Annotated in this window: 64 protein-coding genes, 1 tRNA gene and 9 pseudogenes (1 of these 74 running past the window's edge); 39 read left to right on the forward strand and 35 right to left on the reverse strand. The window is 41.9% G+C overall.

Going from position 1 to position 57215, the window contains the following annotated elements; translation table 11 throughout:
- Positions 1 to 1204 precede the first annotated feature (1204 nt).
- From K737_RS06230 to K737_RS06965, 6 genes are all read left to right on the forward strand, one after another.
- Positions 1205 to 1297, forward strand: a tRNA-Ser gene (locus K737_RS06230).
- A gap of 433 nt (positions 1298 to 1730) precedes the next feature.
- Complete coding sequence (locus tag K737_RS06235; RefSeq protein WP_006302616.1) at positions 1731 to 2552, forward strand: DUF2608 domain-containing protein; 822 nt, start codon at positions 1731 to 1733, stop codon at positions 2550 to 2552.
- Entirely contained in the window at positions 2549 to 2986 is a 438-nt protein-coding gene (locus K737_RS06240; RefSeq protein WP_006302614.1) for an NUDIX domain-containing protein, read from the forward strand. The genes K737_RS06235 and K737_RS06240 overlap by 4 nt, the downstream gene beginning before the upstream one ends.
- 123 nt (positions 2987 to 3109) lie before the next feature.
- A complete protein-coding gene (locus tag K737_RS12155) occupies positions 3110 to 3652 on the forward strand; it encodes a GNAT family N-acetyltransferase (protein WP_235075737.1) in 543 nt (180 codons plus the stop codon).
- A complete protein-coding gene (locus tag K737_RS06250) occupies positions 3649 to 3921 on the forward strand; it encodes a GNAT family N-acetyltransferase (RefSeq protein WP_006302611.1) in 273 nt (90 codons plus the stop codon). The genes K737_RS12155 and K737_RS06250 overlap by 4 nt, the downstream gene beginning before the upstream one ends.
- 130 nt (positions 3922 to 4051) lie before the next feature.
- Entirely contained in the window at positions 4052 to 4258 is a 207-nt protein-coding gene (locus tag K737_RS06965) for a hypothetical protein (RefSeq protein ID WP_200863634.1), read from the forward strand.
- Here K737_RS06965 and K737_RS06970 read toward each other — a convergent pair.
- The 9 genes from K737_RS06970 to K737_RS06285 form a co-directional block, all read right to left on the reverse strand.
- Positions 4255 to 4512 (reverse strand): hypothetical protein, encoded by a 258-nt coding sequence (locus tag K737_RS06970; protein WP_023491303.1) that lies wholly within the window; start codon positions 4510 to 4512, stop codon positions 4255 to 4257. The two genes, K737_RS06965 and K737_RS06970, sit on opposite strands and share 4 nt — an antisense overlap.
- A 217-nt stretch (positions 4513 to 4729) precedes the next feature.
- Positions 4730 to 5440, reverse strand: a complete 711-nt coding sequence (locus K737_RS06975; protein ID WP_024161522.1) for a hypothetical protein — start codon at positions 5438 to 5440, stop codon at positions 4730 to 4732.
- 2 nt (positions 5441 to 5442) lie between these two features.
- Positions 5443 to 6288 (reverse strand): alpha/beta fold hydrolase, encoded by an 846-nt coding sequence (locus K737_RS06260; RefSeq protein WP_006302609.1) that lies wholly within the window; start codon positions 6286 to 6288, stop codon positions 5443 to 5445.
- A 145-nt stretch (positions 6289 to 6433) separates the two neighbouring features.
- Positions 6434 to 7624, reverse strand: a complete 1191-nt coding sequence (locus K737_RS06265) for a multidrug effflux MFS transporter (protein WP_006302608.1) — start codon at positions 7622 to 7624, stop codon at positions 6434 to 6436.
- A 182-nt stretch (positions 7625 to 7806) separates the two neighbouring features.
- Positions 7807 to 8061, reverse strand: a complete 255-nt coding sequence (locus K737_RS09055; protein WP_152531123.1) for a hypothetical protein — start codon at positions 8059 to 8061, stop codon at positions 7807 to 7809.
- 151 nt (positions 8062 to 8212) lie between these two features.
- Positions 8213 to 8947, reverse strand: a complete 735-nt coding sequence (locus K737_RS10670; RefSeq protein ID WP_023491305.1) for a recombinase zinc beta ribbon domain-containing protein — start codon at positions 8945 to 8947, stop codon at positions 8213 to 8215.
- Positions 8944 to 9528 carry a recombinase family protein gene (locus K737_RS10675; RefSeq protein WP_023491306.1) on the reverse strand — a complete coding sequence of 195 codons (585 nt, stop codon included), beginning with the start codon at positions 9526 to 9528 and terminating at the stop codon, positions 8944 to 8946. The genes K737_RS10670 and K737_RS10675 overlap by 4 nt, the downstream gene beginning before the upstream one ends.
- Complete coding sequence (locus K737_RS06280; protein WP_006302606.1) at positions 9528 to 9968, reverse strand: DUF2924 domain-containing protein; 441 nt, start codon at positions 9966 to 9968, stop codon at positions 9528 to 9530. Before K737_RS06280 ends, K737_RS10675 begins: the two co-directional genes overlap by 1 nt.
- A complete protein-coding gene (locus K737_RS06285) occupies positions 9949 to 10164 on the reverse strand; it encodes a hypothetical protein (RefSeq protein WP_006302605.1) in 216 nt (71 codons plus the stop codon). Before K737_RS06285 ends, K737_RS06280 begins: the two co-directional genes overlap by 20 nt.
- A 140-nt stretch (positions 10165 to 10304) precedes the next feature.
- On the opposite strand from K737_RS06285, the gene lexA reads away from it, so the two are divergent.
- The 3 genes from lexA to K737_RS06300 are packed head-to-tail and all read left to right on the forward strand — an operon-like array spanning position 10305 to position 13339.
- Complete coding sequence (gene lexA / locus K737_RS06290) at positions 10305 to 11015, forward strand: transcriptional repressor LexA (protein WP_006302603.1); 711 nt, start codon at positions 10305 to 10307, stop codon at positions 11013 to 11015.
- Positions 10990 to 12246, forward strand: coding sequence for a hypothetical protein (locus K737_RS06295; protein WP_023491308.1), 1257 nt, complete (start codon positions 10990 to 10992; stop codon positions 12244 to 12246). The genes lexA and K737_RS06295 overlap by 26 nt, the downstream gene beginning before the upstream one ends.
- Positions 12206 to 13339: a hypothetical protein gene (locus K737_RS06300; RefSeq protein ID WP_006302601.1), complete on the forward strand. Its 1134-nt coding sequence runs from the start codon at positions 12206 to 12208 to the stop codon at positions 13337 to 13339. Before K737_RS06295 ends, K737_RS06300 begins: the two co-directional genes overlap by 41 nt.
- On the opposite strand, the gene K737_RS06305 is transcribed toward K737_RS06300, so the two are convergent.
- The 10 genes from K737_RS06305 to K737_RS06350 form a co-directional block, all read right to left on the reverse strand.
- Positions 13340 to 15529, reverse strand: coding sequence for an AAA family ATPase (locus K737_RS06305; RefSeq protein ID WP_006302600.1), 2190 nt, complete (start codon positions 15527 to 15529; stop codon positions 13340 to 13342).
- A complete protein-coding gene (locus tag K737_RS06310; RefSeq protein WP_035575282.1) occupies positions 15526 to 16242 on the reverse strand; it encodes a hypothetical protein in 717 nt (238 codons plus the stop codon). Before K737_RS06310 ends, K737_RS06305 begins: the two co-directional genes overlap by 4 nt.
- Complete coding sequence (locus K737_RS06315) at positions 16220 to 16597, reverse strand: hypothetical protein (protein WP_006302598.1); 378 nt, start codon at positions 16595 to 16597, stop codon at positions 16220 to 16222. The genes K737_RS06310 and K737_RS06315 overlap by 23 nt, the downstream gene beginning before the upstream one ends.
- 61 nt (positions 16598 to 16658) lie before the next feature.
- Positions 16659 to 16967, reverse strand: a complete 309-nt coding sequence (locus tag K737_RS06320) for a hypothetical protein (RefSeq protein WP_006302597.1) — start codon at positions 16965 to 16967, stop codon at positions 16659 to 16661.
- Positions 16968 to 17037: 70 nt separating this feature from the next.
- The gene (locus K737_RS06325) at positions 17038 to 17610 is read right to left on the reverse strand and encodes an LAGLIDADG family homing endonuclease (protein WP_024161526.1); all 573 of its coding nucleotides are present in this window, start codon (positions 17608 to 17610) and stop codon (positions 17038 to 17040) included.
- Complete coding sequence (locus K737_RS06330; protein ID WP_006302595.1) at positions 17561 to 18010, reverse strand: Hint domain-containing homing endonuclease; 450 nt, start codon at positions 18008 to 18010, stop codon at positions 17561 to 17563. Before K737_RS06330 ends, K737_RS06325 begins: the two co-directional genes overlap by 50 nt.
- 88 nt (positions 18011 to 18098) lie before the next feature.
- A complete protein-coding gene (locus tag K737_RS06335; protein ID WP_006302594.1) occupies positions 18099 to 18611 on the reverse strand; it encodes a hypothetical protein in 513 nt (170 codons plus the stop codon).
- Positions 18612 to 18626: 15 nt separating this feature from the next.
- A complete protein-coding gene (locus K737_RS06340; RefSeq protein WP_006302592.1) occupies positions 18627 to 19478 on the reverse strand; it encodes an ATP-binding protein in 852 nt (283 codons plus the stop codon).
- The gene (locus K737_RS06345; RefSeq protein ID WP_006302590.1) at positions 19475 to 19948 is read right to left on the reverse strand and encodes a hypothetical protein; all 474 of its coding nucleotides are present in this window, start codon (positions 19946 to 19948) and stop codon (positions 19475 to 19477) included. The genes K737_RS06340 and K737_RS06345 overlap by 4 nt, the downstream gene beginning before the upstream one ends.
- A 22-nt stretch (positions 19949 to 19970) precedes the next feature.
- Positions 19971 to 20591, reverse strand: a complete 621-nt coding sequence (locus K737_RS06350) for a sigma-70 RNA polymerase sigma factor region 4 domain-containing protein (RefSeq protein ID WP_024161527.1) — start codon at positions 20589 to 20591, stop codon at positions 19971 to 19973.
- 208 nt (positions 20592 to 20799) lie between these two features.
- On the opposite strand from K737_RS06350, the gene K737_RS11550 reads away from it, so the two are divergent.
- The 16 genes and pseudogenes from K737_RS11550 to K737_RS06430 all read left to right on the forward strand — a co-directional run bounded on the left by K737_RS11550 (position 20800) and on the right by K737_RS06430 (position 32339).
- On the forward strand, positions 20800 to 20934 hold the full coding sequence (locus K737_RS11550) for a hypothetical protein (RefSeq protein ID WP_268743871.1): 135 nt from the start codon (positions 20800 to 20802) through the stop codon (positions 20932 to 20934).
- Between the two features lie 382 nt (positions 20935 to 21316).
- Positions 21317 to 21778 (forward strand): crossover junction endodeoxyribonuclease RuvC, encoded by a 462-nt coding sequence (locus K737_RS06355; RefSeq protein WP_024161528.1) that lies wholly within the window; start codon positions 21317 to 21319, stop codon positions 21776 to 21778.
- Positions 21779 to 21888: 110 nt separating this feature from the next.
- Complete coding sequence (locus K737_RS10155) at positions 21889 to 22029, forward strand: DUF6378 domain-containing protein (RefSeq protein ID WP_161630448.1); 141 nt, start codon at positions 21889 to 21891, stop codon at positions 22027 to 22029.
- Positions 22030 to 22483: 454 nt separating this feature from the next.
- Positions 22484 to 23730, forward strand: a pseudogene (locus K737_RS12160) (DNA modification methylase).
- 6 nt (positions 23731 to 23736) lie between these two features.
- A complete protein-coding gene (locus tag K737_RS06370; protein WP_006302584.1) occupies positions 23737 to 24207 on the forward strand; it encodes a hypothetical protein in 471 nt (156 codons plus the stop codon).
- Positions 24208 to 24217: 10 nt separating this feature from the next.
- Positions 24218 to 25387 (forward strand): annotated as a pseudogene (locus K737_RS06375) (phage terminase large subunit family protein); the annotation flags it as partial.
- Between the two features lie 4 nt (positions 25388 to 25391).
- Positions 25392 to 26393, forward strand: a pseudogene (locus K737_RS11280) (terminase gpA endonuclease subunit); the annotation flags it as partial.
- A 4-nt stretch (positions 26394 to 26397) separates the two neighbouring features.
- Positions 26398 to 26619, forward strand: coding sequence for a gpW family head-tail joining protein (gpW, locus tag K737_RS06390; protein WP_006298520.1), 222 nt, complete (start codon positions 26398 to 26400; stop codon positions 26617 to 26619).
- Positions 26619 to 28006 (forward strand): annotated as a pseudogene (locus K737_RS06395) (phage portal protein). Before gpW ends, K737_RS06395 begins: the two are co-directional and overlap by 1 nt.
- Positions 28006 to 29124: a S49 family peptidase gene (locus K737_RS06400; protein ID WP_006298521.1), complete on the forward strand. Its 1119-nt coding sequence runs from the start codon at positions 28006 to 28008 to the stop codon at positions 29122 to 29124. Before K737_RS06395 ends, K737_RS06400 begins: the two are co-directional and overlap by 1 nt.
- A gap of 15 nt (positions 29125 to 29139) precedes the next feature.
- Positions 29140 to 29512: pseudogene (locus tag K737_RS12165) on the forward strand (head decoration protein).
- Positions 29513 to 29515: 3 nt separating this feature from the next.
- Positions 29516 to 30517 carry a major capsid protein gene (locus tag K737_RS06410; protein WP_006302473.1) on the forward strand — a complete coding sequence of 334 codons (1002 nt, stop codon included), beginning with the start codon at positions 29516 to 29518 and terminating at the stop codon, positions 30515 to 30517.
- An 18-nt stretch (positions 30518 to 30535) separates the two neighbouring features.
- A complete protein-coding gene (locus tag K737_RS06415) occupies positions 30536 to 30829 on the forward strand; it encodes a head-tail joining protein (RefSeq protein WP_006302476.1) in 294 nt (97 codons plus the stop codon).
- A gap of 1 nt (position 30830) precedes the next feature.
- Positions 30831 to 31367: a phage tail protein gene (locus K737_RS06420; RefSeq protein WP_006302478.1), complete on the forward strand. Its 537-nt coding sequence runs from the start codon at positions 30831 to 30833 to the stop codon at positions 31365 to 31367.
- A gap of 54 nt (positions 31368 to 31421) precedes the next feature.
- Positions 31422 to 31886, forward strand: a complete 465-nt coding sequence (locus tag K737_RS06425; protein ID WP_006302480.1) for a hypothetical protein — start codon at positions 31422 to 31424, stop codon at positions 31884 to 31886.
- Positions 31873 to 32339, forward strand: a pseudogene (locus K737_RS06430) (phage baseplate assembly protein V). Before K737_RS06425 ends, K737_RS06430 begins: the two are co-directional and overlap by 14 nt.
- Here K737_RS06430 and K737_RS11285 read toward each other — a convergent pair.
- Positions 32314 to 32478 (reverse strand): hypothetical protein, encoded by a 165-nt coding sequence (locus K737_RS11285; protein WP_235075734.1) that lies wholly within the window; start codon positions 32476 to 32478, stop codon positions 32314 to 32316. The pseudogene K737_RS06430 and the gene K737_RS11285 overlap by 26 nt on opposite strands.
- On the opposite strand from K737_RS11285, the gene K737_RS12170 reads away from it, so the two are divergent.
- The 14 genes and pseudogenes from K737_RS12170 to K737_RS06500 all read left to right on the forward strand — a co-directional run bounded on the left by K737_RS12170 (position 32407) and on the right by K737_RS06500 (position 43270).
- A complete protein-coding gene (locus K737_RS12170; protein WP_407636459.1) occupies positions 32407 to 32628 on the forward strand; it encodes a PAAR domain-containing protein in 222 nt (73 codons plus the stop codon). The genes K737_RS11285 and K737_RS12170 overlap by 72 nt on opposite strands.
- Positions 32629 to 32631: 3 nt before the next feature.
- Complete coding sequence (locus K737_RS06440; RefSeq protein WP_006302484.1) at positions 32632 to 32970, forward strand: GPW/gp25 family protein; 339 nt, start codon at positions 32632 to 32634, stop codon at positions 32968 to 32970.
- Positions 32970 to 33801: pseudogene (locus K737_RS06445) on the forward strand (baseplate assembly protein). The gene K737_RS06440 and the pseudogene K737_RS06445 overlap by 1 nt, the downstream one beginning before the upstream one ends.
- Positions 33801 to 35048: a phage tail protein gene (locus K737_RS06450; protein WP_006302485.1), complete on the forward strand. Its 1248-nt coding sequence runs from the start codon at positions 33801 to 33803 to the stop codon at positions 35046 to 35048. Before K737_RS06445 ends, K737_RS06450 begins: the two are co-directional and overlap by 1 nt.
- Before the next feature lie 23 nt (positions 35049 to 35071).
- Complete coding sequence (locus tag K737_RS06455; RefSeq protein WP_006302487.1) at positions 35072 to 35701, forward strand: hypothetical protein; 630 nt, start codon at positions 35072 to 35074, stop codon at positions 35699 to 35701.
- 9 nt (positions 35702 to 35710) lie between these two features.
- Positions 35711 to 37741 (forward strand): DUF4815 domain-containing protein, encoded by a 2031-nt coding sequence (locus tag K737_RS06460; RefSeq protein WP_023491318.1) that lies wholly within the window; start codon positions 35711 to 35713, stop codon positions 37739 to 37741.
- Positions 37742 to 37749: 8 nt separating this feature from the next.
- Positions 37750 to 38976 carry a hypothetical protein gene (locus K737_RS06465; RefSeq protein WP_006302500.1) on the forward strand — a complete coding sequence of 409 codons (1227 nt, stop codon included), beginning with the start codon at positions 37750 to 37752 and terminating at the stop codon, positions 38974 to 38976.
- A 1-nt stretch (position 38977) separates the two neighbouring features.
- Positions 38978 to 39187 carry a hypothetical protein gene (locus K737_RS06470; RefSeq protein WP_023491320.1) on the forward strand — a complete coding sequence of 70 codons (210 nt, stop codon included), beginning with the start codon at positions 38978 to 38980 and terminating at the stop codon, positions 39185 to 39187.
- Positions 39174 to 40127 (forward strand): hypothetical protein, encoded by a 954-nt coding sequence (locus K737_RS06475; RefSeq protein WP_006302504.1) that lies wholly within the window; start codon positions 39174 to 39176, stop codon positions 40125 to 40127. Before K737_RS06470 ends, K737_RS06475 begins: the two co-directional genes overlap by 14 nt.
- A 266-nt stretch (positions 40128 to 40393) precedes the next feature.
- A complete protein-coding gene (locus K737_RS06480) occupies positions 40394 to 40972 on the forward strand; it encodes a hypothetical protein (protein ID WP_006302506.1) in 579 nt (192 codons plus the stop codon).
- Between the two features lie 9 nt (positions 40973 to 40981).
- Positions 40982 to 42152: pseudogene (locus K737_RS06485) on the forward strand (phage tail sheath C-terminal domain-containing protein).
- Positions 42152 to 42601 (forward strand): annotated as a pseudogene (locus tag K737_RS06490) (phage major tail tube protein); the annotation flags it as partial. The pseudogenes K737_RS06485 and K737_RS06490, both read left to right, overlap by 1 nt.
- Before the next feature lie 243 nt (positions 42602 to 42844).
- Complete coding sequence (locus tag K737_RS06495) at positions 42845 to 43036, forward strand: hypothetical protein (protein WP_006302509.1); 192 nt, start codon at positions 42845 to 42847, stop codon at positions 43034 to 43036.
- Positions 43037 to 43039: 3 nt separating this feature from the next.
- The gene (locus K737_RS06500; RefSeq protein WP_152531124.1) at positions 43040 to 43270 is read left to right on the forward strand and encodes a hypothetical protein; all 231 of its coding nucleotides are present in this window, start codon (positions 43040 to 43042) and stop codon (positions 43268 to 43270) included.
- A gap of 144 nt (positions 43271 to 43414) precedes the next feature.
- Here the strand turns inward: K737_RS06500 and K737_RS08590 are convergent, their stop codons facing one another.
- From K737_RS08590 to K737_RS06570, 15 genes are all read right to left on the reverse strand, one after another.
- Entirely contained in the window at positions 43415 to 44104 is a 690-nt protein-coding gene (locus tag K737_RS08590) for a glycosyltransferase (RefSeq protein WP_006302513.1), read from the reverse strand.
- Positions 44101 to 44253: a hypothetical protein gene (locus K737_RS10160; RefSeq protein WP_006302515.1), complete on the reverse strand. Its 153-nt coding sequence runs from the start codon at positions 44251 to 44253 to the stop codon at positions 44101 to 44103. Before K737_RS10160 ends, K737_RS08590 begins: the two co-directional genes overlap by 4 nt.
- Positions 44254 to 44514: 261 nt before the next feature.
- Positions 44515 to 45714, reverse strand: a complete 1200-nt coding sequence (locus K737_RS06510; RefSeq protein WP_006302521.1) for a glycosyltransferase — start codon at positions 45712 to 45714, stop codon at positions 44515 to 44517.
- Positions 45702 to 47552, reverse strand: coding sequence for an asparagine synthase (glutamine-hydrolyzing) (asnB, locus tag K737_RS06515; protein ID WP_006302524.1), 1851 nt, complete (start codon positions 47550 to 47552; stop codon positions 45702 to 45704). The genes K737_RS06510 and asnB overlap by 13 nt, the downstream gene beginning before the upstream one ends.
- Positions 47553 to 47555: 3 nt before the next feature.
- Entirely contained in the window at positions 47556 to 48419 is an 864-nt protein-coding gene (locus tag K737_RS06520; protein WP_006302526.1) for a class I SAM-dependent methyltransferase, read from the reverse strand.
- Positions 48416 to 48805 (reverse strand): glycine/betaine ABC transporter permease, encoded by a 390-nt coding sequence (locus K737_RS06525; protein ID WP_235075736.1) that lies wholly within the window; start codon positions 48803 to 48805, stop codon positions 48416 to 48418. The genes K737_RS06520 and K737_RS06525 overlap by 4 nt, the downstream gene beginning before the upstream one ends.
- Before the next feature lie 31 nt (positions 48806 to 48836).
- Positions 48837 to 49622, reverse strand: coding sequence for a polysaccharide deacetylase family protein (locus K737_RS06530; protein ID WP_235075724.1), 786 nt, complete (start codon positions 49620 to 49622; stop codon positions 48837 to 48839).
- Positions 49623 to 49711: 89 nt separating this feature from the next.
- Positions 49712 to 50575: a hypothetical protein gene (locus K737_RS06535; RefSeq protein ID WP_152531117.1), complete on the reverse strand. Its 864-nt coding sequence runs from the start codon at positions 50573 to 50575 to the stop codon at positions 49712 to 49714.
- Positions 50576 to 50627: 52 nt separating this feature from the next.
- Complete coding sequence (locus K737_RS06540) at positions 50628 to 51980, reverse strand: MBOAT family O-acyltransferase (protein WP_161630447.1); 1353 nt, start codon at positions 51978 to 51980, stop codon at positions 50628 to 50630.
- A gap of 76 nt (positions 51981 to 52056) precedes the next feature.
- A complete protein-coding gene (gene wecB / locus K737_RS06545; RefSeq protein WP_006294522.1) occupies positions 52057 to 53112 on the reverse strand; it encodes a non-hydrolyzing UDP-N-acetylglucosamine 2-epimerase in 1056 nt (351 codons plus the stop codon).
- The gene (locus tag K737_RS06550) at positions 53109 to 54269 is read right to left on the reverse strand and encodes a glycosyltransferase (RefSeq protein ID WP_006294521.1); all 1161 of its coding nucleotides are present in this window, start codon (positions 54267 to 54269) and stop codon (positions 53109 to 53111) included. The genes wecB and K737_RS06550 overlap by 4 nt, the downstream gene beginning before the upstream one ends.
- Entirely contained in the window at positions 54266 to 55087 is an 822-nt protein-coding gene (locus K737_RS06555; RefSeq protein ID WP_006294520.1) for a class I SAM-dependent methyltransferase, read from the reverse strand. The genes K737_RS06550 and K737_RS06555 overlap by 4 nt, the downstream gene beginning before the upstream one ends.
- 3 nt (positions 55088 to 55090) lie before the next feature.
- Positions 55091 to 55942: a class I SAM-dependent methyltransferase gene (locus tag K737_RS06560; RefSeq protein WP_023490979.1), complete on the reverse strand. Its 852-nt coding sequence runs from the start codon at positions 55940 to 55942 to the stop codon at positions 55091 to 55093.
- Positions 55927 to 56703, reverse strand: a complete 777-nt coding sequence (locus K737_RS06995; protein WP_006294518.1) for a class I SAM-dependent methyltransferase — start codon at positions 56701 to 56703, stop codon at positions 55927 to 55929. The genes K737_RS06560 and K737_RS06995 overlap by 16 nt, the downstream gene beginning before the upstream one ends.
- Positions 56700 to 57215 carry the 3' portion of a lipid II:glycine glycyltransferase FemX gene (locus K737_RS06570; protein WP_006294516.1) on the reverse strand. Its footprint extends 450 nt past the window's final position, so 516 of the gene's 966 nt are visible here — the last part of the coding sequence; the start codon falls outside the window, past its right edge; its stop codon occupies positions 56700 to 56702. Before K737_RS06570 ends, K737_RS06995 begins: the two co-directional genes overlap by 4 nt.

Consider the following 57215-nt stretch of genomic DNA (forward strand, 5'->3'; position numbering starts at 1 on the left):
AACACTGCCGCTTTCCTTTGGAAGGTTTGGTAGCACCCAAGATGTAATCCCCTGTAAGCCAGATATGAACCCAATTGCAATTATAGCCTTGCTAATTAAAGCGCCCTATGGGATTTGTTCTCCCCCAGTCATAAGAGCCATAACACCGCTTGCCTTTATCAGAGCGCCCATACGTTCTTGGTATATCATGAGCAAAACCATTTTCATCACTACCTATCTGCTTATCTTCCTTTTTCCATTCTTCAATTTTTTGGCAAAACGTAGATCTTTTTTCTGGATCGGATGATTGAGAGTTTTTTATATATTTCCCCTAAACGTTGTTTTGCATATAGCTAAAACATGATAAAAAGAACATGACAATGGAGCTGGATAGAGTTATAATTGCGTAATAAATTATATAATAAAAGTTATGAAACATTCATTAGATTTTATAAAAAAAGTATTAAAAATAAAAACAAAGTGCTGGTTATAATTTGAAAAAGTAGCCGATAGATTTTGCATATCTAAATTAGCAGTAGTGAGATAGAGTAAAAATCTTGAAGGGGTCAACAAAAGGAATAAACCAAGGACAAAATTAGACAAAGAGAAATTGAGAATAGATGATATACAAGAATTTCCAGACATGTGCTACGAAGGGCGAAGAGGTTAGAAGTCAGCGCTTCTAGTATAAGATATGCAAAACAACGTTTAGGGGAAATATATAAAAAACTCTAAATCCCCCAAAAGCGAATCCAGAAAAAAGATCTTTTGCCAAACAATTGAGCAGCTAGAAAAAGCAGGGAAAGCAATTCCTTACATAGATGAAAGTGGTTTTGCTCATGATATGCCCAGAATCCACAGTTATTCTGAATAGATAATTTAGGTTGAATCAATACTATAATTTTTTCATTCACTTTTATTATTTGACTGTTCAGACTTGTGATGAAGTTTTTGTACATATAGTGCCGGAAATGGAGTTGTATTTCCAAATAGATTTTTGTTTTGAATTCTGTAAAATCGTAGTATTTTCCCTTTTAAAATAACGTTCACGTATAGTCTTTTTCCTTTTTACTAAATGAATTTTTATAAGATCAGAACTTATATTAATTCAATTTTTATTTATAACAATAATTTATCATTCCAATTACAAATCAAACATTCATGATTGTAATTTATGCAACGAATTGACAATTTTTTTTAATCGTGCTAGGATCCTAAATACCTTGGAGAGATGGCCGAGCGGCTGAAGGCAGCGGTTTGCTAAACCGCCATACGTTTTAAAAACGTATCGAGGGTTCGAATCCCTCTCTCTCCGCCAGATTTTTTGAAGAGAACTTTTCTCACGTCATTGCGAACGCAGTGAAGCAATCCAGAAAACCCAGTAACAGTGGGCTTTCCAGAGTTTTGGTTTGCTGTTAGACCCGTACCTTACTTTCTCCAATTTTGCCATTTTACCCCTAAAATCTCCATTTTTACCCTCTCTATCTCCGATACATGCGAACACTCGGGGTGAAGGCACGCATGTCATAAAAGCCTGGATTTACCTAGGTTTCAGAGGATTGGTGTTTTTCGAGGCTGCATTTTTTAGAGAACGAAAACCTTCGTTGCGATAGAGATTCGAAACGGAGAAAACAAGGCAAATCAAGGGATGGAAAGCAGTTTCAACTGTCCTTCTAAAAAGAAATATGGTATGTTTACATATGTTATGCGCCTTGCACATGTGAAAAAAATTAAAGTGATGATTAGATTGTATGATGAAAAGATTCTTCGTTCTTATTTGTTTATGCTTAATTGTATTACAGAATAGCTATGCTGATTCCGGGCTGACCATTTCCTATATCAAAGAGATATCTGAAGCGGTCAAAAATGCTGACCAAGATACACTCGTTGTGTTTGACGTCGACAACGTTATTTCTGCCCCTAGCGATTTAATAGGAAGACCGAAAGCGAGACCTGTCAGAAGAGCAGTTTTTAAAGAGTACGAACAAAAATATGGGAAAGAACGCGCGGTTCATATCCATTCACTCTATTACCTAAGAGCTAGCGAAGAATTTGTTGAAAAAGAAATTAAGGAAATTATTCTCGGACTTTATGCACGAAAAATCCCAAGCATAGCGCTTACGGCAATGGGTACAGGAAAATTTGGGAATATTGACGATCCTATGCATCTCAGGGTGTTTCGATTAAAAGAAAAAGGTATTCTTTTTGGCTTTGAAAATTTAAACAAGAGAATCCTATGGGATGATGAGGCGGGTTATGAATCAGGTGTTATCTTTTCTGGCAAACAATCAAAAGGAGAAGCGCTGCAATATTTCTTAGAGAACATTGCGCATTGGAAGCCAAAGCATATCATATTTGTTGACGATAACCTTGAATATCTAAATAGTATGAGCTCCATGTGTAATCGGCTTAAAATCAAATTTACCGGATTTCATTATAAAGCAGCCGTTTTTGATCAAGACGAAGAATTGAGTTCCGAAATAGCAAGGCTTCAGTTAAAAACATTGGATGAAAAAGAGATTTGGATTCCGGATTCTGAAGCTAAGGAAATAATTGAAGAAGGAAAAAAATGAAACTTTATTTAAATATAGTTGAAGTCGCCATAGAACATAATGACAAGTTTTTAATTATCAAAAGGCCTGAAGGCAAGCATGCCGGAGGTTTGCTCGCTTTTCCCGGTGGAAAAGTTGAAGAAATAGATGAACACAATGAGTGGGATATTTTGAGGCTTGCAGCAAAGCGTGAAATTTATGAAGAAGTTGGCCTAGACCTAAAAGATGATCTGAAATATATCACAAACAACTATTTTGTTGGCAGTAGTAATGTTGCAGCGCATGTGATAGATACCATATTCCATTGTAAAATTGAAAAGACAGATTTGACGGTTAACGCGTCCGCTCGTGAAGTTCCAGAGTATTATTGGCTAACAGAAGAAGAAATAAATCATGTGCACAATGCACCTGAATGGCTAAAAAAGTATGTGCAATATATTAGGCGGACTCCATGAGCGCAATCCAAAAAGGAAAATACCGTCATTACAAAGGTCATTTATATGAGGTAACAGTACGGCACGTCACTGCGAAACCCTTGAAGATATGGTGTTTATAAAGCACTTTACGGTGACTTCGGGATATGGGCGCGGCCTCTAAAAATGTTTCTGGAAGACATTGAAGTTAACGGCAAAATTCAAAAAAGGTTTGAGTTTCTAGAAGATAAATCATCAAAGAAAATCCATACTGATGCCTTAAAATCCGACTACAAACTTTTCGAAGCAACTTCAGATGAAGTAGAAATCCTAGAAGACAAACTTGATAAATTCAATCTAGAACAATTGTCTTTTATAGGCGATATGGAGATTAAAAAGAATTATCTGATCAAGAACAAAACCGGAGATATTGTTGCAGGAATCAGGGGCTGTTTTTATCTAGAGGAATGTCTCTTTATAAGCATGCTTTTTATAGATGAAGACAAGAAAAAACAAGGTTTGGGAAGTATTTTGCTGCAAACTATCGAGGAACAAGCAATATCAATGAAGATCAGGCTAATTCACCTCGATACCTTTGATTTCCAGGCTAAAGATTTTTACATCAAACATGGCTATGAGGTATTTGGTGTTTTAGATGGCTGCCCTAAAGGTCATAAGCGCTATTACATGAAGAAGGTTTTGGGATGATAAGGCACGCCACAATTGATGATACTCCGAGACTTTTGCCTCTTTTATCAGAGCTAGGCTACCCAGCTACTTTGAAGAATTTGAATAGAAGGTTTCTAAAATTCGTAAAGAATCCTGGTTACGGTGTTGCGGTTTGTGAAATGAATGAAGAAATTACAGGCTTTATTGCTTGGACAACAACAGATCATTTGATTTCAGATGCAACCCGCTTTTCGATTGTTGGGATCGTTGTATCAACAAATCACAGAAACATGGGTATAGGACCTTGATAGCTTTAGTAGCTTCTTTGGGTATGCGCCTAAAAGCGACACTCTTGTGGTCATTTTAAGTAATAATAAGCTAGACAGCAACAATCTGATGGAAAGCTTGATTTCTTGGATATCAGAGCCTGAAGAATTGGTGTCACTTAACATGCATCAAGAAAAGCTAACCTGGTCTTGGACTAAAAAACTTATAGAAGAAAATGAGTCACTGAAGTTTGCGGCCAGCTATAACGAAGCGCACCCTGAGGCTGAAGCAGCGGGATATGGTCCATTTGCCTTAACGCCTTACGATCCAGATCATCAAGGTTTAGTTGGGCACAACACATCCAGCGTGGACTGTTAGCTTTGAAACGCTGAATATAAATCAAGTGGTCTGGCGTCATCCCATTTTTCATAAGCCTTAGTTAGCATTTGCTCGGCTGACTGACGTAAATGCGGAAGCATATTATGTTCTTTTGACACCTTTATAAATGCTTGCAATCTTGAGATAAACCGTGGTCTAGCCAAGTTTTCTTCTTGCTTCCATAATGAATCAGCAGGTACAGGGCCGGATGGCCAGCACTCATCTTTATCCATGATATGGATAGCAAACGGCATACTGGAAAGTAGCCAAAACCCACAGGCTGCAACATAGTTTTCATTGTATTTGCCCTAATTTTGCTTACAATTGTTTCGCGGTAAAGAGATTCTAGTTTGTTAACAATTGATTCAGGCAAAGCTTTGGCACACCAACAGGTGGGGAAATTCATCCTAAAATAGTTGCATCTAGCAAGCTATTTCCAGGCCTGACCCACTCAAAATCAATCAGCTGAAGTTAGTCTTTATCTTCATGGTCGAATACGTTATCAGGACAAATATCGCCGGTGAGCACATAGAAATCTCCTGGACTTAAGCTGATTTTAATAACATCTATGGCTTCTTGTTTTATTTCATTTGTAAACGGAATATCAAATGCCTTACAAACAAACTCTAATTTAGGGATCAAATCTTTTTCGTTCCACTTAATGCGGTCTTCTGGCGTTTCCCTCTTCGGATGAGCGGATACCAATAGTTTATCATATTCCCCAAGACGCTCGTAACTTGCCATATGAAAATGCGCGAGAGATTTGGTAAAGCGTTTAAGCGCTGCTATGGCTTTATCTGGATCAGCTTTAGTCAAACTATCAACAAGGCTGATATGGGTGTCACCTAGATCTTCAAGAAGGATAAATCTAAAACTTTGGCTTGCGCCTAAAAACTTCGGAATGCTGTGATTAATGTCAGACCCGTTCAAGAATTTGAGCCCAGCAAAATCTCTGGCGAACCTTGCCATAATATCTTCATCGGTAGTGTCCTGACTTTTATCAGAGAGTGACTGTTTGAAGATCACGGATCGCGTTTCATTATTGCCTGAGGATAAAAACAGACGTGCAATCCGATTCCGTCTATCAGCTTCGCTTAACAATTGGATATCGTTGATTTTTACTTCAAGACCAAAACAATCTTCCAAAGCTTTATTAACAGCCTCGAGTAAATCCGGTTCCATGATTACCTCCGCCATAACCACCGCATCAACTCTTCATCAAAATTATCAGGTTCTTCGAGTTGTGGAGTATGGCCACTTTTTTCAAAAATACGGACTGTTAGATCGGATACATGTTCGCGATATTTTTCCCATAAATGCGGTGGGTTGAAGTAATCATACCTTCCAAGCGCCAAGAAAATCGGGCAGCTAATAGCTTTTAGAGCGTTAGCAACATTATAATCAGCAAACATAGAGCCCCATATGATTCCAGCTCCGACATAATTAACCTCTACGCCTTCCCAAAGTTTAGATGCATCGAAATTTGCGTCATACCAAATTCGTGGGCTAAACGATAGTAGACGCGCTATAAATGATTGATCGCCACTTTCCATGAATCTTTGCATGGTGATTTGCAGCGCAGATTTCCTCTCAGGACAAACCGATTCTTCAAAATATCGATCTGCTTCCTTGTAAATCTCCTGCCCTGTAATCGGACTGGAGGCAATTAAAACAAGATGACTCACTCTATCTGGAAATGCACGTGCATACTCCATTGCCATAAAAGCATGAATCGAGTGCCCAATAAGGATTATTTTATCCGCGCCCAAAGATACCCGCATTGCTTCAATATCCTGGACGAGTTTATCGACTGTAAAGTCATCTTCCGTGTGATTCGGAGATGCAGGGACAAAACCTCGTGTATCAGCGCAAATAATTTTCAGCTTTGATTTTAGGTTTTCAGAAAAAGTGCGCGGATAATATTTATGGCTACCAATAACAATAGCAACTGGCCCACTTCCATCAACAGAAGCTTTTAAGCAAAAATTATCCCTGTTTAATTCGATTATCTTTTCAGTAGACACTTTCATTACCTATATTTCAATCCCAGCTTTGGTTATAAAACACTTAACTGCTATAGTATACGCACAAAGTGTTTTGGAGTCAAAATAAATCAACCCCCTTGATCTTAATTCAAGAAGCCCCAAGGGATAAACTCCTCAGGGCTTTTCCATATTAGCTCTTCAAGCAAATACGATTTACAATCATCATAAAGCAGCTTAGAGAAAGAAAATAAAGAGGCATTGGCAACAATGTTCCATCATGTAGCAATCCCATAAATAATGTAAAGAGCGAGATCAGGCAGTAGTAGAAAAATCCAAACAAGCTGGATGCTGTACCAATTGCATGTTTATAATCCGCAAGTGCTAATGCAAGAGCATTGCTGGTTGCCATACATATTCCAAAAGCACATCCCATTTGAGAAATAATAGTAATCGCTATCATTACATGAGAAGGCAAAGCAAATAAATTATGATTTATCGTCGCCACACAACTGAAGATTGTTGTGGCAAAAGCAATGATCAAAAGTCCATAGCCCATTATTTCTTTAGAAGAATGTTTATTCTGTAATCTTTTAGAAACGATTCCACCAAGCATTGTAGCGACTGCAATAACTGTAAAGCTCAGACCATAAGACTTAGGCGAAAGGCCTAGACCCTTGATGAGATAAAATGACCCTTCCGCAAAATAACTAAAGAGAATGCCATTACATCCAGCGACAATAACGCCGAAGCCTAGTACTTTTTTGTCTAGCACAAGTTGCTTCGCAATATTCCATAAAGAAAACTTTTTTCGAGAAGCATGTGGATGTGTTTCTGGCAACTTTACGCTCACAAGGATCGTTACAATAAGCGCAAACATGCTCAGGAATATGAAGATGTTTCTCCACCCAAATATTTCCGCGATCAGCCCTCCGAATAAAGGTCCAAGCGCTGGAAATAAGGCAAGCGCGCTACCGGTCGCAGAATATACTCTTCCAAGGGCGGGGCCATGGAATGCATCTCTGCAAATTGCTTGGCCAAGAACGCTCCCTATACTGCCGCCAAACGCTTGTACTCCGCGACTGATCATCAACATTTCAATTGAAGTTGAGAAATAGCAACCAATACAACCGATAATAAAGACTAGTAAGCCCGCGATAACACAGGGCTTACGACCTAATTTATCAGAAACTTTGCCCCAAAATAAAGTTCCAAGAGCAAATCCAAAAAGGTAGATCGTCAGCGTATACTCTACCATCGCTTCGCTTGTTCTAAGTGCATGCGCTATATCAGGCAAAGATGGCGTATAAACAGTTTCAGAAAGTTGTGGAAGACCCACAATAAGAACAATAAGCCAGATTGCTGGCAATAAAATATGTGTCATAAAAAAACCTCGACATTTAAAATTCAAAAATTAAGCAATAAAATAGCGTCCTCTATTTTCAAGAGACGCTCAAATCAACCTAATTTCTTTACTTAAACGACGACGATTTTTTTCATTGGAACATCCCAGATTAATGACTACAATAACATTATACGCACAAAGTATTTTGGAGTCAAAACAAATCATACCACCTCGCAGCCAAATAATTCGCCTTGTTCATGCCAGAGACTAGGGATGTTTTGCATGAGGTCGGCGAGTTTCATATGACGGGGTTGGCGTCCTAAAAGAATAGCCTCTTTAAGTTTTGGAGCAAGGAAATTGAATCTCAGGATCAGCTGCACATATTTTGCTGTGACTTTATTCGCATCGCATAAATCTTGCATGGTTTGATACTTGCCGGATTTTAGCTGGCGTTGCCATAGGTGGGCACGGACCAAGGCTTTGACTAATGTGGTAATAGATGCATTCTGGTATCTATAGATGCATTCTGAGACGCTAATTGCGCCTTTCCCTCAGGCACCATCACCATCTTCCTACCGCCTCGTTTTTTAAGGCGCATGGGCATAAATACCGATAACTCACCCTTGCTCATAGCCATGCCTCCATGCCGGCGTGTAGGAGTAAACTCTGCAGTCCATCTGTATGGATACGCACATCAATGCCATCTTCTCGCACCAACACCGCTTTGATCAGCAAGCAGATGATGCGATATTGCTCAATCGGAAAGAGCGAATCCCAAATCACATCAATTTGCTGCAACATCGCAAAGGCTTCATCCGTGGAGATTTGCCCCTCAAGAGACTTCAGGGTTTTAGCGGTAATTTCAGGGCATTTGAGGAGTTCGCGTACTTGCTGTACCACGAAGCGCTCAACTTCATTGGATGCGATGGTTTTGTGGTGGGAGGTACAGCTTTTGCCGCGCAAATGGTTGCTGCAAGCATAATAACGATAGCGTTTATCTTTCTTTTTGGTGTAGGTTGGCGTCATGGCTACATCACAAACCTGACAGCGAATCAGATTTTTTAGTAGTGCCTGATCCTTAGACGCAGATTCTCTGCCTCTGATATGTGGGCATTTTTCAAAAACGCGCTGCACTTCGTCAAAGAATTCAGGCTCCAAAATACCTTCATGCTCCCCCTCGTAAACAGCATCTTTGTGGGCGACAAAGCCTTTATAAACAGGGTTAATCAAAGTCCTGCAAAGGTTAGCTTTCGTAAATAACTGCGCCCCATATTCTTTACCTGTTTTACTGATGATGCGTTTGGTGCGATAACCTTGCTGATTAAGTTCCCGTGCCAGATTGGTGGTGGAACGCAAGATCAAAAACCGGCTAAAGATATATGCCGAATCAGCTTGGCTTCTTCCACGTTGATCACTAATTTTCGATCACAAATGTCATAACCAAGTGGGGGATTACCTCCCATCCACATGCCTTTTTTCTTGGAGGCAGCAAATTTATCCCGGATACGCTCTCCTGTAAGTTCACGCTCATATTGGGCAAAAGAAAGCAACACATTGAGCATCAACCTGCCCATGGAGCTTGAGGTATTAAAGGATTGAGTCACTGCCACAAATGTCACTTGATGCTTATCAAACAGCTCCACAATTTTCGAAAAATCAACAAGAGAGCGCGATAACCGATCAATTTTATAAACCACCACACAATCAACCAGGCCATTTTCAATATCTTGAAACAACTCCTGTAAAGCAGGACGATTCAAGGTTCTACCTGAATAGCCACCATCGTCATAGGACTTACTTAAAGCGACCCATCCTTCATGTTGTTGGCTGGCGATATAGCTTTCAGCAGCAAGTCTTTGTGCATCAAGGCTATTGAAGGCCTGCTCTAATCCTTCCTCATGGGATTTACGTGTATAAATGGTGCAGCGTATCTTTTTATTCATTAGGCCTTCTTGTTATTACGCAGACCAAAGAAGGCGGGTCCATTCCATCTGGTGCCGGTGATTTTGCGAGCAATGGCTGATAAGGATTTATAACTTTGCCCTTGGTAGATGAAGCCATTTTCTGAAACCAGCACCTCATGCAAGTCACCTTGGAATTCACGAATGAGCTTGGTGCCAGCTAAAGGTTTAGAAGCCATATAATGATTGGTGAACTTTTTACCTTTCTCTATTTGATTCGCAAGATTATCGAGCTGCTTTGCTGACTTTTCAGCCATAGGGCCATAAGCGAGCTCTTGCAGACGATAAGCCAACCTTGGGATGAGATAGGTTTTGGAATGAGGCGGCGCATCCGTATCAAAAATACTTCGCCACAATTCTTTAAGTTCTGCGGTGCTTTTACTTTGTAAAGCCAGCACTTGCTTAATAACAGATTCTTTCACGATCTTGACCATAATGAGTTTTCTCTAACAAACCTGCTCTAGAAGCGCTTCCTTTTGAAGAGAAGTCAAGAGAAAGTTTCTCTGAAAGCCTTGATTTGCCTAGGTTTTTACTAGATTGCGCGCGCATAATTGCTGTAGCAATAATATGTGCAACTTCTTTCAGGCGATCATAGTTTTGGGCTTGGGTTAATGACATAAAGGACCTCATGTGATTGGCATGTGGTTTATGTACAGCTTCCGGAGAGATTTCGTTCACAAGAACTTCATATGTTACAAATAGCTCTTGACCAACCTAACACCTGTTAGGTATGATAAATTTAAGTTAAATTTTAGGATATGAGGTTCAATCAACAAGCGATGAATGCGCCCAAGAAAAACAAGCCGGGTCCCGTTAAGTCCACAGGACTGACCAAGGCTCAAGAAGACACGTTTGCTGTCATCTGCCGCCTTAAAGAGCAACATGGCGTTGCTCCTACAGTGCGAGAAGTTGCAGCTGAGCGTAGCGTTTCTGCTGTATCGGCGCTGGAGATTATTCAGCAGCTGGAGGCTAAAGGTTATTTGCGCCGGGGGCATGGCAAAGCTCGAGCTATTGAGATCTTGGATCACCCCCTAAAGTCAGATCAAATTCCCCATATTGTGCCTATCCAAGTAATAGGCCGTGTAGCGGCAGGAAATCCGATTTTGGCGATTCAGGATCATCTGGGTGAGTTTTGCGTGGATGCAAGCCTTGCATGTGGTGAGTGTTTTGCTCTTCAAATTTGCGGGGATAGCATGATTGGTATCGGCATTCATGACAAAGACTATGTCGTGGTCCGATCTCAACCGACTGCGATGAACGGTGAGGTTGTGGTGGCTCTGATCGATGATGAGGCGACCTGCAAAACCTTTTATCAAACTTTAACCGGTGTGGAACTTCGGCCTGAAAACACAGCGCATGAAGTCATCCATGTCAAAAAAGGCCAAGATTTAAGGATTCTTGGGAAAGTAATTGCAATCAGAAAAACAGTGGAGGTTAAAACGAATGCTGCAAATGGTGTTAAACAATGAAGTGTTGATGGAAAGAATCCATGCGAATCGTGAATTTTGGGAAAGTCATCTGGAAATGCCCCTTGATAGGCTGATCCAGGATTACCAAGATGCTAAGATCCGCAAGAACTGGCTCGATTCCTTATCAGGACGCCAGCTTGGCCTGTTGTTTGACCTATCCATGAAAAAGCCTCCCCATGAACTTTCTGTGCAGCAAATGCGCAAAACCTTAACTGATTTTCCTGAAGAATTGATCAATTATTTTCTGGTGCACCATTTTAACCACGCTAAACTTGAAGCGGCCATCACTGAAATTGCAAAGCCCGTACTTTCTGCTGAAACTATGACCAAGCTTTTGGTCAAAGATGATAAATACGACAAGAAAGGCTTGCTGTTTGCGCTTTTTAAGGCTGATCCTGAATTGCTCAAACACGTGTACCATTTTGATAAGGTGCAAAAGAAAGGGTTTGGCTCCTTTGTGCTGAAAAACCCGCCACGCCAACCTGCTGCTTCTTTCAAAGAATTTGTGACTGAAGATCTAGTCCGCAACGCTCTTAAAGCCCATGATGAAGAGCAAAATGACAGCTTTGAGACCCATCTTCAGGGTTTGTTTTATCATGAAGATCGGCTGTATCTTTTTATTAGAAGGGCCAGTGATGAAGATTTGCTGTTAAGCTCTAATCGCATTGTTCATGGTCATAAACCGGATTGGATCATTCTGGATTTTGCTGTCAATGCCAATCAAGTGAATCTTTGTGCCAAATGTTCCAACCAAGGATTGAAGATTGCTGACCGTTTGGTAAGTTTTTACTTCGATAAGGATTGCTCCTTCATTAATATGCAGGATTACAACTTTGCTGCTCAAGTGAAGACTTTCCTTCGGTCGTGCGCAAGTGAAATCGATAAGGAGCTCAAACTCTTTGAACTGAAATTCAGATCAGCTCATCTTAAAAACAACACCCATTTGATTTTAACAACGCACCCGACCGACCCCATTGCAGAAGAACTTGAAGCGCTGCACCAAGCCGTTGGTGATGTGCTGGAAAACATTGCCATGATTGATTCGGTAAGAGTGGTGTTTCAGGGTAAAAAGGTTACTCTCTTTTTCAGGGGGGATGCAGCTGATCCCGGTCATGTGATGATTTGTTATTCAGAATATGTTTTGGATAAAAAGGGACGCGCAGCTTTTAAAACATGGATGAAGGATTGCTATGGCCTTACGATCTTGCCTAAAGCAAAATGCTGCGCATGAAGATGCATTGCAGGCTTTGCTTGAGTCCAGCAATTCATGGATTAACCCGAATCAAGTTTATCTAGAGGCGGCCCATCATCTTGGGCAGCTTGGCTTTATCCAGCTCAAAGAGCATTATTTCATCAAGTGCGCCAACCCCTTGGATGCTTTGGATTTTGACCATCTGATTAATCCGGATTGTGAGAATAAAATTGCTATTGCTGATGATTTCGATGAATCCTGCGATGATCTCATGTGCGAGGAATGTGGACGTTACATTTTACCCATCACCCACCAAAAACAACGTTTTCATGTTGTTTCTTTATACTTACAAAAGCAGCCTATATTGCAATGGCTTGAAGCTGAGCTCAAAGAATTTACGTTTAAAAATCAGAGCGCCGGGGTTTATCATATTTTGTTGGACTCTGGTTTTGTAACGATGATTTTGCCTGATTTTATAGATAACCTCTCGTATTTGGCTGTAGATCGCATTAAAGCGCAGCCAACACTGATTATCACATTACGAAAAACCTTACCGCATTTGCCGCTTGATGTGCAGGCTATAAAACTATCGGATTTCATCAATGGCAATCTCTCTTTAAAACAAGGTTTGGATCTGGCGATGGAGCATGGCATCCCCAAAGAGATTCCCAATGTTTCAAGACAAATACTGCCTTTTGTTTCACTTCACACACCAAAAACAGCAGCACTTCCTGCAACCTACAGCATCACCATTGATAGCGAAGGTATTTTTGTGGGCGGCATTCACGTCATTGGCAAACAAGCCCCAAGTCGTATTCAAATTTTCAGGATTTTACTGGAACAATACTGGCGAGATTTCGAAGAAGGGAAACCCAAAGAGATGCACACACCGCTTAATCTGCATCAAATTGCTGAGCGCTTAGAGCCACATATGGGGCTGATTGATGATTTAGAACAGCAAATTAGAAGGCCGCTTAACAAGATGCAAAAGGCTATTGAAGAAACACTTGCTAAAGAGCTGGGTGTTAATATTAAACGTCATGATATCATTCAAACCCTTGGCTGGCCTGGGTTTAAAAAGCAGGAATACGGATACCGTCTAAACCCTTTAAATCTGGTATTCACAAAATAGCTAATCATGATAAAACCAAAGTGAAGGATTTTCCAGAGGAATAATGGTGCCATCTTCAGCGGACTTATAATGGGTTGGTAAAATAGGCTGAAAATGCGTGGTTTCTTCGCCTGTTTCAGGATCAACTTTTGTCTCCTTCAGGTCCATAGCCTCCACACATAAAAAGCCATATTTTGATTTGCGGGCTGCGGTTTTACAGAATTTGATATAGCCTTTGGTGGCAAGTACATCAATACGATCACGAATGGAATGCTGGCCGCCAAGACCTGATCTATTTTCAAAGGCTCTGCAGAACTGACTTGCGGTATAAAGTTTACCTTTTCGTGCCTCCTCATAAATGAGCTGTAAAATGATATCGTGCTTGCGCCGGCGCTCTGCATCCAACTTTTCACCGTAATGCTTATTCACCAAACGCTCTGATTCTTCTTCGAGTACCGACCATTTGCCGGCTATTTTATCTACCCATTTATTATCGATACGCTCGCCATTGCGTAGTTCAAACATCAATTGCCTGGGCGTTTTGCTTTCATCAGGCCGAAACAAAATCATGCCGGTGGTGTAAAAACCTCTGAGGGCGCCGGCACCACTAAGTGACTGGAAAGGATCTTCTTCCAAAAGCTTTTTGGTAATCTTTTTAGTGTGATGGGCGACAATCATCCCGGCATTGGGATTGACCTGATGACGCAAACGTTCCAGCCTTTCTTGCAAGAAAAACAGCATGGCATTGTTGTCATTTTCGGTGCCATGATCACCGGCATCAAAGATATTGCGCAAAGGGTCAATCACAATGAGGTCCACGGTTTTTGGATCAAAAAAGTCGTTAATGGTTTGCACAATCTGCGCAATACCTTCATCATTCAGTAACATCCTGGTTTGCGGCGTTATCACCAGATTATTGCTGATTTGCTCGAGCACATCAGGATCAAGCTCCAGTTGTTTAAGGCGTTCGCGCAAATAATGATAACCAATCTCTGTTTGCAGATAAAAAATCTTTAAGGGCTTTGCGGGTTGCATTCCCAGAAAATGTTTACCTGCTGCCATATGCACCAGCCAGCTTATAAGAAAATCACTTTTTCCGACTTTGGGCGCACCGCCAAAAATCAACAGTCCACCGGGTGTTACAATACGCGGGGCAATCACATCATAAGGCATGGGTGAATCATCCTGAAGTAATTGCCCCAAGGTAAAAGCCGGGACCATCTTATTAACGCTAATTGTCTTTTTTGGGCAAAGGTCGATAAAATTCTCTAAATCAACGCCTTCCGCATCAGAATCTGCTGCATCATAACCTTTGGGCTTGTTTTCTGGGATCTGAAGGATTTGGATGGATGCCACACCCAGGTTTTTGAGTTTTAATGACACTTTATCGGCATATTGTCGGCCTGGCTCATCATGATCCGGCCAAATGATCACATGTTTGTTTTTAAGCGGCTCCCAATCGGTTTTATCAATGGGCGCATTGGCACCAAACATGGCAGTGGTTGCCGTAATGCCATGTCTCATGAGGCTATCTGCCGATTTTTCTCCTTCAACTAGCACAATTGTCTTGGCTTTGAGGATGCCTGGAATATTGTAAAACGGCCTTGGGTTTGGCGCCCGATTACGACAGGTTTTCACATCCCACGGCCTATATTGCTTACCTGAATCTGTTTCATAGCGATAAACGCAGGCAATCAATTTGTTTGATTCATCAAAATAATCCCACCTAGCTGTGGGGGCACCGAGCAGCTCAGGACCTTCTTCCTCTTGTGTCGCCTCGTGTTTTTTCTTAATCTCTGAGATCATGGCGTACACGCTTTTAGTGCGCTCGCCGGACCACTGGGCAATATCGGTTAAAATTTCAGGGAACTGCGAACGTGTATCTTTTCCCGTAACAGCAGCCCATAGGCTGATAATGTCGCCCCCTTCGTCGGTTGCAAAATCATGCCACATGCCGATGCGATTACCTTCAAGCTCAACAACTAAGCTTTGGCCTGGGTTGCCTTGCACATCACCCACATAAAATTTATTGCGCTGGAAAACGCCGCCTGGTAGCAAATAAGATAAACACGATTTAAGGCTGTAGAGTAATCTTGCTTTCAGCTCGGATACTTGTTCTGACGGCTCCCAAGGTGCGGTGCTTTCAAAACAATTTTGCGGGATCGCTGTGTTGAAGTTAAAAAAATCCTTCATATCAATGACATTACTCATATGCCCCCTCCAAAACAGGTTTTATGGTAAGGGCACCATTTGCATTCAAAGTAATTTGGATCTTGGCTAAGACGCGGCAGCAATTCAGAAGCCTCTGACGCTTGTAAGATTTGCACAGCGCGGTCAGAATATTTTTGAGCAACAGCGCCATCAAAAGCTACCCACTCGAAATAAAGCTCTGAAGAATCCTTATTAAGAGCAACCAACAACGCCGGTCCTTCTGTTAGCTGCATATAGGCCATATAGAGCTGAATTTGCACATAATACCCTGGTTTGCTGACTGCAAGGCCATGTTTTTCAAGATCTTTCCAGGATTTATTATTGAGCGTTTTGCACTCAAAAAGTGCCGGGTAAAGAAAACCATCCGGGCCTGCTACAATCACGCCGTCAATATGACCGGCAATCCGATCATTTGCGACTGAAAAACTATATTTCTGGCCGTCTTTGTTACGGGTTATGATATCAAACCCTGCATCTTTCATCCATGAAATGACTAATGATTCCAGATGATGACCCATCGCAAAAGTCCGCAGCTGCTTACCACTAAAGGGTTGATCAGGCTCTGCGCCCATAAACTCATACTGTAATTTACGTGCGCAGTTTTCGCCTAAACGAGAAGCACCAAGATAGGACCTTTTTGGTTTTTGCTGATGCTCACGCGCAATAGCGCTATCCAGCATCGCTGCTAATTTACTTTCCATGACCTGCCTCATCGATGATTTGGCACCATTTGATTAAGTCAGCCACGGTAAGGCTTCCGATAGGTGCTGCCAGATTCGCGTGTTTCGCCAGATAATTGAAGAGGACCAAAGCATTCTTGGGTGCGTTTCGCATAATATGAATCGGGACGGAAGTAACACTCCCTTTGTTCCGGTTGGAATCGTGGGAACCTTCGCCGCCAGCTGCTAAAGGCATCCTGGCACTTCTTGCTGCAAAACCACCAATGTTTTGAATAATGGTTGTTTGGCTGGCGCCGCCCTTCGGGTGGATGAAACTATCCAAAACCGCCCGCTTTTGCGTGACAGAATGCGCACCACGGCGCGTGATTCTTTGACATGTTATAACCATTTAATTTTCCTCCTTGAATTTTGAACTTTGGACGTCGTCGTCTGCGAGACTTCGTACTTCGTTACGTATTTCGTATACGCGCCTCGTACTCATCTCTTGTCTCCTCGCCAACGCCCAAAATTCTTCTAGGAACCCCTTTTGAAGATGCCCCCATATTTTTCGTCATAAGTGCTTTGAAGAAGTGATCGCGCACCGCATCGGGATCAAGCTCGGCAAGATCACAGACAAAGCAAAAAGACTGGGGTGATTTTTGAAAAAACCATCGCAGTGCCTGATGCCTATAAAGATTGGAATCTGTGCATCCAAAGGCATCGCGCGCGGCTCTATCAATCACAGCCCGCCATAGCAGTATTTCTGCTGTAATGTTCATGGCTGCTCTCCTTGCATCACCATGAAGTCGGATTTCAAATAAAGGCTATCTGGCCCTTGTAAAACCAACTTCACGCATTGCTGCGGCTGTAGCGGATGCACGGTGAATCCGGTTCGAAGAACATGGCGTTTTTGCACCCTTGGCCCTGGAATTTTGCGCCCCACCCGAGAAGTGGGATGTCTTTAAAATCACCATAGATGCAAAAGCGGTAATAGATTTGCCCTTCAACGGTTCGCTCTTTAGGTAGTGCCATCAGACCTAAGCTTTGAGCCACAAACGCAATATCTTGCGCTAGCTGCTTGCTTGAAGTCGTATACTCAAAGGTTTTGTGGAGCATGTGACCATCCGTATCAAGCAACCCTGCCAAAATCTCTTGTCGTACTTTTTGAGAGGCTCGTTTGTAGACGTCCGGGATAAACTTTTCCGGTGAGCTTTTGTTGTATAAACCAAGGTTGCGCAACGCTTCAGTCAGTGGATTGGTTTTCCCGCTGATACTGCTAAAATAATAGCCATTGGCTTGATTGCCCGGAATTTGATAGATTCGCGCCGAAAGCCCCATTTGATCTGCCATCACAAAGCAATAATCCACAATCTCAGGATCGGGTGTTGTAATGCTTGGTGGAGGTATTTCGAAAACAGCCATCACCAACTAAAATGCCTAAAAAATACGGATCAAGAGGCAGAGCTGGCCCGTCACTAAAATTCACAGGCATGCGGTATAACAAGTGCACACCTTTAAAGTGCGGTGATTGCTTGAGATATTCCCACATCGGAACAGATTTCAGATCATAGAGTTCAAGGCTTGTGGAGCGCACCAACGGCAAAGATTGGCTAGCGCCTAAAACAAATGACGCTCCCTTAATCGGCCTGATTTCAAAGGTATCTTCTAAAGATGTTCTGATATCAATCACCGTTCGTGGCAGGCTATCTGCGCCCATAATCTCATCGCCTATTTCAAGTTCTGTAATAGGCTTTATCGCACCGCTTGCCATCAGAATATCGATAGGCTGAGGTGAGGTTTTTGGAGGATGATGTCGTGTCATAATTTACCTCCCTACCTATTAATCCAGCTTGGTTGCGCGGAAGAAATAGGTGTTTCTGGAACATCTGAAGCTTGGGGCTTACGGCTACTTACTCCCATGACCGAAGCATAAGAGCTGTAATTTGGGGTGATAATGGAAAGCACAGTGTTTTAGGTTGGTAATTGCCGCTTTTATCCTCCTCAACACCGATTTTGATACCAAACTCTATGCCCATCAGTTCCAAAAGATCGTTAATGGTTCGACCTTCAATGGCATTTTGAGAGCGATCATTAGGGTGGATGTTTCTGGCAGACTCCAAGATGGACCTAATCATCGTTCTGCCATTCATGCCCCAGGTATCTTCACCCTTAGCGTTGCGCTTGGCGCCTTCAATACCGATTAAATGATAAACTTTGCGTTTGGCATAAGGACCTTCCAAAATAGTCAGCTCAGTATTGAGATAGACAGAACCTGTGCGATCGCTTTTGGTTAGCCACTGGCCTGGACCAAACCCACCGGGGCGTAAGGTCATGGTAACTTTGGCTAAAGTTCCGGCCGGAATAAGGGCCAAATCATTTTGTGGCAAAGCGTTATTGAAATCTGTTGAAAATTCGTATGTCATAGTGTTGGTGCTCCTTTAATATTTAAGGGTTGCGCTAGCCTCTTCAGCAAGGTCAGGGGTCGAAATCTGCTTCTTTGCTGGAAAGGTCTTAATTTTTTTGAGTAATTTGCCAAGATGGGCTTCTTCCACCATCTCAAGTCTGCCGCTGCGATCTTTGGCCGGATATTCCCAAGGGTTCAGCGTCTGGCAAACAAAGGCTCTTTTATCCGGCGCATCTTCTGTCTTCATGGCCACCATACTGATGACATCATCAAGCACGCCGGGTATTTCATTCGCTGTTTTGCTGCCCTCACATTGAGGCACCCAAAGGGGGCGATTAAAGTCATCCAGGCGCTGCTCTAAAATGCCCACCAAAATCACATCTTTTTGCGGGATGTGCTGGAATTGGTTCAGCCAAGCCATCATCTCAGAAGCCAAGATTCCATAAGCCGCTCTGGTATCTGATCGGCCGGTTTTATCGGAAAAACTCTCCGGCTGCGATTTAGCCCAAGTCAGACAAAGACGTGAGGCAACTGTGATGCTATCGATAAAAATACATTTGTACTTTTCCATCGCTTTTGGATCGCCATAGTGAGCGCAAACATACTCATAATGCTTTTGGCTATAGGGTTGATCGGGCCTGAGCGCCGGATTAGGACCACCGATAAGGCAGGCAATATCCCGGGCTTCATTCCAGGTGCGGATAATGGCGTCACCCTGCCAGTCTTGAACTGCAAGTAAACCCGCTTCTAAATCAATGCATAGGGTTGGTTCATCAAGCGTTGTAAGTAGCCGGGTTTTACCGATCCCAAAGCCGCCAAAGATCACCATTTTGACGCCGGTTTGTTGTTTTAAGCGCTCATCAGCGCTGATAATTTTTATGCTCATTGGTCGTTACCTCCATCGATAATTTGAAATTTGGGTTTGCCTAAATGGACGCTACGCGCCTCATCAAAGAATTTGCGAAGGTCAGCGGACCAGCCGAGGTATTTGCGCTCATCAATGGCATAGGTTGCTTTGACATAATGTTTGCGTTCACCGGCGGGGATTTTGTCGATAATGGTTTCAAGTTTTTCTTGATCCCAAACCACTTTTTTAGGCATTTCAGCCACAATGGTGTAAGCGCCGTCATCAAAGCGAATGGTGCCGGTATCCCTACCATCTAGATTCAATTTGTCTTGAGCTGTTTGAGTGAATTTAAGATTCAGGCCGTCCTCTAAAAGGGTTTTGCGATTTTTAAGACACTCGGCCATTTCGGTCAGCCTTTCCATTAGCGAACGCAAATCCTCGGCAGAAAGCTGGCTGATTTCAGTAGGTTTAGCTTCATCGAGAAACGATAGGGGTATTAAATTTTGCATACAGTTCTCCTTGGTATGGTTGTTATATTCCGCATTGGGGAAAAAATTGTTCGCACCTTCTGATGTAAACAGAGTTAAGAAAAAACATGGGCCGCATGAGCTCTAAATCCCGGTAAATGGCTGCTCTTGAGCGCCCACTCATGTGTGATATTTCGGTGATGGTGAAGATTTTTAGCTGCTCACAAAGCGTTTGAAAGCTTTCCGGCAATTGACCAATAGCCCGACTCACATCAATGCGAATGCTGATATCTTCGAAGGCTTGCGTCATGCCCCCAGCATGACGGTCACTTCTCGATTCTTCAAAGCAATGATCATCTGCCAAATAATCCATGAGGGTTTGGCCGTTCTCATCTTCTTTGTCTAAAGACAGCGTTTGGGTTTTACCGCCCCGTTTGATGCACATATGTTTGTGGATCAAATTGTTGCTGCGGCGCGAAAGAAGTTTGTCGACAAAGGTTGCAAGGCTACTTTTTGAGCGGTCAAACTTGGATAAAGCCGGCCAAATCTCAAGCAGTAGATCTTGTTCAATGTCTTCGATTTCCTGGGATTCAAAGCACTTCATTTGCTTTAAACGCCAGGCATGGTACTTAAGTTGTTTTACAATCTCAGGCTCTAAACCCGAGTAGTTATTACGTGATCTCATATGAAGCCTCCTTGATTGGTTCATGCTTCAAGGATGCGATTTTTGGCGGTTTTTCTGACCGGACGCGCCTAAATCAAATAAGACCGCGGGTAATGTAAAAACCCGGAAATAAGCCCACTCAAAAACAAACAATCAGACTTCTGGAAAATTAAATAAGACCACCCGAATGAGATGTTGGAATGGGATCATATGAAGGGAGAATTATCAGGTGAGATTGGTGCTGTGCGCTTTTGATAAAAATAATTTTGCAGCCTATTTGTCACATGGCACTGGTGCTATAAGTTTTGAATGGAAGGTGTTTTTAACAACACTCACCCTATGGCATTGGCAATATGAGTTCTAAATGAGGGGTAATTTTTGTAAATCTAGACCCAGATTTTGTAAATCTAGAATCTGCAGAAATCTAGAAACCCAGGTAAATCAATGGTTTGAGGGCTGTTTCTAGATTTACAAGAAATCTTAGGCGCGGGTCTTGGAAATCTAGCGCAAACCCCTGATTTTACTAGGGTTACAGAAGGTTTCTAGATTCGGGAGAAACTCCCTATATATAAATATATAGGGTAAGTGACCCTGACGGGCACTTGCCCCCATATTTATAAAAGGTATTTCGCGCGCGTAAAAGTTCCTGTTCCTCACTGCATATTTTTGCGAACACAACTCCACACAAAGCTGAACATAAACACCAGAAAATAAATTTTGTGAATAGCATTTCTTGGATGGTAGATATGGAAAACATCTTGGCTTTAGATTTAGGAACACAAACCGGCTGGGCTTTACTCAATGAAGGTCGTGTCTTCAGCGGAAGTGAGAGCTTTCATACATCACGCTTTAGTGGCGGTGGTATGCGTTTCTTACGCTTTCGCCATTTTTTGGATTCCCTCAAGCAAAAGGCGGACATTAAGGCTGTCTATTTTGAAGAAGTACGCAGGCATTCAGGGGTTGATGCTGCCCATATTTATGGCGGATTTTTAGCGCATCTCACAGCGTGGTGCGAAGATCATGAAATTCCCTATCAAGGATTCAGTGTGGGAACCATCAAACGTCATGCCACCGGCAAAGGTAATGCCAGTAAAGAAGAAATCATCACTGCCATCAAGGCCAAAGGATTTAATCCGGTGGATGATAATGAAGCTGATAGCTTGGCGTTATTGCTATGGGCGCAAGACAACATGGGGGCAAAACAATGAATGGCAAACGATTACTGGAGCAATCCATATCAACGATTGAAGAACGGCAAAAAGTGTATGGCTCGCCCAAAGAAAACTTTGAGCATATTGCCAAACGCTAGTCGCTGCTCTTGGGCACGACCATTACGCCTACTCAAGTTGGCTTGATGATGTTGGATTTAAAGATTGCTCGATTGCAGAAAAACCCTGGGCATTACGATAGCTTGGTAGACGTTGCAGGATATGCGGCGTGTTTGAGTGATCTAAAATGAAATATTTTTTCTTTAGTCGGACACATCTATGCAGAACAATGAATATAACACTTATCAGCAATACCAACGGCCCCGGGCGATGAAAAAAATATTTTCACTTTTGCGGACAGATCATGTGGCGTTGCTGAATATAGTAAGCAGAAACAAACAGCGCATTCATGTGTCACAAAATATTTTGCAAAAAAATTGCAGATATGCGGACAGATGAACGCCCAAAGCTGAATAGAGTTGATATGAAAGAAATTTAAATGAGAAAGGATGACAAGGTCATGGGTTAGATAACGCTGAAGCCTTACAAAACACAACTTGAAGATTTTGCGTGTCCTGGCATTGGTATGCACGGGTCCTTCCCTATACCTATGCCATGCGGGTGGCAGAGCCCCGGGATTTTACTAGCGTTAGAATTGGCCCAAACCTTGACACTTGACACAAATATTAAGGAACGGGTGCGCTTATGACAGAACTTCAAATACAACATATCCCCATAGACAATCTTATCGCATACGCCCGCAATCCCCGCAAAAATGATGCGGTGGTTGATAAAATGTGTGCCTCCATCAAAGAATTTGGTTTTCGTATCCCCGTCATTGCTAAAAGCGATGGCAGCGTTGTTGATGGCCATTTGCGCCTCAAAGCTGCTAAAAAACTGGGTTTAAAACTGATTCCAGTTATCTTAGCCGATGATTTAAGTGATGCCCAAATCAAAGCCTTTAGATTGCTTGCCAATCAATCGGCTAATTGGGCGGATTGGGATGACGATTTACTCAAACTTGAACTGGAAGATTTGCAGGCACTTAATTTTGATCTGGAATTAACTGGGTTTGATTTTGATGAAATACAAAAGCTCTTGGATGCTACCGATATTGATCTTGAGGAACCTGCTGAAGCGGATGCAGTTGATCCGGCAGATAATATCCCTGTTATCAGTAAGCCTGGTGATTTATGGATTTTAGGTGAGCACAGACTTTATTGCGGCGACAGCACAATACTTGACTCCTACAACATTGTTTTAGAGGGCGAGCAAGCCGATATTACGGTGTGTGATCCTCCTTATAACGTCAATTATGGCGCCAGCATAAAGATACGCTGCGCAACAAATCCCGCGAAAATAAACACAAAATCTTGAATGACAATCTTGGCGAAGGCTTTGAAAGTTTTCTCTATGACGTCTGCTCTAACATCATCATGAACACCAAAGGCGCAATTTACATATGCATGGCAGCTTCAGAATTGGCTGTACTACAAAAAGTCTTTAAGCAAGCTGGTGGTCATTGGTCAACATTCCTCATTTGGGCGAAAAATCATTTTTCTTTAGGCAGAGCAGACTATCAACGGCAATATGAACCTATTCTTTATGGATGGCGCGAAGGTGCTGATCGTCATTGGTGCGGTGCTCGTGATCAAGGCGATGTCTGGTTTATCGATAAGCCCAGCGCTAATAATTTGCATCCCACTATGAAGCCAGTTGCGCTCATGGAACGCGCTATTATTAACAGCAGTAAGCCTGGCGATATCGTTCTTGATCCCTTTGGTGGTTCTGGTACAACGCTCATGGCAGCAGAGCGCACCAAGCGTCGTTGTCGCATGATTGAGCTTGATCCTAAATACATCGATACCATCATAAGGCGATTCCAGATGCAAACCAAAACAAAGGCCATTCATGCCGTCACGCAAAAGACCTTTGATGAACTATGTACGTGATAGCTTATGGAACTCATCAAGCAATCGCAATGGGCAAAGCGACATGGATTTTCAAGGCAATACGCGGGACAGCTGGTGCAGAGTGGCGTCATTCAACTGGTTGATGGCCTTATAGACGTTGAACAGGCAGATGCTGCTTTAGCCGCCATGCGTGATCCAAGTCAGCCTGAGCGACGCAAAAGTACTTCTGATGTCACTGAGCTTTCAACGCTTCTACTTAAAACCAGAATAAAAAATGAAATGGAACGGGGCAAGCTTTTGGAAGCCCGTGCCAAAGCAGAAATTGGAGCATTGGTTTCAGTAGAAGACGTCAAGGTGTCGGCCTTTAACAAAGCCAGAATCGTTCGTGATAGTTTGATGAACATTCCTGATCGCGTTGCTTCACTTTTAGCATCTATCGATGATCCCCACAAAATTCACGAGGTGTTATTGCAAGAAATTCGAACTACTTTGGAGGAATTAAGCCGTGACGTGTAAGCCTTACCACATGAGTTTTAATACGGGGCTTCGGCCTGATCCACTACTCAAAGTTTCTGAGTGGGCGGATGGATTTCGTATGTTATCGCAAACCGCATCCTCTGAACCCGGCAGATGGCGCACCGAACGCACGCCTTATCTTAAAGAAATCATGGATGCACTATCGCCATCATCACCTGTTGAAAAAGTGATTTTTATGAAAGGCGCGCAAATTGGAGGCACTGAAGCGGGCAATAACTGGATTGGTTACATTATTGATCAAGCGCCTGGTCCTATGCTGGTGGTTCAGCCCACTGTTGAAATGGGCAAGCGTTGGTCTAAAGGACGCTTAGCCCCACTGATTGATGATACACCTACCTTGCGGGATAAAGTTAAGGACCCACGCTCTCGCGATTCAGGTAACACCGTCCAAAGTAAAGAATTCACCGGCGGTATCGTTGTGGTGACCGGTGCCAATAGTGCTGTGGGTTTACGTTCCATGCCCGTGCGCTATTTGTTTTTAGATGAAATTGATGCTTATCCGAGGGATGCTGACGGTGAAGGTGATCCAGTCTCCCTTGCTATTCAACGTACTGCTACCTTTGCTAGACGCAAAATTTTGCTTGTCTCAACGCCCACCATTCAAGGATTAAGCCGAATTGAGAGGGAGTTTGAAGCCTCCGATCAACGCTACTACTGGGTGCCATGTCCACATTGCCATACCTTTCAAATTCTAAAATGGCCGCAAGTCAAATGGGACGACGATCCACTCAACGCCTATTATGTCTGTATCTCTTGCGAAGAAAAAATCTACAATCATCAAAAAACCTGGATGTTAGCGAATGGTGAGTGGCGAGCCGCTAATGAGTGCAATGGTAAGATTGCGGGATTTCATCTCTCAAGCCTTTATAGCCCAGTGGGTTGGTTAAGCTGGGGACAAGCAGCCCAGAATTTCTTGCATGCTAAAGATAATGAACAACTGCTGAAAGTTTGGGTTAACACGACTTTAGGCGAGACCTGGGTCGATAAAGGTGAAGCACCCGATTGGCAGCGCTTGTTTGAGCGTAAAGAGAACTATCCTATCGGCATTGTGCCGTTTGGTGGGTTAGTTCTAACTGCCGGTGTTGACGTACAAAAAGACCGTATTGAGGTGGAGATCGTTGCCTGGGGCAAAAACCGAGAGAGTTGGTCGGTTGATTATTGCAGGCTTTCATATTTCCAATTTGTACAGCCCAGTTGGCTGGCTAAGCTGGGGGCAAGCAGTTCAGAACTTCTTGCACGCCAAGGATAATGAACAGCTACTGAAAGTTTGGGTCAATACCACACTGGGTGAAACTTGGGTCGATAAAGGGGAAGCGCCCGATTGGCAGCGTCTGTTTGAACGTAAAGAGAACTATCCTATCGGCATTGTGCCTTTCGGTGGGCTAGTTCTGACTGCCGGTGTTGACGTACAAAAAGACCGTATTGAAGTTGAGATTGTTGCTTGGGGTAAAAACCGAGAGAGTTGGTCGGTTGATTATCGTATTTTTGATGGTGACCCCGCTAAAGCCAGCACTTGGTAGCATCTTTCCACATTGATGAGCACTTTATTCCCCAGCGAAGACGGCTTAGATCGAGGAATTTCCATGATGGCCGTTGATGCCGGTTATGCCACTCAAGAAGTCTATGGCTGGATTCGCAGTTTACCACCTGGGCGAGTGATGGCCGTAAAAGGTATCGATAAAGCATTAGTACCAGTGGGTGCACCAAGCCGTGTGGACGTCACCATTTTAGGACAAAAACTCAGACGTGGCGCCAAACTCTGGCCGATTGGCGTCTCCGTTTTAAAATCAGAACTCTATCATGCGCTTAAGCTCTCCCAAGGCGAGGAAGGCTTTCCTCCGGGATATTTCCACTTTCCAGCTTACGGGGCTGAATATTTTAAGCAACTGACATCGGAGCAGCTGGTTACCAAAGTTCATAAAGGCTATCCAAAACGTGAATGGAAAAAAATCCGTGACCGCAACGAGGCCCTTGATTGCCGCATTTATGCCAGAAGTGCAAGTATCGCAATCGGCATCGACCGCTGGCAACCCTCCAAATGGGATAGCTTGATGGGATACAAAAAATCATCGATTCCTGAATATAAGATTCAACATGAACAATTACCACTGTCTCAGAGCAAAACCTCAAGACCAAGGGTGATAAGAAGTAAATTTATGGGATAATTTTATGTATTTAGTCGATGATCTGGTCAAAATTGAGCAAGCCATCACAAAATTACAGATGGGTGAGCGCGTGGTTTCTGTTGCCTATGGCGATCATATCGTTAAATATGCGGAAGTGGATTTAAAAGATCTCTTAAACTTACGCACCCGCATTAAATCAGATTTAAAAAGCAGCACGTCCTTAAAGCGGCGCATTACTTTTGCCACACATAAGGGGATTTGCTGATGCTACTTAAAACATTCGCACAACTTTTCAAACGCCCCAAAAGCAAAGCTTCTGCTTGGGATGCGGCAGGTTCTGGCAAGCGCCTAACCTATTGGCAGCCCGAAAATAGCGCCATCAATAGCTTACTTGGGAATCATCTAGAAACACTGATATTATTGAAACACTGGTGAGTAACGCTGTTGGCACCGGTATCAAACCGCAATCAAAAGCTAAAAATGCAGAATTTCGTAAAGCGGTACAGGCATTATGGCTGCGCTGGTCCGATGAGGCGGATAGCCATGGCGTTAATGATTTTTACGGTCTACAAGCCTCTATTTGTCGCAGCATGATTGAAGGGGGCGAATGTTTTGTTCGCTTTAGAGTACGTCGCTCTGAAGAGGGATTATCCGTTCCCTTACAATTACAGGTGCTTGAATCTGAGCATTTAGATACATCAGTGAATCGCATTTTAATCACGGGTAATATGGTTCGAAACGGTATTGAGTTTAATAAACTTGGCCAACGTGAAGCCTATTATTTGTTTCGTGAACATCCAGGTGAAAAGCTGCTTGTCTCAAACGGTGAATCAGTCCGCATTCCTGCCTCTGAAGTATTGCATATTTATAAACCCTTGCGTCCCGGTCAAATTCGAGGAGAGCCTTGGCTAAGCCGTGTGTTGCTTAAATTGTATGAGCTGGATCAGTACGATGATGCCGAGCTGGTGCGCAAGAAAACCGCTGCTATGTTTGCAGGGTTTATCACCCGTCTTGATCCTGAAGCCAACATGATGGGTGAAGGTGCCGCCAATGAACAAGGGATGGCCCTTGCCGGACTTGAGCCTGGCACCATGCAGCTACTGGAACCTGGAGAAGACGTTAAATTTTCTAATCCTTCGGATGTTGGGGCAAATTACGAAGCCTTTATGCGCCAGCAGCTCAGAGCCATTGCTGTTGGCATGGGCATTACCTATGAACAGCTGACAGGAGATTTAACCAACGTCAATTATTCATCCATTCGTGCAGGGCTCATTGAATTTCGTAGGCGCTGCGCCACTTTGCAACATCATGTGATAGTGTTTCAATTTTGTCGGCCTGTTTGGAATCGCTGGATTGAACTGGCTTTGCTTTCTGGCGCCTTACCTTCTCAAGACAAAGATACATCTATCAAAGATGTGAAATGGATACCCCAAGGTTTTGACTGGGTTGATCCACTCAAAGATCAGCAAGCACAACAAATGGCAGTGCGTAATGGCTTTAAAAGTCGCGCTGAAGTGGTTTCAGAGCTGGGATATGATACAGAAGAAATTGATCAAGAAATTGCGGCAGATAACAACAGAGCTGATGAAGCAGGGTTTGTTTTAGATTCCGACCCAAGGCATACAACACCGCCTAAAAAACGAGGTTTTTAATGAATGACATTTACTTAAAATTTGCCATGAAACCGATGATGATTGAGCGTCGCAGCTTTGAGTGGCTGGCTGCCCACATGGCATCAAACAAGGCTTTGAAGTTTACACCCCCCTCCTTAGCACATGGTGGCAGCAATAACATCGCCATCATTCCGATTCATGGCATTTTAACCAAACGCTCAGGCATATTTGACGGCATGTTAGGTATGACTTCCTACGATGAAATACAACAACAAATCAGCGCTGCTTTGTCGGATGATGCCGTACAAACGATTTTACTCGACATTGATAGTCCCGGCGGTGAAACCAGTGGACTGTTTGATTTAGCCGATTTTATTTATCAGGCACGCAGCCAAAAAACCATTTGGGCCATGTGTAATGATGAGGCCTATTCTGCGGCTTACGGGATTGCATCCAGCGCTGAAAAGGTTTTTATCAATCGGACGTCTGGTGTAGGTAGCATTGGCGTGATTGCCAGCCATATTGACCAAAGTGCCTTTGATGAAAAGCAAGGGGTTAAATACACTACCGTTTTTGCCGGCAGCCGTAAAAATGATTTAAATCCTCATGAGCCGTTAACTTCTGAATCCATGCAAACTCTGCAAAGTGAAGTCAGCAGGTTATATGAGATGTTTGTAGAGCTGGTAGCCCGTAATCGAGATCTTACAACAGAAGCCATAAAGGCTACAGAAGCTGGCCTTTATTTTGGCCTTAATGCCATCCAAACAGGGCTTGCGGACGAAATTCTCACCTTTCCTGAATGTATTCAAAAAGCAGCCTCTCAATCTTTTATAAGGACCATAGCTATGACTGAAACAGTACCGACCATTAATCCAGAAGAATTACTTACCCAAGGCAAAATCCTAGGGCGCAGTGAATATCACGCGGAAGCTTTAGAAATTTTCCGTTTATGTAAGCTCTCGAAGATGCCAGAAAAACTGGGTGATTTTATTGAGCAAAATATCCCGGTTAACGAAGCACGCGAACAGCTCATGCAGCTACTCGCTGATCGTACCGGTACTGAAATCTTGAGCACTGTGAGCCTTGAGCCAACCCCTCAAGAAAATCCGGTGATCCAAGCTGCTAAAGCTCGTAGTCACATGAAATTAACCGCATAAATGGAGGAAACCCTTATGACCGTTGCTATTGAACAAAAAAACTTAGGAGATCTTCTTAAGTTTGAAGCTCCTAATCTTTATTCCCGTGAAGAGATAACTGTAGCTCAGGGGCAAAAACTAGCCCTTGGTGCCATTATCGGCCAAGACAGTGAAACAGATTTGATTAAAGCATTAAATCCTGCTGCCACAGACGGCACACAAAATGCCCTTGGGGCTTTGATTGCTGAGGTAGATGCCAAGTAGTAACACCAAAGCCGTGATTGTGACACGCGATGCAATTCTTGCCGATCACGCCGTTGTCTGGCCAACCACCATCACGCTTGAACAAAAAATAGCTGCTATCAAGCAGCTTGAGGCACGCGGCGTCATTATTCGTAAAGGGGTATAATCTATGCAAAATCCATTCTCACATCCGGCATTTAATATGGCAGCTTTAACGGCTTCCATTAATTTATTGCCAAACACTTATGGTCGGACAGAATCATTAGGTTTATTTCCTTCTAAGTCGGTACGCTTTAGGCACATCGCTATTGAAGAGCGCAACGGCGTTTTAAGCTTGCTTCCAACAGCAAGTCCAGGTGCGCCGGGTACTGTTGGTAAACGCGACAAACGAAAAGTTAGAACATTTACTATTCCGCATATTCCCCATGATGATGTAGTTCTACCGGAAGAAGTACAGGGTATTAGAGCTTTTGGTACTGAAAATGAATTGCAAGCTATTGCGAGTGTTATTACCGATCACCTGCAATCCATGCGTAACAAACATGCCATTACCTTAGAACACCTTCGAATGAGTGCTTTGAAAGGCATTATTTTGGATGCTGATGGAACAGAGCTCGTCAACCTTTATAACGAATTTGAAATCACGCCAAAAATAGTGAGCTTTGCTTTAGGGACAGCTGGCACTGATGTTAAAAGAAAATGTATCGAAGTGCTGCGTCATGTTGAAGATAACCTACGTGGCGAATTCATGACAGGCGTTCATGCGCTAGTCAGCCCTGAGTTTTTTGATGCCTTAACCTCACACGCCAAAATCAAAGAAGCCTATGACAGGTGGCAGGAAGGGGCAGCACTGCGTAATGATATGCGTTCAGGATTTACCTTTGGTGGGATTACTTTTGAAGAATATCGTGGTCAAGCAACCGATCCTGATGGCAACGTCAGACGCTTTATTGCCCAAGATACAGCGCATTGTTTTCCGCTAGGTACTGCTGAGACTTTCTCAACTTATTTTGCACCGGCTGATTTTAACGAAACCGTGAATACCTTGGGGCAACCGCTTTATGCCAAGCAAGAGCCAAGGCGCTTTGATCGCGGTACAGATTTACATACTCAATCTAATCCGCTGCCAATGTGTTATCGTCCGGGAGTTCTGGTGAAGCTGACGGTATAAGCTATGAGTTTAACCAAAATGTTTGAGGATTGTTTTGCGCATTTAGGGAAAGAGGCAATATACCAGAGCTCTGGCGCTGCTCCTTTTCCTATTCGCGTTTTAATCAAACAACCCGATACACCTTATGAAATGGGTGATGGGCAAGTGATTGGCCATATGGCGATATTTGAAGTGGGTACCCATGAATTAGCCTTTCCTAAAGTCGGTGATCAGCTGATTATTGGAGGCAATCGCTATAAAATCTTTAGCGAGCCTCTACGTGATGCTTCTAATACAGTTTGGGAAATAACAGCTATGGTGATGGAAGGCTAATATGTCCACCTTTACCTTGGATGTTGCAACATATGGTGATATCGACCAAATCATTGCAAGGGTGTGTGGAACTGAAAGCCAAGTACAACTGGCGGCCATGCGCGCCCTCAATAAAACCGCTCTCTGGCTTAAATCCCAAAGCGTGAAAGAAATCAGCGCGCAGAAAAAACTTCAACAAAAAATTATACGTGAACGACTGAAGCTTGTTAAAGCCAGCAAAAGTTCTTTAAAAGCATTAGTGGTCGCCAGTTTTTATGGTATTAAAGCCTCGCTTTTAGGTTCCATGCGCCAAACGGCTATAGGTGCCAAAGCGGGGAAATCTCAATTTACCGGTGCCTTTGTCGCTATGATGCCCACGGGCCACCGAGGTATTTTTAAACGAAAAACAAAAAGCAGATTACCCATTCGTGAAGTCGTGCTACCGCTTGAACCTGTCGCTTCTAATATCATCAAAGGCTTTGTGGATACAGGTGCCGCAGATAAATTCATTCAATATTTTCGCCATGAACTGGGCTTTATTTTAAAGGTGAGCCTATGAACTTTTGGGAAGAGATTACATGCTGCCATTACCTCTACGTTAAAACGCGAGATAATGGAAATTCACACTTGTGAATCTTATCCGGTGATCAAAACGGCGTTATTGGCACCAGCTATTTTAGTAGAACTGGCAAGCTTTGAACCCGGCAATGATCCAGGAACCGGGGAAATTGCGCTGCGCGCTCGCTTTGAAGCAAGAATTATTGTAGATAGCACGATCCCAAATGCCGCCTTTGCCGTAAGGGCTTTGGCGAGTGAAGTTGCAAGGGTCATTCATCAAAATTCATGGGGGATGAATGTATCACCTGCTGAATTTTTAGGTGCGAGTCCTGATGGGTTTAAGCCGGACCTTGATGCCTATATGGTTTGGATCATTGAATGGGCGCATGAGATCCACCGTGGGGATTCTGTTTGGACACCAAGCGGTATTCAGCCACATACCATTTATGTGGGCATTGCTCCGGGAATCGGCGCTGCCCATGAGCCTGATTATATAGAGGTACCAAATGGAGAGTTTTAGTTTTTCTGAACTTGACCGAAAACTCGCCAATCTCATTCGCGTGGGGACTGTTAAAGAGGCCGATTACAAAAAAGCCCGTGTGCGTATTCAGATTGGCAAAATCCTCACCGATTGGCTGCCTTGGGTTACTTCTCGCGCTGGACAAGACAGAAATTGGTCAGCGCCCAGTGTGGGTGAACAGGTTGTTTTATTATCACCGTCAGGTGAAATGGCCCAAGGCGTTGTGATCCCGGCTATTTATCAAAACAAACATCCTGCCCCTAGCGATAAAGAAACAGACGTTGCCTTTGTGTTTCAAGATGGCAGCAAAGCAATTTACGACAAGAAAGAGCATCACCTTACCATCTCCTGATAACAGAAGGCAAGCTAACGCTGAATGTAGGTGAATCAAGCCTTGAGATGAGTAAAGACGGCATCAAGCTCAAAGCTAAACGAATTGATTTGAATGAATGATATGCCAGGAATCGTAAGACTTAATGATAAATGCACCGGCCATAGCTGTTATCCGCCCAGACTTTGCATTACTGCAAGCACAGATGTCTTTGTTGATAGTAAGGCCGTCCACCGCGAGCAAGATAAATGGGCCATGCATGCGTGCCCTAATACGCCGCCCCATGATGGTCTGCTCGCTAAAGGTTCAAGCACAGTTTACGCCAATGGTAAAGCGATTGCTCGTATTGGTGATCCCGTTTCTTGTGGTTCAAAAACACGTGATGGCAGTCAAACTGTTTTTGCGGGATAAATTATGCGCGGAATGAATGGAAGAAGCGGCAAAGAATTAACGGGCCTTGAGCATCTCAAGCAATCGATTGTGGATATCTTAACCACCACAATTGGTAGCCGTGTGATGCGCAGAGATTACGGTTCTAGGCTATTCGAACTTGTTGATCGCCCGACATCTGCCGGTTTTGCCGTTGAACTATATGCAGCTACGGCTGAGGCACTGCAAAAATGGGAGAATCGTTTTAAGCTCGAGCGCGTTAAAGTTGAGTCTATTAAAGAAGGTCATATTACGTTGATTTTAGAGGGGATTTATCTGCCAGATGGCAAGCCTATAACCTTAGATGGGATTGTGGTGTCATGATGCAAGATCTAACGCGCCTACAAAATCCGAATGTTATTGAGTCGCTTGAGTATGAGACGATTTTTTCGCATATGAAGCAAGAGCTGATTCGCCTTGATCCAACATTTTCAGCGCTGCTTGAAAGCGACCCGGCCATGAAGATTTTAGAAATTGCCGCCTGGCGCGAACCGCTTTTACGTCAAAGGGTCAATGATGCCGCGCGCTAATTTACTGGCTTTTGCAGCTAAATCAGATTTGGAACATTTAGCCGCTTTTTATGATGTACAGCGTAAATCAGGGGAAGATGACGAAGCTTTTAGGCGGCGTATCCAGGCGAAAATCATGGGCTGGTCAACTGCAGGAAGCCGTGAGCATTATTGTTATCATGCACTTTCAGCTGATATCCGCATCAAAGATGCGCGGGCTGAATCACCAAGCCCTGGAATGGTGAAAGTTTCGATTTTATCCCATGAAGGTGATGGCACGCCAAGCCAAGAGCTGCTAGAAAAAGCACGGTCTGTTATTTTACGTGATGATGTCAGGGTTTTAACCGATACGGTTGAGGTGGTCAGTAGCGCCATTATCCCTGTTAACCTTGAAGCTAAAATCTATCTCTATCCCGAAACACCGGAAGATATTATTGAGACAGCCAAAGCTGCTTTTATCAAAGCACTGAATGACACAAAAGGTTTGGGGTGGAACCTAACGCGCAGCTGGATTATTGCACATCTTTTTGCTCAAGGCGTACAGCGCATCGAATTGCTTAAGCCGGCTGAGGATATCGTTGTTTTAGATCATGAATGTGTGGCGCTTGATTCCATAGAGCTAACGATGGGAGGGCGTGATTGGTGATGATGTTACTGCCTCCAAGTAGTTCGCCTCAAGAACAAGCCCTTGTTGATGCTATCAGCTTTAGAGTTGATCCAGGTAAAATACGAGGGTTTAAATTTAACCCTACCGACAGTGTCCTCCCATGGTTGATCCATGAATATGGGCTGGGTGAGATTTTAGCTTGGGTTCCTGATCCAAGACGCGCGATTCAAGATGGCGTTCGGTTTCAACGGATTCGTGGTACTCCTGCTTCACTGCGCATGGCTCTAAAATGGATGAATATCGAAAATATTTATATCGAAGAAGAACCACCAGGAAAGCACTTTGCTGAATTTCAGGTGGGCATTCACGATGTACCCAATGATTTCTTTGTTGATAATGTAGTGGCCCTTGCAAAACTATCAGCACCGGCCAGATCTCGCCTGATGCGGATGTATAACGACCGCTATGATATCAGGCGATTTATGCTGGATAGCAGCGAATTCCGCTATGATATCAGGCGATTTATGCTGGATAGCAGCGAATTTGGATCGCTGCTTTCTGATTATTCAGGAGTAAAACTGTCGCCTGATGGCCCAGTATTATCTTTTGGTCGGTTTAATCCGTTTGAAGCTAAATCAGAAGAGGTTTTACTAAAATTTGCAAGCGCACGTAGGCATCACAACAGTACGTTAAGTGATGATCTTTACCGGCTAGATGTAGCTTTTATAGGTGAGACGGAGCCTCATACCCGTAATTACAACGGCATTTATGAACGCGCGCATATTTGGCAAAACCCTGATCCACTATCACCTTTCACCCCTGATTTTGAACCACCTCTACATCTTGCAAAAGCATTGATTGTTTTATCCGATAGCTGGCGGCTTGGCGATATTAACGCCTGCTTTTCCGTGCGCCTTGAGCATGAGATAGGTGCCACATTTATTTTAAGCGCTGATACTTTATCCGAACATGTTTGGCGAATAAGCTTTGAAGAAGTTTTGGAAAGCTTTGCATCAAACTACACTGAGAATCTCGATGCTGAGATCGTGCCAGACGTTAATCCTCATTTTGCAAAAGAACACTCGGACTGGTTAGCTGAAACGCTCTTATGGCCTTATTTGTCGGCAGATTCGTTAGGTGAATTGGAGCTTTTGCCTTATCAAAAACGTGACCATTTTGAACCATCTCTTTATGAAGGATGCTTGCTCTGGCATGAGCATCGTCACTTAAACCGTCCTTGGACGAATCTAGAACCAATCGTGAAACAACCCTTAACTAGAACTTGATATGTGCGTCAAAGGGTATTCATATGGCCATTTTAACCAAATCCGGCAGAGCAGCTATTGCTGCAAGCATTAACCAACAACCGATCCATCTTGCTTGGGGAACGGGTGATCCAACTTGGGAAAGCGCTCATACGGTCAATAAAATTTTTACAAGTAATCAAATTGAGCTAGATCATAAGCCGGTGAAAGATGAGTCTATTACTCAAGCTGACACAACCTTTATTGCCGGCACCGATTATAGCGTCGATAGCGTGATGGGGGTGATCACACGTTTTCCAAACGGTAATTTAGAGAATAATGCTACCGTTACGATTTCCTACACTTACGCAACGCCGCCAGAGCCAATTACCGCAAATACCCTTTTAAATGAAGTAGGTCGCAGAACCGCTGATGAAGTTTTGTTTTGTGTAGGTAATGAAGACGGAGATTTGATTACCCCAACAGGCAGATTCAAGGCATCAAGTACGCCTACGAATAATCTTTTTCTCCGCTTTACTTTTGATTTTGATAATGCCAGCAACCAAATCATCCGTGAACTTGGCGTGATGGTTGGAACCAGTCCCGCTCATCAGAACAGCTGCTACCCGAGAAACTTTTTCATTTGTTGTGACGTTTTGATGGGAGCAAATGAATACATATTTGAAGACAAATGAGGCAATGTTATGACACTTAACAGTTATTACAACCGCTATGATCCGGCTAAAAAATATGATCGCACTCTCTTTTTGGCCGGCCGTGGCCTGCAATCAGCAGAGCTCAATGAAATGCAAGATTATGCGCTGCATAACCTTAAAGGCATTGGTGATGCAATTTTTAGGGATGGTGATGTTATACGCGGCGGCACCTGTGTTGTTGCCCCTGATACCGGAAATACAACCTTGGAATCTGGGTTTATTTATTTACGCGGTGCTGTGCGCGAAATAGGGTCTACAAATTTCACCATTCCCACCAATGCAACGGTTAGAATCGGTGTGTGGTATGTGGAAAGCACCATGACTGAGCTTGAAGATCCAGGTCTTCGTGATCCGGCTATTGGTACACGCAACTATCAAGAACCCGGTGCTGCCCGTTTAAAAGCAGAGATCCCTTGGGATTTTCAGGTTGATGGAATAGCGCCTCCTACCCATGAGGGTGAATTTTATCCCATTTATGGCGTAGAAAACGGCGCATTTATCCAACATGCTCCGCCGCCCCAGTTTGATGCGGTCAATAGCGCTTTAGCCAGATATGACCGTGAATCTAACGGCTCTTATGTGGTAACCGGCATGGACGTTAGGTATCTTGACAAGGATAACGGTGAACAAGTTTTTGTCATCAATGAAGGTAAAGCCCATGTGGATGGTTTTGAGATTGAACTCGCTCATAGCCTTCGTGTTCGTTTTCCTAGTGACCCTGATATTCAAACGATTGACTCAGAACCTCATACCTTTCAGCCAGATGCTCAAGGGGTCATGGATCTCGTACTTAATGAAAATCCTGCCCATCAAGTTCTAGATGTGGATGTGACGATCCAGAAAACCATTACGATGACCCATGGTTCGTATACAGGGGTGATGGATCCTATTCCAGATACGGCTGTCCTTGAAATTATGCAAATTAAACAAGGAACAACCATTTACGTGAATGGGACTGATTATCGTTTGCGTTCCGGCGATGTGGATTGGTCTTTATCCGGTGCTGAGCCTGCTCCTGGCAGTTCTTATGAAATTACGTATCGCTATCGTAGCCGTATTACACCAACAGATATCACTGAAGATGGTTTTAAGATAGGAGGAGCGGTAACTGGTACCCTCGTTTTAGTGGATTATAGCTGGATGATGCCGTGCTATGATTTGATCACCATCGATGCCAAAGGTGTCGTCAGGCGCATTAAAGGACTTGCTCCCCCTTGGAGGCCATCTGTTCCTAAAGCGCCCAGCGGGCAACTCGCTTTAGCTTACGTCTATCAAAATTGGCGCAGCGCTACAAAACCTGATGTTTTTAATAATGCTATTCACGCTATTCCTATGAGTGACATTGAGGCTATGCGTTCAAGCATTAATGATCTTTATGATTTGATTGCTCAAGAGCGCCTGCGTAACGATGCCAATAGCCGTGAACCTGCTGCTAAAAAGGGTATTTTTGTTGATCCCTTTTTTGATGATGACATGCGCGATCAGGGGATTAACCAAACCGCTGCAATTGTGGATAGGGAGCTTGTACTTCCGATCGGTGGCAATATAGCTGATGCAGGTAAAGGTGTTGATCCATGGCTTTTACCTTATGTTTTAGAGCCAGTTTTAGAGCCAGTTTTAGAGCAGCTTCTTCAAACCGTAGAAATGAAAATCAACCCATATCATGCATTTGCGCCTATTCCGGCGAAAGTTGCCATTAATCTCAATGTGGATCGTTGGACTGAAGTTGAAACCACATGGTCAAGCCCCATCACGCAAAGGTTTAGTGTGCTTTCAAGCCCGGTCACCCGTCAGGTTGTCGTTGGTGGTGGCGTTTTATCCAGAGTAACCTCCAGCACGACTCAAAATGTCTCGATCGGTACTCAAATGAGTCAAACTAACGAATTGCTCTCAAGCACAAGTCGTGAAGCCGCTTTTATGCGCCAAGCAACACAAACCTTTGAGTTAGATGGATTTGCGCCTGGTGAACAACTTCGGTTGGTGTTTGACGGTATTAACGTTGAACCGGTTAGTTTATAGGAGGAATTATGCCACTTATTGCAGATAACAGCGGAAAAATCAAAGGCAAATTTACCGTTCCCGCCAATGTTCCGGCCGGTACAAAGCTTGTGCAGTTTATCGGAAACCAAGGTAGTTATGGTGAAGCTACTTATACAGGGCGCGGTATTATTACGACCGAAGAACGCAGACGCGTTACGGTCATTACCGATATCAGACGCAATGAAACCACCGTTGTCCTAACCCGTTTTGATCCACTTGCTCAAACCTTTACCTTAAGCGAAAGCCGCCATATTGGAGGCATTGATCTATGGTTTAGCAATCGTGGCGCTAAAAGAGTGGTCGTGCAAATTCGTGATACCAGCCTTGGTATGCCAACCCAAACGGTTTTAGCTGAAGGCGATATCATGCCATCTTCAATCAACATCAATGGCACTTCTACTCAAATAACTTGGCAGCCTGTTTGGCTTGAGGCTGGTCATGAATATGCCATTGTATTGTTGACCGATGATGGCGATGCTGCAGTGCGTGTTGCAGAGCTCGGAAAATATGATGCAACCCATGCCAGATGGGTGACAAGCCAGCCTTATCAGGTAGGCGTACTTCTTTCATCAAGTAATGCCAGCACCTGGACGCCCCATCAAAATCGTGATCTCACTTTTAGGTTACTCGGTGCGCGTTTTACAGAAAATACAAGAACAGTGGATTTAGGCTCTGTGACAGCCACTAGCGCTTCCGATTTGATTACTCTTGCAAATGTGGAACGTGTTGCCTCTGACACCGACGTGCAATTTACGCTAACAGAGCAAGACAGTACGGAACATAAATTATCTGATGATCTGCCAATTGCTTTGCGGGCCCGCGTCACCGGTCCTTTGAGTGTTAAAGCTTTACTCAGCGGTTCAGCACTCAGAAGCCCAGTGCTTTACCCTGGCATTCAAATTGTTCTAGGCAACATGTCTGAAACAGCAGATTACATCACAAGAGCTATTACGGCGGGCAACAACAGTAAAGTAAGCATCACCTATGAAGCGCTGATGACCGGCACTGCTGATGTTAAGGTCTATATCCAAAAAGCAGACGGCACTTGGCAGTTGGTGGATTTAACAACCGGAAAAGCCGTAGGCGATAGCTGGGTGGAACGCACCCATATTCTTTCAAGTTTTAGCGCCACTGAAACCAGAGTTAAATTGGTTTTAAGCGGCAATATTCTTTATCGCCCTAAAGTACGCTCTTTACGTGTTGTGATTACCTGATATGCCAAATGATCTGAGCCCAAGGGGCTATAAGCTGCCCCATCCAAATAACATCGCATCCCAAGATGTGGTTCGCATTCGCGATACTATTGTTGCTGTGGATGCGGACGTTTCATCACGAGAAGCTGAACATAAGAAATTAAAGGAGGCGTTTGACCGCTTCACCTTTGAAACTTTTTTGAATTTGTGGAGCAACCATGACAATAGCTAAAGAAGCTGTATATGCGCTTCATCAGCGCCTCAAAGATTTGTCGATCGATGCACCGGCTGATCAACTGGCTTATCTTGCAAAAGCGCTAGAATCCATTGCAGGCCAAAGCACGGTTTATGACATTGTCAATATGTCTGATGAAAAACTGCAGGAGCTTTTAGAGGCAGTAAATAGCCATTTGGCAGACTTAAATGCCAGCAAAGTAAACTCTCTTGCAGCCATTGATACCGCTAAAACCGGTTCTTTAGATGCTATTAATACGCTTAAAGCAAGCTCGTTGAGTTCACTGCAGACAGCAACTACTGGGCATTTGTCGTTACTGGATACCCGCAAAGATACAAATATCACCGCTATTGAAAGCACAGGCCAAACACAGCTTCAAACACTCACAGGACTTGTCAGTAACTTTGAATCGATTAATGACGTTCCAAATGGCTCATCGATTATGAATGAAGTTGCTAAGCGTAATATGATTGAACCAGGATCATTACCATTCCTCTTTGGTATTTTAAGCCGTCAAAACGATTACTGGGGCTATGGTGATTTAACCTCACAACTTGGTGTTTGGTATAACAACGTGGCAAATGCTGACAACATGCTTCAGCTTTTGGCGGGAACCCATGCGTATAGCACTAGTTATGCAGGATTTTACAGACCGCCTCAGCTCTATTTTTTGCAGGGCAGGAACGGGATGTTTATCCATAAGGAAATGTACGTCAAATACAGTGTATCCAGTAATGAGTATACTTATCCTTATGCAGCGCTTGGGGTTGTTTTTGTAAAAAACACGACCAATGCTGATATTACCAGAACTTTCTATTGTGGTGGATCATCCTATTGGTCCTCAGGATACGAAGGCTTAGGCGTGTTTGTTTGTACACCAAATAACGTAAATGCCAATAAATCTGCTATTAGCAGCGTCACATGGACAAATATTTAAATTATGCTGCAAGTACAGCCAACATTGCTTCATCTGCGAATGTATTGATTCCTGCAGGCAAAACGGTCGCTATCCTGCTTTATAGCTCTTCCTATTACTATACCACTTACTATAACTACTACACCCAATTTATGCATTGGTACATCTACAACTTCAAAAGCAGTTTTCTAACAACGGGGTTAGAAGTGGATGTTGACCGAACGCTTAGAGCCTGGCAGTGCCGAGGCTTTCAATACTCTTATGAACTTTGGAAATGAGGTTTATTTATGCCAATTTATTTACGATTTGAAAATGGAATGCAGGTTGAAACAACAACCTTGCCTAAAAAGCCCGAAGGGACTGGATGGCTCAAAGCGCCTTCTGAGTTTGACTGGGAAAAACGCTATAAGCTTCTTGAAGACAATACGGTTGCTGAATGCTCTTCTGACGAAATGCAAGGCGATCTTCTGAAAAATGCCAAACTTGCAGCCACCGAGACTGTAAGGTTTATTTTGAATAATCACAGACGCTCTTTTGCCGGCTATTCTCATGAGAAATCACGCTCTTACGATATCCAAGAAAAAACAGCAAAAAGTATTATCGCCGCTGTTAAAAACAATCAAACACCCGATGAAAAAGATGTTGAGCTTATTGCTCCACTCGCGGAGCTTCGCTCTATCTCAGTAGGCGATATGGCCCAACTTATTTTGACCAAATCTAGAAAAGCTGATCGAGCCATTGCACGCTGTGAAAATATTGAAGACCGCGCTCAACGAAAAATAGAAACGTGCACACCCCTTGATGAACTTAAAACGTTTATGGATGGTTTTGAGCAAGACGTCCAAACCAATTTGAGCAAATTATAGGAGGAAGCTATGGCCGAACAATTTTTACATGGTGTTGAAGTTGCTGAAATCTCAAGCGGACCTCGTACCATACGTACCACCAAATCTTCTGTCATAGGTTTAATCGGTACTGCTCCTGATGCTGATAATACCGTTTTTCCATTGAATAAGCCCGTATTGATTGTGGGTTCTCGTAGAGAAGCCGCTAAACTCGGCGCTACAGGAACACTCCCCATGGCGATTAATGGTATTTTTGATCAAATCGGGGCAATGGTTATTGTCGTCCGTGTAGAAGAGGGTGAAGATGAAGCAGAAACGATTGCCAATATCATTGGTGGCGTTGATGCACAAACAGGCGACTACAAAGGCGTTCAAGCATTTTTAAGTGCTGAAAGTATCGTGCATAGCGCACCTCGTATTTTGATTGCGCCCGGCTTTACGCACCAAAGACCCAATAATCAAGCCAATCCTGTTATCAGTAGCATGCTGGCTATTGCAGACAGATTGCGTGCCGTCATTATTGCCGATGGACCGAATACCAATGATCAAGATGCCATTACCTGGCGCAAAGATTTTGGCCATGCGCGTGTTTATGTGGTTAATCCATGGGTGAAGATTTTTACGGGTCACGAAGAAGTCGTGCCGCCAAGCCCTTATGTAGCAGGCCTAATTGCCCGCAGCGATAATGAAAATGGTTTTTGGTGGTCACCGTCTAATCAGGAAATATACGGCATCGTTGGCACCGCAAGACCTGTTGATTTTACTTTAGGGGGATACCAATTGCCGAGCAAATTTTCTGAACGAAAATGAAGTCACCGCGATTATTCGCCAAGAAGGCTATCGACTTTGGGGTAATAGAAGTTGCTCTAGTGATCCAAAATGGGCGTTTTTATCGGTACGCAGAACTGCTGATTTAATTAATGACAGTTTACTGCGTGCTCATCTTTGGGCTGTGGACCGCAATATTACAAGAACTTATTTGGATGATGTGGTGGAAAGTGTTAATGCCTATCTGGCTCATCTAAAAGCTCTTGGAGCTATTTTGGGCGGGCAGTGTTATCCCGATCCAGAGCTCAATACGCCTGCGAACATTACGCAAGGTAAAGTCTATTTCGACTTTGATTTCACGCCGCCTTATCCAGCAGAGCGGATCGTCTTTCGCTCCCATTTGATTAACGATTATATTAAGGAGCTGATCTAATGTTGCCAAAAATTCTTAAAAACTTTAACGCTTTTGTTGATGGTCGTGGTTATGCCGGACGTATTGATGAAATCAGTCTGCCAAAGCTTTTCATTAAAACTGAGGAATACCGTGCGGGTGGCATGGATATTCCCGTTGCCATTGATATGGGCATGGAAAAACTGGAAGCCGAGCTCACATTTTCTGAGTATGATCCAGAGTTATTTCGCTTATTTGGACTTGTAGACGGTAATGCTGTTTCACTGACTCTTCGTGGCGGACTGCAAGGCAGCGGTGACGCTGAAGCTGTGGTGGTGAATTTACGGGGTCAATTTAAGGAGTTTGATCCAGGTAATTGGAAACCGGCGGACAAAGCAACGCTTAAATATACCGTATCCATCCGCTATTACAAATTAACCATTGATCGCCGCGAACTGATTGAAATAAACACCAATGGGAGGTTACGACGAGACATGCCGAGAAGAACGAACGTTCAGCAGCTTACAGAGGAGGACTTTGATGAGAATATTTTAAATTACAATACGACACCAAGAAAATCCCTTGGCTGGAAAACACCACTAGAGATTTTTAATAAAAATTTAGCTCGCGTTGCACTTCAAACTTGAATGTGGCCTCGCAGCAACAAAGCCCAAGCGAGCGAAGTTCCTTAAAGGGTGGAGCTTATGCATAAACTTTAATATTGGAGAGAATCTATGAAACCAGGCATTAAAACCACTGAATTTTGGGCAACCTTAATCGGGAGCATTGCTGTTGCAGGTGCATCAGAATTGGGACTTAACCTTAACGAAGCCTCAGTCGCCAGCATCGCAGCCATGGTGATTACCTATGTGGTAGGTCGCGTGATGAATAAAAACACGCAGGCCAAAATTGATCAAAAGTCTTGAAACGTGATGCCGCTTTGGATATCAGCATTGCTGCAAGCTTTGCGCGATCTAATGCAGCCATTTTTAGCGTATATGCTGGGCAAAGAGCAACTAAGACGCAAGCAAGCAGAAGAAAATTTAGAGCTTCAGGAATCTTATGAAAAACTGGATGAACAAAATAAATCTTATCGTGATCGGGGTAAGTCTGGTCTGCTTGAGCGGCTGCGCAAGCGTAGGAATGCAGAGGCAAAGTAGCTGTCCAGCTTATCCCCGTTACACCCAAGAAGAATGGCGTAAGATCGAGCAGTCAGTGGCCGAACTGCCTGAGCAAAGCTCGCTGATCCCAGCGCTGCAAGACTACATGGATTTGCTGGATAAGCTAAAACTTTGCCATGGGGATTAGATAATCTGCCCTGTTGCCTCACGAATGAGCTGATCCCACTTGTGAAAAATAAGGTCGGGATGAAAACGCTCAGCGACGGTTTTTGCTTCCTCACCAAGATGCCCTCTAGTGTTTGGGTCACAGACCAACTCTTCCATCAGCGCCGCTAATTTAAGAACATCTCCCACGGGAAAAAGGCGTCCATCCATGCCGTCTCTGACAATATCTATGTTTCCAGAGCAGTTTGATGCAATGACGGGAAGGCCTGCCGACATGGCCTCAGCTAACGCATTGGGAAAGCCTTCGTATAAAGAGGGGAACACAAATAAATCAGCCTCCACAAGTTTTTGATGAATCTCCTGTGTTGCACCGGGTAATGAGACTCTTTCCTGAAGATTTAAAGAGTTGATGAGGCTTTGCAGATGCTCTCGCTCATTACCTTCCCCATAAATCGTAAGACGCAGATGCGGATAATTTGAATAAAGTCGTGCAAAGGCTTGGATGAGGGTATCAAACCCCTTAAACGGACATAGCCTTCCCACAGAGATGATGTGCTTTGCTTGATCGAGCGCAGTGATTTTCTGCAAAGAAGGCTTTTTAACAGCATTAGGAATGACCAAAAGATTGCGTAAATTCTTAAAAAAATCAGCTGCCGATTGCGTTTGTACCACCACTCGAAAAGCTTTTGGATATAAAATGGTCCTCAAACCTTGATAAAGAGAAGGAATCTTATGGTAAAGGGGTGCGTACGCTCTGACACAATCACAGGAGTTTTAAGCCCCACACTTGCCAGAAGGGCAGTGAGGTTCATCACATCCACAAAAGAAAGCACCACATCTGGATTAAGGGTTTTCACCGTCTTCCTTAAACAAAAAACGCGCCTGAGGATATTTCCAAGGCGCGTAAAAAAAAGGATTCATTTTGAGTTTGATCAAGTTGGATCAAACGGACCTTTGAATCTAGAGGATAAAAAGGCTTTGTATCCGGTGATGCCAAGGTAACAAGCGTTACTTGATGCCCCTTTGACACCCAATAATTGGCAAGGTCCGATAAAATTCGCTCCGCCCCGCCAGAGTTGAGGGACGATATGATAAGGGCAAGGTGCATGTTTTGAATTCTAAACGTTTTCTAAAATACTTTTTATCTGTTTGCCAACAGCAGAAATTGAATACCTATGTCTTATATTTGACGGAACCTTTTTAGACTTATTTTTAGAAAACTCTTCAATCATTTGCATGAGCTTATTGGGAATATCTGAGACATCTCTCGAATCAGCGACAAGAAAACCCATCTCCTCAATGAGTTTTTGAGATGTGCCAGGCGGGGTAATTCCAAAAATAGGTTTATTAGCACCTATATAATCAATCAGCTTGCTCGGAAGAAATGGACTTTTTTCTGTAGGAGCATCAATGATAAGAAGAATATCAGCTGAATGCATGAGTTCTAAAGATTTTATGTAACTTACGGCAGGATAAGTAAAAACAGTATCTTCTAGCTTAAAAAAACTAATTATATCTTTGATCGACTTTGCCTCAGAGCCAATAAACTCTACACGAAGTTGTGCGCGCTGTTCGTGGGATAGCAGCTTTAATGCTTTCAAAAAGCTGTCAGGCTGCCTGTTGCCATAAAAATTTCCGATATAACGGAGTATAATTTTTTCATTTGTATGGTCTGATTGATGAAAGTATAAAGCTTGATTAAAGATATGTGGCAAACAAATGGATTTCTTGCGCACTTCTTCTGAGTAATACTTTGTCACAAGATCAATGGTTTCTTGTGACGTAAAAATTAGACGATCCGCACTTTTTAAAACACTATCTTGGTAGTATTTATTTATCCATTTTGTCCAAGCATTATAATCATTGAAAATATTATCTACCCATGGGTCACTAAAATGAGCCAACCATTTGATATGAGGAAACTTCCGTTTCAGCTTTAATCCTGCAATGTGCGTTGACATGGGGTGACCAAAAGTAATAATCACATCAGGCGATGAATCGTCAATTAAAACGCGTGCTTTTCTAAAAAGATCGAAATGCCATAGATACTGAAAATCAGGTAAAATCTCTTTTTTGATACGGTGTCCTTTAGAGCGCTCAATAATTTTTGTAAAATTTGACTTTGGCGCATAAACGACGTTATCAAGAGGAGTAAAACTTAAAAGAGAAGGATCACCCTCATTTTCAGGTTCTGATGTCACAACGGTAATATTGAAATCTTTGCGCAAATACTGCACCAGATGACTGATTTGTACGGACCTTGGAAACTTTTGAGGTGGATAACAATATGTTAATAATAAAATATTTAAGCGTTCCATTTATTTATCCATCTACTTAACACAATAAGGTTCCATACTTGATGAGCGATGTGTAAGTCTCCATCTTTAAGCTTTTGCAACAAAGAGCTTAATTCATCTTTGTGAAAAAAAGTTTCTAGAGATTTTGACTCCAGGTTTTCTTTTGCAAAATCGAAAAGATCTGACTGAATCCACTTATAGGCAGGTACAGGGAACCCTTGTTTAGGGCGAGTAATAATCTCTTTTGGAATTCTTTTTTCTGCAAAAGACCTTAAAATTCGTTTCGTTGTAAATCTACGAGCTAAAGATCCGACCTTCCATTCCAAGGGAAGTGTTGCACACCATTCCACAAGTTTATGATCTAAAAAGGGTACACGTAATTCCAAAGATGTTGCCATACTCATTTTGTCAGCCTTCATCAACAAATCTTCAACGAGCCAGCTTTGGCAATAAGCCTGTTGGAGCTGGTCAATAGGTTCTCTTGATCGGCTTTTTCTATAGAGATCTTTGATGTATTCTCTTGAAGACTTTTGTGCAGAGAAAAGGCAAAGTTTTTTCTTTTCGTCCTCAGAGAAAATATTGGTCATATACGTGGCATTTTCCTTAAGGAAACTTATATAACCAGAAGTTGAAAGATTTTGAAGGATTGCAAAAGGTAAGCGTTTCAAAACACAAGATGGCAGAAAATTTAAAAGCTTTAGATATGATAATTTCTTTGCAAGAACATCTAAATTATATCCTGCTAATGTCTCATCCGCCCCTTCACCAGAAAGGACAACTTTTACATGTTTGGATGCTAATTTTGAGACAAAATAAAGAGGAATAGATGCTAAATCTGCAAGCGGCTCGTCCGCATACCAAACAAATTCGTCAATAAAGTCAGTAAATTGGTTTTGGGAAATAATAACTTCATGATGGTTTGAACCAATGTACTCAGCCATTTTTTTTGCGTAAGGCAGTTCATTAAATTGTCCGCCATCTTCAAATCCAATGGAAAAGGTGTGAAAATTTTTGTGCCCTAATTCAACAGCCGCCGCTGCAACACAACTGGAATCAAGACCACCACTTAAGAGAATCCCAACCGGCACATCCGAGGCGAGCAAGCGCTTTTCAACGGCTTCTAAGAAAAGGGTTTCGAATTCTTTTTCGTAATCTCTGGTTTTAACAGATTTTTCTGAGCAGAAATTAATTTCCCAGTATTTTGAAATCGTAGATGTATGCGCAGTTAGATCATACTCTAAATAATGCCCTGGCTCTAATTTACAAACATTCTCCCAAATAGTCTCTGGGAATGGTACGTAGCGTAGCGTTAAATAATGCCACAATGACTGTTTATTAAGTTCAGGCTTTTGTGGGAGGGCTTCCAGAATTGACTTTATTTCGCTTCCAAATACAAAACTCTTTTGATCGTGATAATAGTATAAAGGTTTGACGCCTAATCGATCCCGGATAAGAAAAACTTTTTGAATACCTGGGTCATAAAGACAGATCCCGAACATTCCTTCAAAATCATGAATTGCGGCAATTCCCTTTTGAAGATAAAGCTGTAAAATAACTTCTGTATCACAGTGGGTATGAAATTTTATACCACTTGTTTCTAATGAAGCTCTGATTTTTTTAAAATTATAAATTTCGCCATTAAAAACGATACCAACACCTGACTCTTTATCCCAAATAGGTTGATCACCACCTGCAATATCGATGATACTAAGGCGCTGCATGCCAAAGGCAAAACCATTACGAGACCAATATCCATTCGAATCAGGACCACGATGCTCTATGACAGATAGCATTTTTTGAATAAGCTCTGTTCCTAGAGCTTGATCAAAACTCCCAACAATCCCTGCTATGCCGCACATAATCTACAGATTCTTTGTGCCATGAAACCACAAGCTCCACCCCCACCTACGGGCAAGAGCTTTAATGATTGGTTTAGGGATAAAAGCACTTACCACAGGTGTCATTAGTTTTAAGACACAATCAAGATCTGTTCCAAGAATACGAACGTCTGCATCCTTGCTAAATGGACTTAACAATTCAAGGCCTTCTTTTTTTGTTACTGGCCATGTATGAGGGTTTCCCTCTTCACGATGCCCATCACCGTAGCGGCTATTTAGCTCTAATGGTGTGAGAAATTTTGACTCTCTATGTAAAAAGCCCTCAACATAATCTGTCATGTACCATTGATAAAAGCTTTTACGGTTATAAAGCATAATACCAAACCCACCACCGGGTTTGAGCACACGAAAAAGTTCTTTGATGGAAAGCTCAAGATTAGGTGAGTGATGAAGCACGCCCCAAGACCAAACATAATCAAAGGAATTATCCTCAAAAGGAAGATTATTAGCATCTTCTAAACGGATATCTGCCTTAAGATCATGCAGTTCAAATCGTCTCTTAGTTTGCTCAATTGAAGTTGGATTAAGGTCAACACCTGTGCAATTTGCACCATTTTTAGCCCAATTCATAAGCATTGTTCCAAGACCACACCCAATTTCTAAAACTTTTTTCCCCTCATAGTGATCATAGGGAAAAAGCTTATCAAAGGGTCTTTTGTTATGAAGCGGCTTATTCCAACCATAGAACTCTTGATCAATACGATCAAAAAACTCACGCGTTCCCATCTCATAGGAACCCTCTTTAAAAGCAGTTTGACCATGGGTTTCCCCATACGTCATTGGATTTTCAGCCCACCAATTTTGAATATTTTTTTTAGTATCAATCATGATTTGAAACCTCTAAACTTATCTTTGGTGGCTACGAAAGCTCCATAAAATAGCACAAAAGGCGTTAAAAGTATTTCGGGTAAAAACGTCATCTCGAGAAAACGACGAAGCAAAAGCATTCTTCGAACAGATGGTGTAAACTCAAATACTCTTCTTCTCCCATTCAAAACTTCAACTTCGTGCTTATGAATAAGCCTACTTTCAATTTTTCTCCAGCCAAGACCAATTGAATCAGGATATAATAAGATGATTTTCCCAGGTGAACGTGTCTGATTTATATCTACGATCTCAGCATCAGGAAATTTTTCACGCAACAGATCTAGCATATATTCCTTTGATCTCGGGTTAGATCGGTGACAGACAATTCGATAAAGCTTTTGCGGCATCCACCAAGGTTTAATGTTGAAAAAAGAATCATCAAAAAGTGCGTATGTGTTCATATGTTTTCTCAAGAAGTTGAGTATAGTTTACATTTTGAGCGGTCTTTAAAAGCAAAGCCATGGCTTCAAAAAACTCTGGTTTGTCGTGAATATGGCTTGGATCTCCATAAATATTAATTAGTGTTGGGTATTTACTTGTAAAATGTGCAAGTTCTTGCGCTTCTTTTGTATATTCAGAAGGTAACTTTGTTCGATCGGGAGCTGCAAAATAGGCCCATGTATCCATAATATTTAAAGGCTCTGAATATATTCCTGTAACCGGAATTTCAATAATCCCGTCTTTTTTAAATAAAGGGCCATGCTGATATGCAATCAAAGGGCTTGTTGATGTTGAAAATCTGTAGCTCAATTCATTCAAAATGCTATACAAAAATTTAAGATCTTCACGCTTTTGAAATGTTCCAAAGTGAGGTGTTCGCCATCCTTTGGCTGTGATACCTAAAACATCTTGTAATGTTTGATGGCCTAAAAGAATATCCTTTCTTAACTCTTCTTGCGACTGTTGATCATAGAAAAAACAACTTGCATGCCTTTTATGCTTTTTGTCAAAATACGTATGTTCTCGTCCGCCATGATTAATAAACTCAGCGCCTTTTTCATGAATTTTGCGGTAAACTTTTTCGCCTTTTTTTAAAAGCTCTCCAGGAACAGCATAAACAGGTGTAATGCCTATATCTAAAAGCTTTGAATGTACTTCACATGCAACTGAAACGTCTTCTTCAGTATCGCAGTCAAACGAGAGAATAAGATAAGACTGGGGCAATATCTTCTTTGCTTTGCGGGCATAAATCCTCCACATCCATTCGGGATTGATTCGGTTTATGACTTTGTAGAGAGTGGATGGAGGCATAACTAGATAGCTTTTTGTAATTTCTGTAACATATCCTGTTTTCCCACGAAAGGATAGAAGTGTGCAGCATCAAAGAAATTGTCCAAAGAAGTCGTTAAATTTGTATCATTATTAAAATCTATAACCTTTCCAAATATCGATTGAATTTCGGAAATCCACCTTTTGTAGGAGTACATGCCAGTTAGAGATATTTGATGGTTTTGTAGGGACTTATGAATGGGACATATAAAAACTATAAACCTTGTATTCGGAAAAGAGGACTTAATATTTTTGAGTTGCTGAAGATAAGTGTCAGAGTATTTATAGTTCTTAAGATTATACGCAGAATAATAATCAAGTGTTTGTTTTATGGCTTCTCCACTAAGGGGACGGTGTGTTCGTCTATATTTGATAAACTCTCTGTCGTAGTAATCCTCGGGTTTGCTGAATAATATGCTAAGGGAAGTATGGGCGACTTTTACCTTTATGTACTCTAAGGCTTTCATTAAGGAAGATGTAGCAAAATCCAAAGTTTCTTCAGTACAGAAAATTGAGGTGTTATTAAGATTGGTTGCATGAAAATCCAAAGACAAGTATATAGTTTCAGGATTCCCCTGTGTTTGGGCGAAAAACTGAAGATATGGGAGGTACTCATTAATAGAAATACCACTGACAGAAAAGTTAAAAGTTTTGTGATTTGAGGGGCTTGCAATATCAAGGTAAGAGCTTCGTGAAGAGCCAATTAGCACAGAACGAAACTGATTTTTATGAGAGTATAAATATGAAGCTTTTATTTTCCTTTCGTTCCCCGACAATACGTAAGGTGTTTTATCAATTTCATAGAAATTATAAGGATCCACATATAAGTTGGTAATGCCACAAAGCACACCTAAGACCGTGAGCAGTGCAAACAGTAATAGGCTAAGTCCCTTATACGTATTAAAATTGGAAGTATATAAACTCACTCAAGTCATCCATTTTATATAAGCAGACTAAGAACGTTAAAAATAAGGAAATTAATATCCACATTCGGGGATTTCCGTGTTTCTCTACGGTTTCTTGAGAATTTGGAAAGAAGAAAGCGATGACTGCGCACATTGCAATAAAAGCAATCTCCGACTTTCCAAAAAAATATGGCATAGGAGATACAGGGAAAGGAAGTTTTTGCTCAAGGTTTTTCCAACCATCAGGAATTATAAATAACTCTTGAACATTAAAGAGATATTTGTAGTATGAAATTGCTGCGCTCAGGCTTTCACTTCGAAATAAGACCCAACCCAAAAGAACGAGAAAAAATGTAAAGCCTACTTTACCCCCCCCCATTGACCTTGAGATTTTTCGTGTGGAAGATAGCAAGTGATTTGCGACCAAAAGTAACCCGTGGTACAAACCCCAGAATAAAAATGTCCAGTTGGCACCGTGCCACATACCGCCAATGGCCATGGTGATTATAAGATTTGCGTGTCGCCTTAGTTTTCCCTTTCTGTTGCCACCCAAAGGTATATAAAGATAGTCTCTTAAAAATGCGGATAGAGACATATGCCAACGACGCCAAAATTCTATGATGTTGAATGCTTTGTAGGGAGATGCAAAGTTTTTGGGAAGATCAAAATTGAAAAATTTCGATATCCCAATGGCCATGTCCGAGTAACCAGAAAAATCAAAATATAATTGAAAGCTATAAGCTAGAATCCCACACCAGCATTCAAGAGGATATACATGCTCTCCTTGCGCAACTGCTTGGAATACTGGTTTGACGTAGGGAATCAAATTATCTGCTAGTAAAATTTTTTTTGAAAGACCAGTAACGAAAAAGATCAATCCTTGGAAAATATTCTTGTAATCAGTTCGGTAGAGGGTTTTATCTGCAAACTGTGCAAGCATGTCTTTGTGGTGCAGAATAGGTCCTGCAATTAAATGCGGAAAATAAGTTACGAATAGGAAGTAAGAGATAAAGCTTTTGTCTTTGTGGGCTTTGCCATTCCAGGTATCAACAAGATAGGCAATTTGTGTGAATGTATAAAAAGATATCCCAAGAGGGATAATATCATTCCAATGGATGCTTGTGATTTTGAGCGTGTGTATAAACACAAGGTCATAATACTTAAAGAAGAAAATTAGAGAAAGATTAAAAACAACGCCTGAAATGAGCCATACTTTTTTTCTTGTTCTATCTATTACTGATCCAAGAAGATAATTTGCTGTAATTGAAATGAGCATCAGGGGAAGATACTCGAGCGCCATAAAACTATAGAAAACAATGGAAGCCAGACACAACACAAGCTTAGGCACGATCTGATTGAAACATACAGAAAATCTATACATTCCAGTCAATATGGGCATAAAAACGTATATAAAAATGTATGAGTTAAAGAGCACTTTTCAACACTTGTTTTATCCGTCCTGCCGCCTTCCCATCCCATAGAGGAGGTATAGATCCTGTTTGGGGGTGTTTTATTTTCTCTAAAAGATTATCCACCGAAACGAGCTGATTCGATCCCATCGTGACAGTAATAGGGCGTTCAGTTGTGTTTCTCATAGTAAAACAAGGAATACCAAGGTATGTTGTTTCCTCTTGGATGCCTCCTGAATCTGAAATAACAGACGAAGAATTGGAAACAAGACTCATAAAATCTACATACCCCAACGGTTCGCATAAGGTTATGTTTTGAGGTAAAGGGTGTATAACATCAAGATTTTTTCGTGTGCGTGGATGAACAGGAAAAATAATAGGCAGATCAATTTGCTCTACCGTATTGAGGATACTTTCTAATGTCTCTTTGACATCTACGTTTACAGGGCGATGAAGAGTTAAAATAATATACTCTTTTTTTTTCAGACCAAAAGTTTTATACGCATCAGATTTTTCAATTTTTTCTTTCATCATACAGTAGGTATCAATCATAATATTTCCAACTAAATAAATGTGTTCAGGATTGATGCCCTCTTTCTTTAAGTTCTCATCGGCGTCTTCTGAAGTTGTCCAGAAACAATCAGAGATTGAATCTGTCACAACACGATTGATTTCCTCTGGCATTGTTCTATCAAAACTACGTAGACCTGCTTCTAAATGGGCAACAGGTAAATGAATTTTCTTAGCGGCAATGGAACATGCCAATGTCGCATTTACATCGCCAACCACCACAACAAGATCAGGCCTGCTTTTTTCTAAACATAATTTTTCATAAGCTATCATCGTTTGAGCTGTTTGTTCGGCGTGCGTTCCACTTCCCCCCCCAAGATAATGATTAGCAGACGGCAATCCAAAATCATCAAAAAAAGATTGAGACATTTGATAATCATAATGCTGTCCCGTGTGGACAATTTCAGGCACACACCATGGTTCATTTTTAAGTGCATGATAAAGCGGTGCAATTTTCATAAAATTAGGGCGCGCTGCACATATGAGATGGATGGTTTTCATGAAATAATGTAATTTTTGTGAAGATTCATAAGTTTTAACTCGGTTACTTCAGGTGACCAATGATTTTTTGCATAAGCATGAGAGTGTTGTGCTAGCTGCTTACGTTTTTTATGGTGAAAAGAGAGTAATAAAATTGCTTTTTTGTAAGATTCAGGAGTATCTTCCACGAGATAAAATCCAGCAGCACAAAGTTCCTCAGCTGGATTGTTATTTCTATCATTTACAATAACAGGAAGACCCACCAGGGCTGCTTCTATACACGTTTTACTAATTTCATAATTTATAGAATGATACACGTAAATATCAGATTGCTGCATAATTTCTAGAATTTTAGAATTCTCTAAACTTCGTATAAAAGTAACTCGGTGCTGACATCCCAATTGATCTACTAATTGTTTCAAAGAATCATGCAAATCACCATCTCCAATCAGCGTAAGCTGAACACCTTCTAAGGAGGAAATAGCATTAATAATCGATGTAGGGTCTTTTTGAAGATAAGTTTGTCTTCCCACACAAAGAAGCTTCAAAGCCCCCTGAATATCATAATATTGCTTTTCTATTGCATTCATTCCAACAACATTGTGAATGATAGAGTAATTTTTGACATTATTTTTTTTTAAGTAAGGTTCGATGGGGGTATAAACTGCAATAACGTGATCTAACTTTTTTAAGCAATACCTCTCTAGCTTGCCTTGAAACAAGCCTATAACTCTATCTTTCCACGTTTTTGCAAGTCGTCCACGTAAATAGTCAACATCAGGATTTCCATGCAAACTGGTGATGCACGCAACACCTAGAGTTTTCTTCATCATAATCCCCAAAAATGTATTGAGATGAAGACCATAGCAACGTATTAAATGGGGGGTTATTTTTTTTGCTAGCTCTATGGCACCATCAGACCACGTCTTCATTAAAAATGGATGCCATCCCAAAGTTCTTTTAAAAAAACCATCCGGCTCAGGGTAATTATAGAAAAAAAGCTTCGCATCCCCAACCATAGGCTGTACTAACCGTGGATCTGGCCGATCATCATTCGTCATCATGATATGCACTTCATCAAAAAGATTTCCTGGATTATAATATCGCGGAATAACTTCACCTTTTTTAACCCAAGCAGAAATATAATCCGAAGATATAATAAGAAGTCTTTTATTCATTTTTTAGCCATTATATCAATAGAATGAGTAAAAGGATGAGTTTTCAAAAAGAAAATCATTTTATTTAACAAGCCAATTAAACGATATTTTTTACAGAATTCAACTACTCTATTGATATGAGATGAGTGAAAGCTAAAGCCATGTCTGATTTTTTCATTGATGTCTATAGACACATGTAAATTCTGAGACACTAAATAATGTTTTACACCCAACATAGTAACGTAAAAAATGCAATTATCTAAAAAAGTGGTTTTTCTTCCAAGAAAGCTTAAGTATAAACGTGCTAAAGGCTTTGGAAATAGAGGAACCCAAGGTACATGATAATGGGCTTCTTTTCTAAATGCACAGTAGTTGGGCGCGATGATAAACATCCTTCCTTTAGTTTTTAAAACACGCTTAGCCTCAAGTATGGCTTTCTTATAATCCGGAATATGTTCAAGTACATTCCAGAACGAGACTATATCGAAGCTTTCATCAGGGTAAGGCAAGCAGAGAGCTGATCCTAGGTTAAATCTTTCCGGATCCACTAATCTTTCTTCGGCACGCTCCTTCGATATTTCGTGCTCAAATACTTCAATCTCAACTCCATAAGCATCATAACCATGATGCACAGCTTCAAGGACAAAACTTCCATATCCCGACCCAATATCAAGTATCTTGGCACCTTTATCGACCAAAAGGGATATCTTTTGAACTAAATAACTGCTTTGTACATTTCCAATATAATCATTGATATGAGTGTCAATTTGTTGAGGTAAAAATATACCTTGGTATTGAGATTGAAGATGCTTTCTTATCTTATTTTCTAAAGTGCTCAATGCTTATTTTCCTATTACAAAATATAAACTTGAAGCTTGTCTGGGCAAGAAAATCCGTCCAAAAAACTCAAAAAGGTCATCCATAATTTTATATCCTCTGACCATAGAATCCAGTGTCCAATGAGGAAGTCCCCATCCTATAGGTTTTATTTCTTGGATGGTAAATCCCGCTTTTTTTATTTTTTTAGACAAACTCTTGACCGTATAAAAATGCACATGATCAGTTATTCGAAGAGATTCTGGCTGGAATTTATAGGCCATCTGCCACCAAAAAGCACCTTCGTTGGGGACGCCAAGGATGCAGACACCATCTTTCTTCAAAATGCGAAAAACTTCACGTAAAGCTTGCTCATCATCTGGAATATGTTCTAACACATGATTAAAAAAGATTGCATCAAATGACTCATCTTTTGCTCCGTAATCAGTCACATCCGCAAGAACAACCTCCTGTGCTATACTTCGTTGGCGCGCTCTTAGCAAGCGTGTAATATTATAGTCTGATCCGTAAAGATTCTTTGCATATGGCTTAAGCCAAAAAAAGTTTGCTCCATCACCACATCCTAAATCCAAAAGGGAGTGAATAGGTTTTTTCGTGGCGTAATAGGCAAGGACAAATTCCACATATTTTTTTCGCTTTAACAGATGGTGGCGATAAGGACCCGCCCAAATATCTTCTTGAGGGGCTTCATACCATTCTTTTTTTCCTTCTATTTTAGCATGGTTAATATAAGATTGAATCTGTTCATAGTTACGAACAAGAAGGGGGATCCCTTCAAATTCGCGTAAATCTTGTTCATACTTTTCATAAAAAAAAGGAGAAGAAGAGTCAAGATAACTGTTTAAATTTTTTGACATACAAGGTACCATCTGTTTGCAAAGTTTTTTAAAAAAGGCAAATTTGACAAAATATAATCCAAGTTAAAGGATTTAAAATGAAAGAGATTACCTATCCATGAAAACTTAGATCTAAATCGCGGAATAAGTGGCAGATATTTCCACTGATCAAGGACTCCTAAAGCATGTATTTCAAGAATTTTTAGCCGATTTAAGCTGCAAAAATTTTTTATCTCAGAATAAGAAAAAGTATTAAAACTGTAATGCCCGTTACTGATGTAGTAATTTTTCCAAAAATTCTTGGATAAATTGTACTTTCCTGTAATATCTAATAATAAATATCCATTTTTTTTCACAACACGCGCACATTCCTTAAGAGTTTTGAAAAAATCTTCAACTAGAACAAGGCAAGAATAAGAAAATAAACAATCAAAAAACTCTTCTTCAAAAGGGATTTCTTCCAAATCTCCAAAGATAAAATTAAGGTTATTTTTTTTTTCTTCTTGAGCTTTTTCTTGAGCAATCTTTAAAAATTGCTCATTGATATCTATACCGTACACTTCTTTGCACAAATTGCTTATAGCAAAACTAAATAATCCATTGGCGCACCCCGCATCTAAAACTTTAGAGGTGTTTTGTACATATTTTAAAAGAAGATTAAGTTTAAGCCGTGCAGAATAGTGTCTTGATACGTCAAATCCATAGGAATGAATTGAAGATTGATAGATTAAATTGCAGGTATAAACTTTGGATGAAGAAGTTTTGAGTATCGTATTTTTCATTTTTTCTCCACTATCGATTTAAAACACGGGCGTAAAACTCCACCAAACCCTTGTTTAAAATTAACAATTCCTTGAATTTTGGGGGATGAATGCTTAAAAAATACTTCACCCATATCTAGGTAGGCGATACCCCGGCTATGAAGTTCTTGAATCATTTTCCAATGCAAAAAATGATTAGCTCCTAGTTTATAGGCAGACTCATAAGATACTCCTGTCCAATACACAGCCTTATCCTTATAAATTCCGTAATTTACAGCTGAAACAGGATATCCCTCGTGGTATGCCATCTCTACAAATGCCTGATTATTGGGGATAGCACTATTAAAGATATATTCAAAATATTGCTTATTGTGAGGAAGAATAGATGACTTTTTACACACGTGTTTATGCATTTCGTAGTAAACATCCAAATCCTTCGAACTAGCTCTTTTAAAAGTTACTCCGCACCGTTGCGCTTTTTTAATATCAGATTTATGCCCTTTTCTTATGTTAGACCAAATAACATTCGTTCC

It is taken from the genome of Holospora undulata HU1, assembly GCF_000388175.3.
Lineage (GTDB): Bacteria > Pseudomonadota > Alphaproteobacteria > Holosporales > Holosporaceae > Holospora > Holospora undulata_A.

Bases quoted from the DNA above. Each gene is read 5' to 3' on its own strand.
- K737_RS06235 (WP_006302616.1), top strand. From the start codon at position 1,731: ATGATGAAAAGATTCTTCGTTCTTATTTGTTTATGCTTAATTGTATTA.
- K737_RS06240 (WP_006302614.1), top strand. From the start codon at position 2,549: ATGAAACTTTATTTAAATATAGTTGAAGTCGCCATAGAACATAATGAC.
- K737_RS06250 (WP_006302611.1), top strand. From the start codon at position 3,649: ATGATAAGGCACGCCACAATTGATGATACTCCGAGACTTTTGCCTCTT.
- K737_RS06970 (WP_023491303.1), bottom strand. From the start codon at position 4,512: ATGCCGTTTGCTATCCATATCATGGATAAAGATGAGTGCTGGCCATCC.
- K737_RS06975 (WP_024161522.1), bottom strand. From the start codon at position 5,440: ATGGAACCGGATTTACTCGAGGCTGTTAATAAAGCTTTGGAAGATTGT.
- K737_RS06260 (WP_006302609.1), bottom strand. From the start codon at position 6,288: ATGAAAGTGTCTACTGAAAAGATAATCGAATTAAACAGGGATAATTTT.
- K737_RS06265 (WP_006302608.1), bottom strand. From the start codon at position 7,624: ATGACACATATTTTATTGCCAGCAATCTGGCTTATTGTTCTTATTGTG.
- K737_RS10675 (WP_023491306.1), bottom strand. From the start codon at position 9,528: ATGAATAAAAAGATACGCTGCACCATTTATACACGTAAATCCCATGAG.
- K737_RS06285 (WP_006302605.1), bottom strand. From the start codon at position 10,164: ATGTCATTAACCCAAGCCCAAAACTATGATCGCCTGAAAGAAGTTGCA.
- lexA (WP_006302603.1), top strand. From the start codon at position 10,305: ATGAGGTTCAATCAACAAGCGATGAATGCGCCCAAGAAAAACAAGCCG.
- K737_RS06295 (WP_023491308.1), top strand. From the start codon at position 10,990: ATGCTGCAAATGGTGTTAAACAATGAAGTGTTGATGGAAAGAATCCAT.
- K737_RS06300 (WP_006302601.1), top strand. From the start codon at position 12,206: ATGGCCTTACGATCTTGCCTAAAGCAAAATGCTGCGCATGAAGATGCA.
- K737_RS06305 (WP_006302600.1), bottom strand. From the start codon at position 15,529: ATGAGTAATGTCATTGATATGAAGGATTTTTTTAACTTCAACACAGCG.
- K737_RS06310 (WP_035575282.1), bottom strand. From the start codon at position 16,242: ATGAGGCAGGTCATGGAAAGTAAATTAGCAGCGATGCTGGATAGCGCT.
- K737_RS06315 (WP_006302598.1), bottom strand. From the start codon at position 16,597: ATGGTTATAACATGTCAAAGAATCACGCGCCGTGGTGCGCATTCTGTC.
- K737_RS06320 (WP_006302597.1), bottom strand. From the start codon at position 16,967: ATGAACATTACAGCAGAAATACTGCTATGGCGGGCTGTGATTGATAGA.
- K737_RS06325 (WP_024161526.1), bottom strand. From the start codon at position 17,610: ATGGCTGTTTTCGAAATACCTCCACCAAGCATTACAACACCCGATCCT.
- K737_RS06330 (WP_006302595.1), bottom strand. From the start codon at position 18,010: ATGACACGACATCATCCTCCAAAAACCTCACCTCAGCCTATCGATATT.
- K737_RS06335 (WP_006302594.1), bottom strand. From the start codon at position 18,611: ATGACATACGAATTTTCAACAGATTTCAATAACGCTTTGCCACAAAAT.
- K737_RS06340 (WP_006302592.1), bottom strand. From the start codon at position 19,478: ATGAGCATAAAAATTATCAGCGCTGATGAGCGCTTAAAACAACAAACC.
- K737_RS06345 (WP_006302590.1), bottom strand. From the start codon at position 19,948: ATGCAAAATTTAATACCCCTATCGTTTCTCGATGAAGCTAAACCTACT.
- K737_RS06350 (WP_024161527.1), bottom strand. From the start codon at position 20,591: ATGAGATCACGTAATAACTACTCGGGTTTAGAGCCTGAGATTGTAAAA.
- K737_RS06355 (WP_024161528.1), top strand. From the start codon at position 21,317: ATGGAAAACATCTTGGCTTTAGATTTAGGAACACAAACCGGCTGGGCT.
- K737_RS06370 (WP_006302584.1), top strand. From the start codon at position 23,737: ATGGAACTCATCAAGCAATCGCAATGGGCAAAGCGACATGGATTTTCA.
- gpW (WP_006298520.1), top strand. From the start codon at position 26,398: ATGTATTTAGTCGATGATCTGGTCAAAATTGAGCAAGCCATCACAAAA.
- K737_RS06400 (WP_006298521.1), top strand. From the start codon at position 28,006: ATGAATGACATTTACTTAAAATTTGCCATGAAACCGATGATGATTGAG.
- K737_RS06410 (WP_006302473.1), top strand. From the start codon at position 29,516: ATGCAAAATCCATTCTCACATCCGGCATTTAATATGGCAGCTTTAACG.
- K737_RS06415 (WP_006302476.1), top strand. From the start codon at position 30,536: ATGTTTGAGGATTGTTTTGCGCATTTAGGGAAAGAGGCAATATACCAG.
- K737_RS06420 (WP_006302478.1), top strand. From the start codon at position 30,831: ATGTCCACCTTTACCTTGGATGTTGCAACATATGGTGATATCGACCAA.
- K737_RS06425 (WP_006302480.1), top strand. From the start codon at position 31,422: ATGGAAATTCACACTTGTGAATCTTATCCGGTGATCAAAACGGCGTTA.
- K737_RS11285 (WP_235075734.1), bottom strand. From the start codon at position 32,478: ATGCATGGCCCATTTATCTTGCTCGCGGTGGACGGCCTTACTATCAAC.
- K737_RS06440 (WP_006302484.1), top strand. From the start codon at position 32,632: ATGCGCGGAATGAATGGAAGAAGCGGCAAAGAATTAACGGGCCTTGAG.
- K737_RS06450 (WP_006302485.1), top strand. From the start codon at position 33,801: ATGATGTTACTGCCTCCAAGTAGTTCGCCTCAAGAACAAGCCCTTGTT.
- K737_RS06455 (WP_006302487.1), top strand. From the start codon at position 35,072: ATGGCCATTTTAACCAAATCCGGCAGAGCAGCTATTGCTGCAAGCATT.
- K737_RS06460 (WP_023491318.1), top strand. From the start codon at position 35,711: ATGACACTTAACAGTTATTACAACCGCTATGATCCGGCTAAAAAATAT.
- K737_RS06465 (WP_006302500.1), top strand. From the start codon at position 37,750: ATGCCACTTATTGCAGATAACAGCGGAAAAATCAAAGGCAAATTTACC.
- K737_RS06470 (WP_023491320.1), top strand. From the start codon at position 38,978: ATGCCAAATGATCTGAGCCCAAGGGGCTATAAGCTGCCCCATCCAAAT.
- K737_RS06475 (WP_006302504.1), top strand. From the start codon at position 39,174: ATGACAATAGCTAAAGAAGCTGTATATGCGCTTCATCAGCGCCTCAAA.
- K737_RS06480 (WP_006302506.1), top strand. From the start codon at position 40,394: ATGCCAATTTATTTACGATTTGAAAATGGAATGCAGGTTGAAACAACA.
- K737_RS06495 (WP_006302509.1), top strand. From the start codon at position 42,845: ATGAAACCAGGCATTAAAACCACTGAATTTTGGGCAACCTTAATCGGG.
- K737_RS06510 (WP_006302521.1), bottom strand. From the start codon at position 45,714: ATGGAACGCTTAAATATTTTATTATTAACATATTGTTATCCACCTCAA.
- asnB (WP_006302524.1), bottom strand. From the start codon at position 47,552: ATGTGCGGCATAGCAGGGATTGTTGGGAGTTTTGATCAAGCTCTAGGA.
- K737_RS06520 (WP_006302526.1), bottom strand. From the start codon at position 48,419: ATGATTGATACTAAAAAAAATATTCAAAATTGGTGGGCTGAAAATCCA.
- K737_RS06525 (WP_235075736.1), bottom strand. From the start codon at position 48,805: ATGCCGCAAAAGCTTTATCGAATTGTCTGTCACCGATCTAACCCGAGA.
- wecB (WP_006294522.1), bottom strand. From the start codon at position 53,112: ATGAAAACCATCCATCTCATATGTGCAGCGCGCCCTAATTTTATGAAA.
- K737_RS06550 (WP_006294521.1), bottom strand. From the start codon at position 54,269: ATGAATAAAAGACTTCTTATTATATCTTCGGATTATATTTCTGCTTGG.
- K737_RS06560 (WP_023490979.1), bottom strand. From the start codon at position 55,942: ATGTCAAAAAATTTAAACAGTTATCTTGACTCTTCTTCTCCTTTTTTT.
- K737_RS06995 (WP_006294518.1), bottom strand. From the start codon at position 56,703: ATGAAAAATACGATACTCAAAACTTCTTCATCCAAAGTTTATACCTGC.